This is a genomic window from Sphingomonas sp. NPDC019816, assembly GCF_050274375.1.
Lineage (GTDB): Bacteria > Pseudomonadota > Alphaproteobacteria > Sphingomonadales > Sphingomonadaceae > Sphingomonas.
Genome location: NZ_JBNNOB010000002.1, coordinates 1 through 57,671 on the forward strand (window position 1 = coordinate 1; position 57,671 = coordinate 57,671).

At 67.2% G+C, this 57,671-nt stretch carries 45 protein-coding genes (1 of these 45 running past the window's edge); 25 read left to right on the forward strand and 20 right to left on the reverse strand.

What is annotated here, in order from left to right:
* Positions 1-152 precede the first annotated feature (152 nt).
* Positions 153-287, reverse strand: coding sequence for a hypothetical protein (locus ACQKJZ_RS00420; protein WP_312488595.1), 135 nt, complete (start codon positions 285-287; stop codon positions 153-155).
* 81 nt (positions 288-368) lie between these two features.
* On the opposite strand from ACQKJZ_RS00420, the gene ACQKJZ_RS00425 reads away from it, so the two are divergent.
* Genes ACQKJZ_RS00425 through ACQKJZ_RS00435 form a run of 3 tightly spaced genes read left to right on the forward strand, consistent with a single transcriptional unit; the run spans position 369 to position 2,148 of the window.
* On the forward strand, positions 369-911 hold the full coding sequence (locus ACQKJZ_RS00425) for a shikimate kinase (protein WP_312488593.1): 543 nt from the start codon (positions 369-371) through the stop codon (positions 909-911).
* Positions 908-2,008, forward strand: coding sequence for a 3-dehydroquinate synthase (gene aroB / locus ACQKJZ_RS00430; RefSeq protein ID WP_427729579.1), 1,101 nt, complete (start codon positions 908-910; stop codon positions 2,006-2,008). The genes ACQKJZ_RS00425 and aroB overlap by 4 nt, the downstream gene beginning before the upstream one ends.
* Positions 2,008-2,148, forward strand: a complete 141-nt coding sequence (locus ACQKJZ_RS00435; protein ID WP_312488590.1) for a DUF2256 domain-containing protein — start codon at positions 2,008-2,010, stop codon at positions 2,146-2,148. The genes aroB and ACQKJZ_RS00435 overlap by 1 nt, the downstream gene beginning before the upstream one ends.
* Before the next feature lie 93 nt (positions 2,149-2,241).
* On the opposite strand, the gene ACQKJZ_RS00440 is transcribed toward ACQKJZ_RS00435, so the two are convergent.
* Both ACQKJZ_RS00440 and ACQKJZ_RS00445 read right to left on the reverse strand, forming a co-directional pair.
* Positions 2,242-3,609, reverse strand: a complete 1,368-nt coding sequence (locus ACQKJZ_RS00440; protein ID WP_427729580.1) for a cryptochrome/photolyase family protein — start codon at positions 3,607-3,609, stop codon at positions 2,242-2,244.
* A 7-nt stretch (positions 3,610-3,616) separates the two neighbouring features.
* A complete protein-coding gene (locus ACQKJZ_RS00445) occupies positions 3,617-4,540 on the reverse strand; it encodes a histone deacetylase family protein (RefSeq protein ID WP_427729633.1) in 924 nt (307 codons plus the stop codon).
* A 19-nt stretch (positions 4,541-4,559) separates the two neighbouring features.
* Between ACQKJZ_RS00445 and ACQKJZ_RS00450 the strand changes: the two genes are divergently transcribed.
* The 11 genes from ACQKJZ_RS00450 (at position 4,560) to ACQKJZ_RS00500 (ending at position 15,235) form a co-directional block, all read left to right on the forward strand.
* A complete protein-coding gene (locus ACQKJZ_RS00450; protein ID WP_427729581.1) occupies positions 4,560-5,540 on the forward strand; it encodes an alpha/beta hydrolase in 981 nt (326 codons plus the stop codon).
* On the forward strand, positions 5,537-6,031 hold the full coding sequence (locus ACQKJZ_RS00455; RefSeq protein WP_427729582.1) for an RNA pyrophosphohydrolase: 495 nt from the start codon (positions 5,537-5,539) through the stop codon (positions 6,029-6,031). Before ACQKJZ_RS00450 ends, ACQKJZ_RS00455 begins: the two co-directional genes overlap by 4 nt.
* 10 nt (positions 6,032-6,041) lie before the next feature.
* On the forward strand, positions 6,042-6,953 hold the full coding sequence (locus ACQKJZ_RS00460) for a DUF481 domain-containing protein (RefSeq protein ID WP_427729583.1): 912 nt from the start codon (positions 6,042-6,044) through the stop codon (positions 6,951-6,953).
* Between the two features lie 61 nt (positions 6,954-7,014).
* Positions 7,015-8,208: a hydrolase gene (locus ACQKJZ_RS00465; protein WP_427729584.1), complete on the forward strand. Its 1,194-nt coding sequence runs from the start codon at positions 7,015-7,017 to the stop codon at positions 8,206-8,208.
* Entirely contained in the window at positions 8,205-9,224 is a 1,020-nt protein-coding gene (locus ACQKJZ_RS00470) for an arginine N-succinyltransferase (protein ID WP_427729585.1), read from the forward strand. Before ACQKJZ_RS00465 ends, ACQKJZ_RS00470 begins: the two co-directional genes overlap by 4 nt.
* A 5-nt stretch (positions 9,225-9,229) precedes the next feature.
* A complete protein-coding gene (locus tag ACQKJZ_RS00475; protein ID WP_427729586.1) occupies positions 9,230-10,477 on the forward strand; it encodes an N-succinylarginine dihydrolase in 1,248 nt (415 codons plus the stop codon).
* Between the two features lie 43 nt (positions 10,478-10,520).
* Positions 10,521-10,739, forward strand: coding sequence for a hypothetical protein (locus tag ACQKJZ_RS00480; protein ID WP_183950971.1), 219 nt, complete (start codon positions 10,521-10,523; stop codon positions 10,737-10,739).
* A gap of 49 nt (positions 10,740-10,788) precedes the next feature.
* On the forward strand, positions 10,789-11,688 hold the full coding sequence (gene cysD, locus ACQKJZ_RS00485) for a sulfate adenylyltransferase subunit CysD (RefSeq protein WP_427729587.1): 900 nt from the start codon (positions 10,789-10,791) through the stop codon (positions 11,686-11,688).
* Positions 11,688-13,601 (forward strand): sulfate adenylyltransferase subunit CysN, encoded by a 1,914-nt coding sequence (gene cysN / locus ACQKJZ_RS00490; RefSeq protein WP_427729588.1) that lies wholly within the window; start codon positions 11,688-11,690, stop codon positions 13,599-13,601. Before cysD ends, cysN begins: the two co-directional genes overlap by 1 nt.
* The gene (locus ACQKJZ_RS00495) at positions 13,598-14,329 is read left to right on the forward strand and encodes a 3'(2'),5'-bisphosphate nucleotidase CysQ (RefSeq protein ID WP_427729589.1); all 732 of its coding nucleotides are present in this window, start codon (positions 13,598-13,600) and stop codon (positions 14,327-14,329) included. The genes cysN and ACQKJZ_RS00495 overlap by 4 nt, the downstream gene beginning before the upstream one ends.
* Before the next feature lie 195 nt (positions 14,330-14,524).
* Complete coding sequence (locus ACQKJZ_RS00500) at positions 14,525-15,235, forward strand: ZIP family metal transporter (RefSeq protein WP_312488574.1); 711 nt, start codon at positions 14,525-14,527, stop codon at positions 15,233-15,235.
* Positions 15,236-15,284: 49 nt separating this feature from the next.
* Here ACQKJZ_RS00500 and ACQKJZ_RS00505 read toward each other — a convergent pair whose 3' ends face one another.
* From ACQKJZ_RS00505 to ACQKJZ_RS00525, 5 genes are all read right to left on the reverse strand, one after another.
* A complete protein-coding gene (locus tag ACQKJZ_RS00505; RefSeq protein WP_312488573.1) occupies positions 15,285-15,803 on the reverse strand; it encodes a ferritin-like domain-containing protein in 519 nt (172 codons plus the stop codon).
* A gap of 23 nt (positions 15,804-15,826) precedes the next feature.
* The gene (locus tag ACQKJZ_RS00510) at positions 15,827-16,609 is read right to left on the reverse strand and encodes an SDR family NAD(P)-dependent oxidoreductase (protein ID WP_427729590.1); all 783 of its coding nucleotides are present in this window, start codon (positions 16,607-16,609) and stop codon (positions 15,827-15,829) included.
* 11 nt (positions 16,610-16,620) lie between these two features.
* On the reverse strand, positions 16,621-17,796 hold the full coding sequence (locus ACQKJZ_RS00515) for a zinc-dependent alcohol dehydrogenase (protein WP_427729591.1): 1,176 nt from the start codon (positions 17,794-17,796) through the stop codon (positions 16,621-16,623).
* Complete coding sequence (locus ACQKJZ_RS00520) at positions 17,793-18,383, reverse strand: SRPBCC family protein (protein ID WP_427729592.1); 591 nt, start codon at positions 18,381-18,383, stop codon at positions 17,793-17,795. The genes ACQKJZ_RS00515 and ACQKJZ_RS00520 overlap by 4 nt, the downstream gene beginning before the upstream one ends.
* 137 nt (positions 18,384-18,520) lie before the next feature.
* Positions 18,521-19,240, reverse strand: coding sequence for a Crp/Fnr family transcriptional regulator (locus ACQKJZ_RS00525; RefSeq protein ID WP_427729593.1), 720 nt, complete (start codon positions 19,238-19,240; stop codon positions 18,521-18,523).
* Positions 19,241-19,778: 538 nt separating this feature from the next.
* Here ACQKJZ_RS00525 and ACQKJZ_RS00530 point away from each other — a divergent pair.
* Positions 19,779-20,969 carry an aromatic amino acid transaminase gene (locus tag ACQKJZ_RS00530; protein WP_427729594.1) on the forward strand — a complete coding sequence of 397 codons (1,191 nt, stop codon included), beginning with the start codon at positions 19,779-19,781 and terminating at the stop codon, positions 20,967-20,969.
* 216 nt (positions 20,970-21,185) lie between these two features.
* On the opposite strand, the gene xylA is transcribed toward ACQKJZ_RS00530, so the two are convergent.
* The 3 genes from xylA to ACQKJZ_RS00545 are packed head-to-tail and all read right to left on the reverse strand — an operon-like array spanning position 21,186 to position 25,104.
* Positions 21,186-22,502, reverse strand: a complete 1,317-nt coding sequence (xylA, locus tag ACQKJZ_RS00535) for a xylose isomerase (protein ID WP_312488566.1) — start codon at positions 22,500-22,502, stop codon at positions 21,186-21,188.
* A gap of 1 nt (position 22,503) precedes the next feature.
* Positions 22,504-23,952 (reverse strand): xylulokinase, encoded by a 1,449-nt coding sequence (gene xylB / locus ACQKJZ_RS00540; RefSeq protein WP_427729595.1) that lies wholly within the window; start codon positions 23,950-23,952, stop codon positions 22,504-22,506.
* Between the two features lie 9 nt (positions 23,953-23,961).
* A complete protein-coding gene (locus ACQKJZ_RS00545) occupies positions 23,962-25,104 on the reverse strand; it encodes a glycoside hydrolase family 43 protein (protein WP_427729596.1) in 1,143 nt (380 codons plus the stop codon).
* A gap of 321 nt (positions 25,105-25,425) precedes the next feature.
* On the opposite strand from ACQKJZ_RS00545, the gene ACQKJZ_RS00550 reads away from it, so the two are divergent.
* Together ACQKJZ_RS00550 and ACQKJZ_RS00555 are read left to right on the forward strand one after the other, a co-directional pair.
* Complete coding sequence (locus ACQKJZ_RS00550) at positions 25,426-26,511, forward strand: alpha/beta hydrolase (RefSeq protein WP_427729597.1); 1,086 nt, start codon at positions 25,426-25,428, stop codon at positions 26,509-26,511.
* Entirely contained in the window at positions 26,511-28,847 is a 2,337-nt protein-coding gene (locus tag ACQKJZ_RS00555) for a glycoside hydrolase family 95 protein (protein WP_427729598.1), read from the forward strand. Before ACQKJZ_RS00550 ends, ACQKJZ_RS00555 begins: the two co-directional genes overlap by 1 nt.
* Positions 28,848-28,892: 45 nt before the next feature.
* Here ACQKJZ_RS00555 and ACQKJZ_RS00560 read toward each other — a convergent pair whose 3' ends face one another.
* Positions 28,893-31,559, reverse strand: a complete 2,667-nt coding sequence (locus ACQKJZ_RS00560; protein ID WP_427729599.1) for a glycoside hydrolase family 3 C-terminal domain-containing protein — start codon at positions 31,557-31,559, stop codon at positions 28,893-28,895.
* 158 nt (positions 31,560-31,717) lie between these two features.
* On the opposite strand from ACQKJZ_RS00560, the gene ACQKJZ_RS00565 reads away from it, so the two are divergent.
* The 4 genes from ACQKJZ_RS00565 to ACQKJZ_RS00580 all read left to right on the forward strand — a co-directional run bounded on the left by ACQKJZ_RS00565 (position 31,718) and on the right by ACQKJZ_RS00580 (position 38,068).
* Positions 31,718-33,640, forward strand: a complete 1,923-nt coding sequence (locus ACQKJZ_RS00565; protein WP_427729600.1) for an NPCBM/NEW2 domain-containing protein — start codon at positions 31,718-31,720, stop codon at positions 33,638-33,640.
* A 104-nt stretch (positions 33,641-33,744) separates the two neighbouring features.
* Complete coding sequence (locus ACQKJZ_RS00570) at positions 33,745-34,854, forward strand: endo-1,4-beta-xylanase (RefSeq protein WP_427729601.1); 1,110 nt, start codon at positions 33,745-33,747, stop codon at positions 34,852-34,854.
* Entirely contained in the window at positions 34,851-36,515 is a 1,665-nt protein-coding gene (locus ACQKJZ_RS00575) for a glycoside hydrolase family 43 protein (RefSeq protein WP_427729602.1), read from the forward strand. Before ACQKJZ_RS00570 ends, ACQKJZ_RS00575 begins: the two co-directional genes overlap by 4 nt.
* A complete protein-coding gene (locus ACQKJZ_RS00580; RefSeq protein ID WP_427729603.1) occupies positions 36,512-38,068 on the forward strand; it encodes a glycoside hydrolase family 43 protein in 1,557 nt (518 codons plus the stop codon). The genes ACQKJZ_RS00575 and ACQKJZ_RS00580 overlap by 4 nt, the downstream gene beginning before the upstream one ends.
* An 86-nt stretch (positions 38,069-38,154) precedes the next feature.
* Here the strand turns inward: ACQKJZ_RS00580 and ACQKJZ_RS00585 are convergent, their stop codons facing one another.
* Positions 38,155-39,699 (reverse strand): tryptophan halogenase family protein, encoded by a 1,545-nt coding sequence (locus tag ACQKJZ_RS00585; RefSeq protein WP_427729604.1) that lies wholly within the window; start codon positions 39,697-39,699, stop codon positions 38,155-38,157.
* 69 nt (positions 39,700-39,768) lie between these two features.
* Positions 39,769-42,807, reverse strand: coding sequence for a TonB-dependent receptor (locus ACQKJZ_RS00590; RefSeq protein WP_427729605.1), 3,039 nt, complete (start codon positions 42,805-42,807; stop codon positions 39,769-39,771).
* Positions 42,808-43,054: 247 nt separating this feature from the next.
* Between ACQKJZ_RS00590 and ACQKJZ_RS00595 the strand changes: the two genes are divergently transcribed.
* Positions 43,055-43,744 (forward strand): SapC family protein, encoded by a 690-nt coding sequence (locus ACQKJZ_RS00595; protein ID WP_427729606.1) that lies wholly within the window; start codon positions 43,055-43,057, stop codon positions 43,742-43,744.
* Complete coding sequence (locus tag ACQKJZ_RS00600) at positions 43,741-44,745, forward strand: cupin-like domain-containing protein (protein WP_427729607.1); 1,005 nt, start codon at positions 43,741-43,743, stop codon at positions 44,743-44,745. Before ACQKJZ_RS00595 ends, ACQKJZ_RS00600 begins: the two co-directional genes overlap by 4 nt.
* Positions 44,746-44,751: 6 nt before the next feature.
* Here ACQKJZ_RS00600 and ACQKJZ_RS00605 read toward each other — a convergent pair whose 3' ends face one another.
* Positions 44,752-47,217: a glycosyl hydrolase 115 family protein gene (locus ACQKJZ_RS00605; RefSeq protein WP_427729608.1), complete on the reverse strand. Its 2,466-nt coding sequence runs from the start codon at positions 47,215-47,217 to the stop codon at positions 44,752-44,754.
* Positions 47,218-47,333: 116 nt separating this feature from the next.
* On the opposite strand from ACQKJZ_RS00605, the gene ACQKJZ_RS00610 reads away from it, so the two are divergent.
* The gene (locus tag ACQKJZ_RS00610) at positions 47,334-48,566 is read left to right on the forward strand and encodes an SGNH/GDSL hydrolase family protein (RefSeq protein WP_427729609.1); all 1,233 of its coding nucleotides are present in this window, start codon (positions 47,334-47,336) and stop codon (positions 48,564-48,566) included.
* Here ACQKJZ_RS00610 and ACQKJZ_RS00615 read toward each other — a convergent pair whose 3' ends face one another.
* The 4 genes from ACQKJZ_RS00615 to ACQKJZ_RS00630 all read right to left on the reverse strand — a co-directional run bounded on the left by ACQKJZ_RS00615 (position 48,567) and on the right by ACQKJZ_RS00630 (position 55,698).
* A complete protein-coding gene (locus tag ACQKJZ_RS00615) occupies positions 48,567-50,954 on the reverse strand; it encodes a TonB-dependent receptor (RefSeq protein ID WP_427729610.1) in 2,388 nt (795 codons plus the stop codon).
* A gap of 14 nt (positions 50,955-50,968) precedes the next feature.
* The gene (locus tag ACQKJZ_RS00620; protein ID WP_427729611.1) at positions 50,969-51,910 is read right to left on the reverse strand and encodes a FecR family protein; all 942 of its coding nucleotides are present in this window, start codon (positions 51,908-51,910) and stop codon (positions 50,969-50,971) included.
* The gene (locus ACQKJZ_RS00625) at positions 51,907-52,410 is read right to left on the reverse strand and encodes an RNA polymerase sigma factor (protein WP_427729612.1); all 504 of its coding nucleotides are present in this window, start codon (positions 52,408-52,410) and stop codon (positions 51,907-51,909) included. Before ACQKJZ_RS00625 ends, ACQKJZ_RS00620 begins: the two co-directional genes overlap by 4 nt.
* 141 nt (positions 52,411-52,551) lie before the next feature.
* Positions 52,552-55,698 (reverse strand): autotransporter outer membrane beta-barrel domain-containing protein, encoded by a 3,147-nt coding sequence (locus ACQKJZ_RS00630; RefSeq protein ID WP_427729613.1) that lies wholly within the window; start codon positions 55,696-55,698, stop codon positions 52,552-52,554.
* Positions 55,699-55,985: 287 nt separating this feature from the next.
* On the opposite strand from ACQKJZ_RS00630, the gene mgtE reads away from it, so the two are divergent.
* Positions 55,986-57,344 (forward strand): magnesium transporter, encoded by a 1,359-nt coding sequence (gene mgtE / locus ACQKJZ_RS00635; protein WP_427729614.1) that lies wholly within the window; start codon positions 55,986-55,988, stop codon positions 57,342-57,344.
* Between the two features lie 24 nt (positions 57,345-57,368).
* Here the strand turns inward: mgtE and ACQKJZ_RS00640 are convergent, their stop codons facing one another.
* On the reverse strand, positions 57,369-57,671 hold the 3' portion of the coding sequence (locus tag ACQKJZ_RS00640) for a glycoside hydrolase family 16 protein (RefSeq protein WP_427729615.1). The gene runs 555 nt beyond the window's last position; only the last 303 of its 858 coding nucleotides appear in the window; its start codon lies beyond the right edge, outside the window; the stop codon is at positions 57,369-57,371.

A 57,671-nucleotide genomic window follows, 5' to 3' on the forward strand; every position in this document is an offset into this window, starting at 1 on the left:
GAGGCGTGGCGCGCGGGGCGGCGGGGGCCGGCGACTGGCCGAACCCGGGGGGCAATAGCGATTCGGGGCGGTCCTGCGCCGCGGCCAGCGCGGCCGCGCCCGCCATCAGGAGCGCGACGGCCCTGGGCAGATGGCGAAAGGCGCGGACCCGCTTATTGCAGGTTGCCAAGCGAGACCGCCTTTTCGACCTGGGTCGTCGGCCGCTCGCTCGCTCGCCCGGACAGGAAGAACAGCCCGCCGACGATGATGACCAGCAGGATGATGAGCGAAACGACCATACGGGACATGAAACGCAAAACCTTATAATGGACCCGTGAAAGCCCGGTCGGTGTTGCCGGGCGCGCGCCTGCTGTATAGCGCAGACGGCAATGTTGCAAAGCCACAACCCTGTTGATTCACGCTGGACCGGTTCACCGATCGTGCTTGTCGGGCTGATGGGCGTGGGCAAGTCGACCGTGGGGCGCCGCCTGGCGAACCGGCTGCGCGTGCCCTTCGTCGATGCCGACCACGCCATCGAGGAAGCCGCCGGCATGAGCGTGACCGAGATTTTCGAACAATTCGGCGAACCCTATTTCCGTGACGGCGAACGGCGCGTGATCGCGCGGCTGGTCGATGGCCGGCCCAAGGTGATCGCCACCGGCGGCGGCGCGTTCATCAATGACGAGACGCGCGCGCTGATCCTGGAACAGGCCACCGCCATCTGGCTGAACGCCGCGCCCGAAGTCCTGGCCGAGCGGGTACGGCGGCGCGACACCCGCCCCCTGCTGCGTGGCAAGGACCCACTGAAGGTGCTGCGCGAACTGTCGGCGGTGCGCAACCCGATCTATTCGCTCGCGCCCATCCATGTCTCCAGCAAGCGGGGGCCGCACGAAGCCACCGTCAACGCCATATTGAAAGCCATCGGACGATGAAGACCGTCACCGTGTCGCTGGGCGACCGCAGCTATCCCATCCATATCGAGGCCGGGCTGCTGCCGCGTGCCGCCGAGTTCCTCGCGCCCCTGTCGCGCGGCCGGCGCATGGCGATCGTGACGGATGAGAATGTCCGACCGCACCTCGCCACACTCCAGGCGTCGCTGACCGCCGCCGGCGTGGAGAGCGAGGCGATCGTCCTGCCACCGGGCGAGAAGACCAAGAGCTGGGCGATGCTGGAGCATGTCTGCGACCGGCTGCTGGATCTGGGCATCGAGCGGGCGGATCATGTCATCGCGCTCGGCGGCGGCGTGATCGGCGATCTGGTCGGCTTCGCCTGCTCGATCGTCAAGCGCGGCTGTCGCTTCGTACAGATCCCGACGACCCTGCTCGCGCAAGTCGACTCGTCGGTCGGCGGCAAGACCGCGATCAACACCGCCGCCGGCAAGAACCTGATCGGCGCCTTCCACCAGCCCGCGATGGTGCTGATCGACCCCGACGTGCTCGACACGCTGTCGGCGCGGCACGTGCGCGCGGGCTATGCCGAGGTCGTCAAATACGGCCTGATCGACGACTTCGCCTTTTTCGAATGGTGCGAAGCGAACGCGCCTGCGCTGTTGGCGGGCGATGCCGAAGCGCGGGTCCATGCGATCGCCCATTCGGTGGCCGCCAAGGCGCGGATCGTCGCGGCCGACGAGCATGAGACGAACGGTATCCGCGCGCTGCTCAATCTGGGCCATACCTTCGGCCATGCGCTGGAGGCCGAAGCGGGATTTTCCGACCGCCTGCTCCACGGCGAAGGCGTGGCGGCGGGCTGCGCGCTCGCCTTTCGCTATTCGGCACGCAAGGGGATTTGCGAGCGGCAGGATGCCGAGCGGGTGGCCGCGCATCTGCGCGCGGTCGGCCTGTCCGATGGCCTCGCCGCCGCCGGGATCGATGCACCGTCCGCGACGTTGGTCGAGCATATGAAGCACGACAAGAAGATGGCGGCGGGCACCCTGCCCTTCCTGCTCGCCAAGGGCATCGGGCGGACCTATCTCGACAAGACAGTCGATTTGGCCGACGTCGCCGCGTTCCTGGACGCGGAAGCCCGCTGATGCCCAATGGCGTCCGCAAACAGGATTTGCCGAGCAAGATGTGCCCGGCCTGCGGACGCCCCTTCACCTGGCGCAAGAAATGGGCTCGGGACTGGGATCAGGTCGTTTATTGTTCGGATGCGTGTCGGCGGAAGCGGTGAGCGTTTCCCTTGGCCTTCGACTACGCTCAGGCTGAACGGAGGTTGGTACTAAACCCCGTTCACGCTGAGCGAAGTCGAAGCGCACGCCCCGCCCTATCCCCGCACGGACTTCCCCGCTGCCAATGCCCGCTCCCGGCCCTCACGGTGCCCGATGATCTTGGCCGGATAATCCTTTGGCCGACACCCCGCCTCGTCCGGGTCGTGAATCGCCGCATCGGGCAGGTGCTTCAGCTCGGGCACCCATTCGCGGATATAGTCGCCCGCGTCGAACTTCTCCGACTGGGTCAGCGGCGCCATGATCCGGCCGAACATGTTGGCATCGATCCCGGTCCCGGCGACCCATTGCCAGTTGACCGAGTTGTTGCCGTAATCGGCATCGACCAGACAGTCCCAGAACCAGCGCTCACCTTCGCGCCAGTCGATCAGCAGATGCTTGATCAAAAAGGAGGCGGTGATCATCCGCACCCGGTTGTGCATCCAGCCCGTCGCCCAAAGCTGGCGCATCCCGGCATCGACGATCGGATAGCCGGTCCGGCCGGTCTGCCACGCCTTCAGGTCCTTCTTCGCTTCAGCACCTTTACGCCACGGCATCCTGTCGAACGCATCCCGGCCGTTGCGATCGGCATAGTCCGGGATCGCCATGACGACGCCGTCGGTGAAGTCGCACCACGCCAGTTCCTTGCGAAACGTCTCGGTCTCCGCCGTCCGGTCAAGCGCGTGCCAGACCGCGCGCGGAGACACCTCGCCGAAATGCAGGTGCGGCGACAAGCGCGAGCTGCCCTCCTCGGATGGCATGTTGCGCGCGGTGTCATAAGCGGCCGCCTTGTCGACGAAGTCGGCTACCCGCTCGCGCGCAGTCGCCTCGCCGGGCACCCAGTCGGCATCAAAGCCAGTCGACCAGTCAGGCTTGGTGGGCAGCAAATCCCAATCATTCAGCGTCTCGCTCTTGGGCCATTTGGCGGGTGCCGAGAGCGTCTTGGGCGGATCGAGCGGATGTTCGGGGGGAAGATGCTCCTGCAACCCCTTCCAAAAGGCCGAATAGATGCGAAACGGCTTGCCGCTGCCCGTCGTCACCAATTCGGGTCGCGCCAGGTGGTTGCCGTCATACAGGCATAGACGATCGCCTAGCTGGTCCTCCGCCTTGCGCCACCAGGGTTCGTAATGGCGGATGGCGTGGATGGTCTCGGCTCCCGTTTCCTCGACCAATGCCGCCAGTACCGCAACGGTGGGACCGCGACGCAGGATCAGGCGGCTTCCGAGCGCCTTCAGATCGTCGTCCAGCGACGTCAGACTGTGGTGCAGCCACCAGCGTTGCGCGCCGCCCATCCGCCAGTCGCCGGGCCCATCGTCGTCGAGGATATAGACCGGTATCACCGGCCCCGCCCCCGCCGCCGCCAGAAGTGCGGGTTGATCGTGAAGGCGAAGGTCCTGGCGAAACCAGACGATATGCGGCGATGTCATCCCCGCGCTACGCGCCGATCGGCGTGCGGTTCCGTTGGCCGAGCCTTCCTCCCAGGGTCAGGATCGCCCGGACATGCCGCTCGGCGATCGCCATGACGTCGTCGCCATAACCGCCACCCACCGTGCTCGCGAGCGGCAGGTTCCGGGCCAGCGCCAGGTCGGCGATCAGGTTATCGCGCGCCACCAGCCCCGCCTCGCTGACCGCCAGCCGGCCGAGCCGGTCGCCGGCAAAGGGATCGACCCCGGCCTGGTACAGGATCAGGTCCGGCGCATGCTCGTCGAGAAAGGGGATCAGGGTCGTCGCCAGCTGCTCCAGATAGCCATCGTCATCAACCCCGTCCGGCAGGCCGACATCCAGCGTCGAGCGGGCCTTGCGGGCGGGAAAGTTCTTCTCGGCATGGATCGAATAGGTGACTATGTCCGCCCGGCCGGCGGTCAAGGCGGCGGTGCCGTCACCCTGATGCACATCGCAATCGACGATCGCGATCCGGCCGACCGTCCCTTCCTCAACCAGTCGCACCGCCGCGACCGCCAGATCGTTGAAGATGCAATAGCCGGCCCCCGTATTGGCCAGCGCATGATGGCTGCCCCCGGCGGTGTTCGCGGCAAAACCATGCTCGATCGCCAGCATCGCCGCCGTCCAGGTGCCGCCCGGCACCGCCCGCGCACGGTGCGCGACCTGCTCGGTGATCGGAAAGCCGATGCGCCGGGTCTTTTCCGGCGGCACCCGCGCCTCCAGCACCTCGGCGACATAATCGGGGTCGTGCACCGCCTCCAGCCAGGCCGGCGGGATCAGCTCGGGCTCGGTCCAGGCGATGGCGTCGCCCTGATCGCGCAACAGGTCGCGGATCGCGCCATTCTTTCCCCAGCGATAGGTCGAGCGTGCGGGGGCCTCGGTGACATAGGCGGGGTGATGGACGACATGGATCATGACGCCTAGGTAGGAAGCCATGACCCGCGATAGGAGGCCCGAGCGGCCGTTGCCCGACCTGCGCGCCGATGTCGCGCGGTTCCTGGGCTATTACAACAATCTGCCTGGCCCGCCGCATCACGAACTCGGCCCCGAGGCGGCACGGCGGATGATGCGGCAGGCGCGCGACCTGACCGACCCGCCGGTGGGCGCGCTCGCGATCGACCGCGCCTTCGATGTTGCCGGCCCGCACGGCCCGATACCGGTCCGGCTGTTCGACGCCGCGCCCGCGCGCGCGCCGGGACCGGTCGTGCTGTTCTTCCATGGCGGCGGTTTCGTGATAGGCGACATCGACACCCATGCGCCGCTCGCCGCCGAGATCGCGCGACAGCTCGACCTGCCGGTCCTGTCGGTCGATTATCGGCTGGCCCCCGAGCATCCCTGGCCCGCGGCCCCCGAAGATTGCGAGGCGGCCGCGCGCTGGCTGGCGACCGATGGCATGGCGACCGGCCTGATCGTCATGGGCGACAGCGCGGGCGGCACGCTGGCGACCGTCACCGCGATGCGTCTGCGCGACGATCCCGCCGCCGTGCCGGTGATCGCGCAGGGGCTGCTCTATCCCGCCACCGATATGGGCCGCGCGCATCCGTCGCTGCGAGACTTTGCCGAGGGGCATTTCCTGACCCGCGCGATGCTCGACTGGTTCGTCGCCTGTTATGCCGCCGACCTGACCGACATCCGCGCCGCACCGATGCGGGGCGATCTGGCCGGCACGCCGCCCGCCGTCATCGTCACCGCCCAATGCGATCCGATTCGCGATCAGGGGCGCGCCTATGCCGCCGCGCTTGTCCGCGCCGGTGTCGCGGTCACGTTCCAGGAGGCCGGGGGGACGATCCACGGCTTTGCCACCTTGCGCAAGGCGATCCCCTCGGGCCAGAGGGATCTCACCGCATTCCTGCTTGCTTTGCGCGCGGTGATAGCCGAGGCGGAAACCGCCCGAGCGAATGGACAACAGCCATGACCGATCTTCCCTATCGCCCCTGTGCGGGCGTCATTCTGATGAACCGCGACGGCCGGGTCTTTGTCGGCCAGCGTATCGATTCGACGCTGGAGGCCTGGCAGTTGCCCCAGGGCGGCATCGACCCCGGTGAGGATGCCGAAACGGCGGCGCTGCGGGAGCTGTTCGAGGAAACCGGCGTCACCGCCGACAAGGTCGAGCTGATCGCGCGTGCGCCGCGCGAGCTGACCTACGACCTGCCCGAGGACATGATCGGCAAGGTGTGGAAGGGCAAATGGCGCGGCCAGCGGCAGAGCTGGTTCCTCTATCGCTTCCTGGGTGAGGACACCGACATCCGCATCGAGACCGAGCATCCCGAATTCCGCGCCTGGCGCTGGAGCGAGCCGGCCACGCTGCCCGCCATGATCGTGCCCTTCAAGAAGTCGCTGTACGAAGAACTGCTGGTGATTTTCGCCGATCATTTCGCCGCGGCGGGCGGCGGGCACGGCGCATAAGGCTTTTGTCATGACGACGCGCCTGATGCTCCTCCCTCTGGCCTTCGGCCTGCTCGCCAATGCGGAGCCGAACGATCCCGACCCCGCGCTCATCCCGCCCCAGATCCGCGCGATGCTGGAGGCCGCGATCGCCAGCGGGAACGAGAACGACATTACCACCGTCGTCAAATATGCGCGCAACGCCGTGCCCGAGGCGGCCGATGCGATCGACGCCATGGCCGATGTATGGCGCGATGAGAAGACCGCCAGCCGCAGCCGGACGTTGCGCGAGGCGACCTTCTTCGACCTGTGGCATGGCCGGGTCGAGCTGGGCGGTTTCGCAACCACGGGCAACAGCCGCAATATCGGCTTGACCGGTGTCGTCGACCTGACGCGAGAGGGGCTGCGCTGGCGGCACAAGCTGCGCTTTCAGGGCGATTATCAGGAGAGCTTCGACGTCACGAGCCGCGAGCATTACGTCGCCTCCTACGAGCCCAATTTCAAGCTGAGTGCCAACAACTATGTGTACGGCGCGGCGCAATATGAGAGTGACCGGTTCCTCGGTTATTTCAACCGTTTATCCGCATCTTCGGGTGCGGGGTATAGTGCGATCCGCAAGCCGCGCATGACGCTCGACGTCGAACTCGGCCCCGCCTTCCGGCATACAGAGTTCACCGACGGCCGGATCGAGAGCGCCTTGGCGGCGCGCGGCAATCTGAACTTCGTCTGGAAACTGACCCCAGCCGTCTCGGTCACTCAGAACGCGTCGGCCTATGTCCAGAAGTTCAACAGCACGGTCAGCGCCAATTCGGCCCTGAACGCCAAGCTGTGGGGGCCGCTGTCGGCGCAGCTATCCTATAACGTCCAATATGAAAGCGAGCCGCCGGCCGGTCGCCAGACCACCGACACGATCAGCCGCGCCTCGATCGTCTACAGCTTCTAATTTCCGCCCTTGGGGTTCACCTGACCCCCTTCCGTGGCCTAGGCTGGCGGTCATGGAGAGAATGACGACGATCGAGCGGGACGCCGTGGCGTCCGCCGCCGCCTATCCGATGCTGCCTTTGGTCGAGGACTGGGCCGCGATCAACAGCGGCACCCGCAACCTGACCGGCCTTGCGGTCATGGCCGACCGGCTGGCCGAGCAATTCGGGACGCTGCCCGGGACGCTGCGGCTGGTCGAACCCGAGCGGGTCGAGCGCGTCGGCGCCGACGGCCGGCTGACGGAGATCGGCCATGGCCGTCACCTGCATCTGTCGGTCCGCCCCGAGGCGCCGGTCCGGATGCTGTTCACCGGCCATATGGATACCGTCTATCCGGTCGATCATCCCTTTCAGGCGCTGACCCGGATCGATGCCGAACGGCTGGGCGGTCCCGGTGTCGCCGACATGAAGGGCGGCCTTGCCCTGCTGTTCGCGGCGCTTCAGGCGGTCGAGCAAAGTCCGCTGGCCCGGCGGCTGGGCTATGACGTCATGATCAACTCGGACGAGGAAACCGGCTCCGCCTCCTCCGCCGCGCTGATCGCCAGACTGGCGGCGGGCAAGGTCGCCGCCCTCACCTACGAACCCGCCCTGCCAGACGGCACGCTGGCGGGCGCGCGTGGCGGGACCGGCAATTTCACCATCGTCGTGCGCGGGCGCAGCGCGCATGCCGGCCGCAACCCGGAAGAGGGCCGCAACGCCATCGTCGCCGCCGCGCGGATCACGCTCGAACTCGCGCAGCTCGGCTCCGACGACATCACCGTCAATCCCGCGCGGATCGATGGCGGCGGCCCCAACAATGTCGTGCCCGACCTCGCCATGCTGCACGTCAATTTCCGTCCGCGCGCGCTCGCCGCGATCGAGCGCACCGGCCCGGCCATGAAGGCGATCGCCGAGCGGATCGCCGCCGAGCATGACGTCGGCGTCGAAGTCCATGGCAGCTTCAACCGCCCGCCCAAGCCGATCGACGACGGTGCTGGCCGGCTGTTCGAGACGGTGCGTGCTGCTGGCGCCGATCTGGGCCTGACCATCGGCTGGCGCGCGACGGGCGGCGTGTGCGACGGTAACAACATCGCCGCCGCCGGCGTCCCGGTGGTCGATACGATGGGCGTGCGCGGCGGGGCCATCCATTCTCCGGACGAATTTATGCTGGTCGACAGCCTGCCCGAACGGGCGGGGTTGTCGGCGCTGACCATCCTGCGCATCATTGGTGCCGCATGAGCAGCTTTTGCATCCGCCCCGCCGTCGATACCGACCTTCGCCACCTCTATGAAATGGCCAAGCTGACCGGCGGCGGCTTCACCAACCTGCCCCCCGACCGCCGCGCGCTGACCGCCAAGCTGGCGCGCAGCCACGCCGCCTTTGCCAGCGATGGCGACGGCAAGGTGAAGGACGAGCTGTTCGTCCTGATGCTGGAGGACCGCGCGACCGGTGACGTGCGCGGCACCTGCCAGATCTTTACCCATGTCGGGCAGAAGCATCCCTTTTACAGCTACCGCATTGGTACGCTGACCCAGCACAGCCGCGAACTCGACCGCACCTTCCGCGCCGAAATGCTGTCGCTGACCACCGATCTGGAGGGCGCGAGCGAGGTGGGCGGGCTGTTCCTCCACCCCGGCGAGCGCGCCGGTGGCCTGGGCCTGCTGCTCGCCCGCAGCCGCTACCTCTTCATGCGCGCCAACCGTCCGCGCTTCGCCGACCGCGTGCTGGCCGAGCTGCGCGGGGTGATCGACGAAGCCGGCGGGTCGCCCTTCTGGGACGGTCTGGCGGGACGCTTCTTCGGGATGAATTTCCAGCAGGCGGACGAGTTCAACGCGATCCACGGGCACCAGTTCATCGCCGACCTGATGCCCAAGCACCCCATCTACACCGCGATGCTGACCGAGACCGCGCGCGCCGCGATCGGCCTGCCCCACCCCTCCGGCCGCGCGGCGATGCGGATGCTGGAGAATGAGGGCTTCGCCTTCGAACATTATATCGACATTTTCGACGGCGGCCCGACCATGACCGCGCGTACCGATCACGTACGGACCATCCGCGACGCGCGCGAAAGCACGGTCGTCGCGATCGACGCGTTGCCCGGCCGGGAAGCCCTGGTCGCCGCCGGCCGGTTGGCCGACTTCCGCTGTGCACTCGCCGACATCCGCGATGGGGATGGCGGGATCATCCTGTCGGAAGACACCGCGCGCACGCTCGACCTGAGCGTCGGCGACACCGTGCTGCATATCGATCGGTGAGGACGATGCTGAGAGAGATCAACTTCGACGGGATCATCGGGCCCAGCCACAATTATGCGGGGCTGAGCCATGGCAATCTGGCCGCGACGCGCAACGCCGGCCATGTCTCGCACCCGCGCGCCGCCGCGCTTCAGGGGATCGCCAAGATGCGGGCGAACCTGGACCTGGGGCTGGTGCAGGGCATATTCCTGCCCCATCCGCGTCCCGATCACCCCTGGTTGCGCAGCCTGTCGACCGATTACGACGCCGCCTCGCCGGTGCTCAAGGCGCGTGCGCTGTCCGCCTCGGCAATGTGGGCGGCCAATGCCGCGACCGTCTCGCCCGCACCCGACAGCGGCGACGGGCGGTGCCATCTGACCGTCGCCAACCTGGTCACCATGCCGCATCGCAGCCATGAATGGCCCGCGACGCTGGCGCAGCTCCGCCTCGCCTTCGCCGACCCGGCCTTTGCAGTGCACGCCCCCGTGCCCGCCCCGTTCGGCGATGAGGGTGCCGCCAATCATATGCGGCTGTGCGCCGCGCATGACCGGCCGGGTGTCGAGGTCTTCGTCTATGGCGAGGGCGGTGGCCCCTTCCCCGCACGCCAGCACCGCGAAGCCTGCGAAGCGGTCGCCCGCGCGCATCGCCTGTCCCCCGACCGCACCATTTTCGCCCGCCAGTCCGAGGCGGCGATCGCGGCGGGCGCCTTCCACAATGACGTGGTCGCCGTCGCAAATGAGCGCGTGCTGTTCGCCCACGAACAGGCCTTTGCCGAACCCGACCGGCTATACGCCGAACTCCGCCGCCTGATGCCCGAGGTGGCGATCGTCGAGGTTCCCGCCGCCGAGGTCAGCCTGGCCGACGCCATATCCTCCTATCTGTTCAACGCGCAGCTCGTCACTCCGCCGAGCGGCGAAACCACGCTGATCCTGCCGCAGGAGGCGCGCGACACCCCCAGCGTCTGGCGCTGGTTGCAGGCGCATGTCGCCGGCAATGGGCCGATCCGGCGGCTGGAGGTCGTCAATGTCCGCGAATCGATGGCCAATGGTGGCGGCCCGGCGTGCCTTCGCCTGCGCGTCGTTGCCGATCCGGCCACGGTCGATCCCCGCTTCCTGGTCGACCATGCCCGGCTGGACCGGATCGCAGCGATCGTCGAGCGGCATTGGCCCGAGGCGATCGACCCCGCGATGATTACGAATCCGGACCTGATCGTCGGGATCGAAGCCGCCAGGCTGGCGTTGCTGGAAGCGCTCGACTGTCTCATATTGGCCTAGCTTCAGGCTTGGCAGGGCGGGCATGGGGGTTCAAAATATGCCCATGTGGTCCCGCCTGGTCGCCCTGTTCACGATCAAGACGAAGTTCGAGGCCTTTCTCGTGATCTACGGGCTGGGCGTCGGCGCGGTGGAGCGCGGCCAGCATTATCTGGTCCAATATCCGGGCTGGCCGGGCAAGATCCTGTTCGCGGCCTGCCCGATCGCGGTGTTCATGGCGGGAGCCAAAATCCTCGACGCACTGGAGCGGGACTATCGCGATTGACAGGATAAGTTGGTCGCGCGGTTCGCTGGCGACATTATCTGACAATCCGATGACTGGACTGACCCACCTGCAACGCCTCGAAGCCGAGAGCATCCATATCCTGCGCGAAGTCGTCGCCGAGACCGAGCGTCCGGTGATGCTCTACTCGGTCGGCAAGGATTCGGCGGTGATGCTGCACCTGGCGAAGAAGGCGTTCTTCCCGGCGCGCCCGCCCTTCCCGCTGTTGCATGTCGACACGACCTGGAAATTCCAGGCCATGTACGAACTGCGCAACCGTGCGGCCGAGGCGGCGGGGATGGAGCTGATCGTCCACCGCAACCCCGAGGCCGAGGCGCTTGGCATCAACCCCTTCGACCATGGCAGCCGCCATACCGACATGTGGAAGACCGAGGGGCTGAAACAGGCGCTGACGGCCGGTGGCTATGACGCGGCGTTCGGTGGCGCGCGGCGCGACGAGGAAAAGAGCCGCGCGAAGGAACGCGTCTTCTCCTTCCGTTCGGCCGCGCATGGCTGGGACCCCAAGGCGCAACGGCCCGAGCTGTGGAACCTCTATAACAGCCGTATCCACAAGGGGGAGAGCATCCGCGTCTTCCCGCTGTCCAACTGGACCGAGCTCGATATCTGGCAGTATATTTTGCAAGAGGGCATCGAGATCGTGCCGCTCTATTTCGCCGCCCCCCGCCCGACGGTCGAGCGCGACGGGATGCTGCTGATGGTCGATGACGACCGTTTCCGCCTGAAGCCCGGCGAAGTGCCGGTCGACCGCTCGATCCGCTTCCGCACGCTCGGCTGCTATCCACTGACCGGCGCGGTCGAGAGCGAAGCGGCCACCCTGTCCGAAGTCATCCAGGAAATGCTGCTGACCACCACGTCGGAGCGGCAGGGGCGCGCGATCGATCACGATCAGGCCGCCAGCATGGAGAAGAAGAAGCGCGAGGGGTATTTCTGATGACCGCCTATCAACCTGATGCGCTGATCGCCGCCGACATCGACGCCTATCTCGCCACCCACGCCGCCAAGTCGATGCTGCGCTTCATCACCTGTGGCTCGGTCGATGACGGCAAGTCGACGCTGATCGGGCGGCTGCTCTACGATTCGAAGACGATCTTCGAGGATCAGTTGAGCCAGCTGGAGGCGGACAGCCGCCGGGTCGGCACGCAAGGGCAGAATATCGACTTCGCGCTGCTGGTCGACGGTCTTGCCGCCGAGCGCGAGCAGGGCATCACCATCGATGTCGCTTACCGGTTCTTCGCAACGGAGAAGCGCAAGTTCATCGTCGCCGATACCCCCGGCCATGAGCAGTATACCCGCAACATGGTGACGGGCGCCTCGACCGCCGACTTGGCCGTGATCCTGATCGACGCGCGCAAGGGCGTGCTGACCCAGACGCGGCGGCACAGCTATCTGGCGCATCTGGTCGGGATCAAGGAGATCGTGCTGGCGGTCAACAAGATGGATCTGGTCGGCCATGACCAATCGGTCTTCGACGCCATCGTCGCCGACTATGCCGCCTTCGCGCGTGGCATCGGGATCGATCGCTTCACCGCCATTCCGCTGTCGGGCCTGACTGGCGCGAACGTCACCACGGCCTCGCCCGACATGCCCTGGTATGACGGACCCGCTTTGCTCCCGCATCTGGAGACGGTGGCGATCGACGGCGACCGCGCCGTGGCGGCCTCGTTCCGGATGCCGGTGCAATGGGTCAACCGGCCCGATCTCGACTTCCGGGGCTTTGCCGGCCTGATCACCAGCGGCCGGGTGTCGGTCGGCGACCGGGTGCGGATCGCGCCATCGGGCAAGACGACCAGCATCGCGCGGATCGTCACCTATGACGGCGACCGGCAGGATGCGATCGCAGGCGAAGCGGTGACGCTGGTGCTGGCCGAGGAAGTCGATTGCTCGCGCGGCGACGTGATCGCGGCGGCCGAAAACCCGCCCGAGATCGCGGACCAGTTCGTCGCCAAGATCGTCTGGATGGCCGATACGCCGCTGGTGCCGGGGCGCAGCTATTCGTTGAAGCTCGGCACGCAACTGGTCGGCGTGACCGTCCAGCCGCCGCGCCATGTCGTCGACGTCAACAGCCAGGAGGAGCGCCCGGCCGATACGCTGGCGCTCAACGACATCGGGCTGGCCGAGGTCTATGCCGACCGCCCGATCGTGTTCGAGCCTTATGCGAAGGGCAGCGCGCTCGGCGGCTTCATCCTGATCGACCGCGCGACCAATGCGACGGTTGCTGCGGGCATGATCGACCACGCCTTGCGCCGCGCGCAGAACGTCCACTGGCAGTCCGCCGTGGTGACGCGCGAGGCGCATGCCCGGCAGAAGGGACAGGCGCCCAAGGTCCTCTGGTTCACCGGTCTGTCGGGTTCGGGCAAGTCGACCATCGCCAACATGGTCGAGCAGAAGCTGCACGCCATGGGCCGCCACAGTTTCCTGCTGGACGGCGACAATATCCGCCACGGGCTGAACCGCGACCTCGACTTCTCCGAAGCCGGCCGCGTCGAGAATATCCGCCGGGTGGGCGAGGTCGCCAAGCTGATGGCGGATGCGGGGCTCATCGTACTGACGGCCTTCATCTCGCCCTTCAAGGCCGAGCGGGACATGGTCCGGGCGCTGCTGCCGCAGGGTGAGTTCGTCGAGATTTTCGTCGACACGCCGCTCAACGTGGCCGAGGACCGGGATGTAAAGGGTCTCTATGCCAAGGCGCGCAGCGGAGAGATCGCCGAGTTCACCGGCATCTCCAGCCCCTATGAAGCGCCCGAGCGCCCCGAAATCCGCATCGACACGACGAAGGAGACGGCGGAACAGGCGGCGTCGCGTATCGTCGAGCATGTGCTGGGCGTCTGGAGTTACGCCCTGTGACCGACGCCGAACTCGCCCGCGCCGTCGCGGTCGAAGCGGGCCAGCTGCTCAAGGCCATTCGTGCATCGAGCGGACTTGAGGGCGCGGCGCTGGGTGCGCTGGGGGACCGGGATGCGAACACGCTGATCCTGGACCGGTTGCGCGCCCAACGGCCCGACGACTTCATCCTGTCGGAGGAGTCGATCGACGACCGTACGCGTTGTGCCGCGCGGCGCGTGTGGATCGTCGATCCCCTCGACGGCACGCGCGAATATGCGGGCGGATCCAGCGAATGGGCGGTGCATATCGGCCTCGCCGTCGATGGCCGCCCGGCGCTGGGCGCGGTGGCGGTCCCGGACCGGGATCAGGTGTTCGCCACCGATGACCTGCCCCCGCGCCATCCCCCCTGCCCCGCCGGCCTCCGCGTCGTCGTCAGCCGCAGTCGCGCGCCCGACATCGCGCGTTGCGTCGGTGATCGACTGGGCGCGACGATGATCCCGATGGGCTCGGCGGGGGCCAAGGCGATGGCGGTGGTCGAGGGTCGGGCCGACGTCTATCTGCATGAGGGCGGCCAATATGAATGGGACAATTGCGCCCCCGCTGCCGTGGCGCTCGCCGCCGGTTTCCACGCCTCTCGCATCGACGGCAGCCCGCTGGTCTATAATTGCGAGAACCCGCTTCTGCCCGACCTACTGATCTGCCGCCGCGAGGTCGCGGATCGCGTGCTCGACGCGATCGCGCGCGGATGATGCCCGGCACTCTCGACTAAACGGGTGGGCGGTCCGCGATCGGATCGCCGACACAGGCGTACGAATAATGACCGCATATAGCCCTCAGCATGGATTACATGAGTGTGACCTTGTAACGTCTCATTCGCTGGTCCATGGGGCGTGGATGGCGCGATCGCTCCCCATTCCCGATATCCGGTTCCGGCGGATCGCATCGTGACGCTCATTCCGATCGCGTTCGGGCTGGCGGCGATGATGGCGACGCTGGCGGGGGGGCTGCTGGCGCTTCGCCTGCGGCACCGGATCGGGTTGATCCTGGGCGTGACCGCCGGGATCGTGGTGGGCGTGGCGCTGTTCGACCTGATGCCCGAGGCGATCGAACTGGCCGGTGACCGTTGGCCGGTACGCAGCCTGATGATCTTCGTCGCGCTGGGGCTGGGCGGCTATATGCTGCTCGATCGGGTGCTGGCGAAGATTCCGCGCGCGGCGGCGGCGACGTGGCGCGGCGATCTGGGGCCGGCGATGCTGTGTCTGCATAGCCTGATGGATGGCCTTGGCATCGGTATCGCCTTCCAGATCGATACGGCGGCGGGCTGGATGATCGCGCTGGCGGTCCTGACGCATGACGTCGCCGACGGGGTCAATACGGTCAGCCTCAGCCTTGCGGCCCGGTCGGAAGCGGCGGCGCGGCGCTGGCTGGTCATCAATGGCGTGGCGCCGATGCTGGGTGTGCTGATCGGTCTGTGGTTGGCCATTCCGGCGGCGATGCTGGCGCCGTTGATGGCGCTGTTCGCCGGCATTTTCCTTTATATCGGCGCGTGCGAACTGGTGCCGCGCAGCCACGCACTCGATCCGCGCCTGAAGACCGGCCTGGCGACGCTGGGCGGCATCGGGCTGATGCTGGCCGTCACTCATTTCGCGCACTGAGGTCGGCACCGCCGCCGGGGAAGGGTGATCCGGCGGCAGTGCCTGGGCGTCAGGCGGGTTCGGCGGCGCTGGCCGCCGCGTTGGTGCCCCCTTCGGCCATCGTGGTGAGCTTTTCGTCGGTCGCCTTCTCCTCGGCGAGCGTCTCGTCCAGGATCGCCGCGCAATCGCTGCGCCCCAGCTGCCGCGCCCAGGCGACGAGGGTGCCATAACGCGCGATTTCGTAATGCTCGACCGCCTGCGCCGCCGCGATCAGGGCCGCGTCCAACACGCGCTTGTCGGCGACTTCGCCGGCGACCTCATTGGCTTCCTTGATGATGCCATCGATCGCCGGACAGGTCACCGCCTTGGGCGTATGCCCGTGCATCTCGAACACCTTCTCCAGCCGCGCGACCTGCCCCTCGGTCTCGCGCAGATGCTGTTCGAAACCGGCCTTCAGCGACGGGTCGGTCGCCTTGTCGATCATCTTGGGCAGCGCCTTGAGAATCTGATGCTCGGCGTAATAGATGTCCTGCAACTGATGGACGAACAAATCGTCCAGCGTCGCGATGTCCTTGGTGAACAGACCCATGGTTCGTCTCCTTGGCTTAACGATCAGCGGTCGGCCGTGCCCGGCTCGGCGATCTTGCGATGCGCCGCGGCCAGCGTGGCCTGCGGGACGACGCCCGATCCGGCGACCTGAAGCTTGTTCTTCAGGCCGGGGACGATGTGCCCTTCGCCCGCCTTCATCGCGTCCCACCCCGCGCGCGCCACGTCGGCGGGATCGTCCTTCTTGCTCTGGCCGACATTAGTATCGAGCATATCGGCGCGGGCGAAGAATTCGGTTTCGGTCGGCCCCGGCATCAGGGTGGTCAGCGTGACGCCCTTTTCGTCCTTCAGCTCGTTGCGCAGCGCCTCGGTAAAGTTGTCGATGAACGCCTTGGTCGCGTTGTAGATCGAGTTGAACGGGCCCGGAATGAACCCGACGATCGAGCCGGTGACCAGCACCTTGCCCTCGCCCCGCCGGACCATCGCCGACACGACACGCTGGAGGAGATAGACGGTGCCGGTGACGTTGGTGTCGATCGACCGGCGCCAATCCTCCAGCGACTGGTCCAAGAACGCGCCGCCCTTACTGTTGCCGGCATTGGCGCACAGCACGTCGATCTGCCGGCCGTCCGCCGCCGCGAGCAGCGTGTCGACCCCGTCGAGCGAGGAAAGATCGGCCTCGACCGCCTGCACCCGCGCGCCCTCCGCCGCCAGCTTGGTCGCGGCGGCGTGGATCGCCGGCTCGTCCGCGACGATCAACAGGTCATAGCCTTCCTTGGCCGCACAGGCCGCCAGATGATAGCCGATGCCGGTCGAGGCACCGGTTACGATCGCCAGTTTGTCTGCCATGTTCGCGTCCTTTACTGACCGGGCTTCAGCACGATCTTGGTCACTTCGTTCTGCTTGTCATGGAACATGCGATACCCCTCGGGGGCCTGTTCCAACGGCAGGCGGTGCGAGATCAGGAAGGTCGTATCGATCTTCCCCTCCATGATCGCGTCGAGCAGGCCGGGCAGGTAATGCTGAACATGCGTCTGCCCGGTCTTCAGCGTCAGCGCCTTCTGCATCACCGCGCCGAGCGGGAACTTGTCGACGAAGCCGCCATAGACGGCGGGCATCGACACCCGGCCGCCCTTTCGGACCGCGATGATCGCCTGGCGGATGGCATGGATGCGATCGGTGCCCAGGAAGGTCGATGCCTTGATCTGGTCGATCGCATTGTCGAAGAACAGCCCGTGCGCCTCCAGACCGACCGAGTCGATCACAGCGTCGGGGCCGATCCCGCCGGTCATCTGCATCAGCGCGTCATAGGTGTCGGTCTGCTCGAAATTGATCGTTTCCGCACCGAACTTGCGCGCCAGCTCCAGCCGGTGCGGGAAGTGATCGATCGCGATCACCCGCTCCGCCCCCATCAGGAAGGCCGACTGCACCGCGAACAACCCGACCGGACCACAGCCCCAGACCGCGACGATGTCGCCCGGCTCGATCTCGGCGTTTTCCGCCGCCATCCAGCCGGTGGGCAGGATGTCGGAGAGGAACAGCACCTTTTCGTCGTCCACCCCGTCCGGGATGACGATCGGGCCGGTATCGCTGAACGGCACGCGGACATATTCCGCCTGTCCGCCCGCGTAACCGCCGGTCATGTGGCTATAGCCGAACAGCGCCGACATCGGGTGGCCGTACAACTCGCGCGCGATGTCCTGATTGTCCGCCGGGTTGCCGTTCTCGCAACCCGAATATTGATGCTTGCCGCAATGGTAGCAGGAGCCGCAGGCGATGGTGAACGGGACGACGACCTTTTGCCCCTTCTTCAGGCTCGAGCCCGATCCCGTCTCGACGACCTCGCCCATGAACTCGTGGCCGAGAATATCGCCCGATTGCATCGTGGGGATATAGCCGTCGTACAGATGCAGGTCGGAGCCGCAGATCGCGGTCGCGGTCACCTTGATGATCGCGTCGCGGGGGTTGATGATGCCCGGATCATCGACATTGTCGATGCGGACGTCATGCTTGCCGTGCCAGGTCAGTGCCTTCATGCGCCCTGCTCCTCAAACTGCTTCTGGTTCATGGCGTTGGTCGCCACCTCACCGGTTTCCATCAGCTGCTTGAAGCGGGCGAGGTCGCGGCGGGCCTGGATGGCGGGCTCGCGCTGGAAGAGCTTGGCCACCAGCTTGCCGATGACGCCGGCGGGCGGATCGTAGAGGATCGTCGCGGTCACCACGGTGCCGCGCGCGCCCGCATCGCGGAAGGTCACGCGCCCCGAATTCGCGACATCGGCCCCCTCGGCGGAGGCCCAGGCGATCAGCCGCCCCTCCTGCTCCTCGGTGACGATCGCATCCCATTCGACCGTCGTGCCACCCGGCGCCTTGACCAACCAATGCGACCGCGTGGCATCGATCACGTCAATGCGCTCGACATTGTCCATGATGGTGGCGAGATTGGAAAAGTCCCGCCACCAGGCATAAAGCTCGGCGGCCGGGCGGCGGATCGTGGTCGCGGTGGCGGCCAGGTTGTCACCGCGTTCCTCGATCGTCTCGTGGGTCGCGATCCGAACGGCGGCCTGCTTGTCCTTGGCGGCCGTGACCGGCGCGTCGTCAAAGGGTCGATCGGCGATGTCTGACATCGAACTCTCCTTGCTCTTGACCGGTCAGCGTCGGGCAAGGCAGGATGTTCCTGATCTTTACGACTGTTTTTCAATAACTTGATGTATATCAACAAACAGCATCACGCTATGTGATGCCGGAACGACGAACCGAGCGTTCAGGACGCCACGACCTTCGCGGGAGCGCGTCCGACCTTGCGGGCAAGGTGTTTGGGATCAGGGATCGTCATCGAACGTGTCGACCAGATCAGGTCGCCCGCGCGCCGTGCCACCTGTAGCATCCGGTTGACGTGCACCGCCGTCAGCCCGAGCGCATCGGCCAGCGTCTCCTGCGTGATGGGCAGTTCATAGCTGCGCCCCTGGGTCAGATCGCTTAGGCTCAAACGCTCGTGAAGCTCCAGCATCAGGTCGCCGATCCGCTCCATCGCATTCATCCGACCCAGCCGCGCGATCTGGGCGAGCAGATGCGCCTCGTCCAGCGCATGACTGACGGCATAGGCCTCGTCCAGCGTGGCATGACTGCCCCAGGCGGGCGGGAAGCAGGTCGAAACCTCGGTAAGGGCGACGATGGTCGTCGGCGATACCGGCCGCCGGTGATGGTACAGGCCGATCAGATCGCCCGGCAGAAGGAAGTTCAGGAACTGCCGCCGCCCGTCCATTAGGATGCGAACCCGCGCCGCCCAGCCGGACAGGATCAGCTGCGGGCCCGTAACGTCGCGCCCCTCGACCAGAAGTTCGCGTCGCGGACGTACCGTCTGGGGCCGTGACGCCGCCTCGGCCAGCGCGGCCAATGCCCCGGGATCGAGTGCGGCCAGCTTGGAGAGGCGATTGATCGCAGGCGAGAAGGGCGTAGCGGGGCGTATCAGCGTGCGGGTCATACGACGCCCCCCATGGCGCCCTCCAAAGCTCCGCCGATCGATGCAGGGGGGCGTGAAGCCGCCAAGAGGAAGGCGTACCGGTTATGCGACCCCATGATGCTCATCACAGACTTTCCTTCCTCGGCCCATGAACGGATCGGGTCACGCAGCCGCGAGTGATGACGTCGCACACATCATTGGCGGTCCTATTGTTCCAAACCTGACATTAGAGGGGACGCGAGCAAGCAATGCATCCCATCGTCAGGATGTCAGTTCTTGCTCGCCGCCGGACCGGCCCGACCGCCCTGCCTTATTATTTCTAGGAACGAATTCGCACCGCTCGCCATAATGCATATCAATATCTGCATTTTTTGGCCGTTCGGCCCGAAAAAACGCGGCGACCGGTTGCGTGCTGTCGGCGATCCGAGCCCGTCGGGCCCTATTTATGCCCGATGTCCGGTGATCGAACCCCTTCTCCCGTGTGTCTCGGCTTGGCGGAACATTCCAATTCGTGCCGGTGGCCCTATGGTGCCGGCTTTCGTCCGTAAGAGGCCACGCCATGCATTTCACGTCCCTGACCCGCCAACCTGACGATCCCTTGCTGAAGATCATCGGCCAGCACGCGGCCGATCCCCGCCCCGGCAAGATCGATCTCGGCGTCGGGGTCTTTCGCGATGAGGAGGGTCGCACACCGGTGATGACGGCGGTCAAGGCGGCCGAGGCGCGGCTGTTGGAGACGCAGGCCAGCAAATCCTATCTCGGGCCGGATGGCGATACCGGTTTCGTCTCGGCGCTCGGCCGGTTGGTGATCGGCGATGCCGTGTCGTGGGACCGCGCCGTCGGCTTGCAGACGCCGGGCGGGACCGGCGCGCTTCGCCTATCGGCCGAACTGCTGGCGCGGGCCGGCGTCGCGCGAATCTGGATGGGGAGCCCCAGCTGGGCCAACCACGCGCCGATCTTCCGCCAGGCGGGGGTCGAGCCTCATATGATCCCCTGCTATGACCTGACCAGCCAGCGTTTCGACCTCGACGGTTTCCTCGCCGGCCTCAACGCCGCGACATCCGGGGACGCGGTGCTGCTCCACGGATGCTGCCACAATCCGATCGGGATCGACCCGGACGCGGCGGGCTGGACCGCCATCGCCGATCGGATCGCCCAGCGCGCGCTGCTGCCCGTCGTCGATCTGGCCTATCAGGGGCTGGGCGACGGGTTCGACACGGACGCGAACGGCGCGCGCGCCATTCTGGCGGCCGTGCCGGATGCGTTGCTCGCCTATTCCTGCGACAAGAATTTCGGGCTGTATCGGGAGCGGACGGGCGCGCTGTTCGCCACGTCGGCCGACGCGGAGACGGGCGGCGTGGTGCTTTCCAATCTGCTGGCCCTGGCGCGCGCCAATTGGTCGATGCCCCCCGATCATGGTGCCGCGATCGTCCGTGTCATCCTGGAGGATGACGCCCTGACCGCCGAGTGGCGCGACGAGTTGGAGACGATGCGCCAGCGCCTGGCGTCCCTGCGTGCGATGCTCGCCGAGGGAGGCCGGATCGGCACCGTCGATCTGGGCGCCGTCGCGCATGGCAAGGGCATGTTCGCCACCCTGCCGCTCTCGCCCACCCAGGTCGAATGGCTGCGCGACCGGCACGCCATCTATATGGCCGGATCGGGACGCATCAATATCGCCGGGTTCAATGTGGCGCAGGTTGCCCGCTTCCACGACGCGCTGCGTGATATGGCGGTGAACGGGGTGGCTTGATCGAACCCTTCCCGCCGTCCGTACGGGGCGGCGTGACTCCCTTTGCCTTCGACTTCGCTCAGGCTGAACGGGTGTTGACACTTGGGCATTCCATGGCCCCCGTTCAGCCTGAGCGAAGTCGAAGGCCACGCGGAACGGTAAGAAAAAGGGGCACGCCCGATCACCGGACGCGCCCCTTTTTCATGCTTGGCGGGCCGGATCACCCGGCCCGACCGCTCACTTGTTGACGATACGGTTGACGATGTTCTCCATCCGCTCCTGACGGCCCGAACGCGGCTTCGGGTCGATCGCCTTCTGTTCGGCGAGGTCGGCGATCCCGGCGAGGTCGAGGCCACCGACCTGCTGACCGAACTCGGCGTCCCAACCGGCATAACGCTCGGACTTGATCGCATCGAGGCGACCGTCCTCGATCAGCGCGGCGGCGTTGAGCAGCCCCTTGGCCACCACGTCGATCCCGCCGACATGGCCATGGAACAGGTCGACCGCGTCCATCGACTGACGACGGACCTTGGCGTCGAAGTTGAAGCCGCCGGTGGTGAAGCCGCCCGCGCGGATGATCTCCAGCACGGCGAGCGTCAGTTCCTCGACCGAGTTGGGGAATTGGTCGGTATCCCAGCCATTCTGGTGATCGCCGCGATTGGCGTCGATCGACCCGAAGATGCCCAGCGCCCCTGCAGTTGCGATCTCATGCTCGAAGGTGTGGCCCGCCAGCGTGGCGTGGTTCGCCTCGATATTGACCTTCACTTCGTTTTCGAGGCCGTAAGCCTTCAGGAAGCCGTACACGGTCGCCGTGTCGAAGTCGTACTGATGCTTGGTCGGCTCGTGCGGCTTCGGCTCGATCAGGATGGTGCCGTTGAAGCCGATCTTGTGCTTATGCTCCACGACCAGGGTCAGGAAGCGGCCCAGATTGTCCAGCTCGCGCTTCATGTTGGTGTTGAGCAGCGTCTCGTAACCTTCGCGACCGCCCCACAGCACATAGTTGGCGCCGCCCAGACGATGCGTCGCTTCCAGCGCGTCGCGGACCTGCATCGCGCCGAACGCATAGACTTCGGGGTCCGGGTTGGTCGCACCACCGGCGGCGAAGCGCGGATGGCTGAACAGGTTGGCGGTGCCCCAGAGCAGCTTGCGACCCGACGAGGCCTGCAGCTTTTCAAGATGGTCGACCGCTTCGGCGAAATAGCGGCGATGCTCGGCGACGCCCTGCGCATCGGCCATCACGTCGACATCGTGGAAGCAGTAATAGGGGATGTCGAGCTTCGAGAAAAAGTCGAAGGCGACTTCCCGCTTCTGCGCGGCGGCCGCGCTGTCGTTCGCGCCCGCGTGCCAGGGGCGATTGAAGGTGCCACCGCCGAACACGTCCGAACCCGGCCAGCAGAAGGTGTGCCAGAAGCAGGCCGCGAAGCGGAGATGCTCCTCCATCGTCTTGCCCAGCACGACGCGGTTCTTGTCGTAGAAGCGGTAGGCGAGCTCGTTCTCGCTGTCCGGCCCTTCATAGGCGATCGTAGGGATGTCGGCGAAAAAGTCGGTAGCCATGTCAGAAGTTCCTCGGAGTGATACGGGAATAGCTGTCGCGGAAACGCGCGATCTTGGGGGCGAAGCGCTCGGCGAGCGCGGGGTCGGGGGCGATGGTGTGGCTGACCGGTGGCGGCGCGCAGACATCCTCCGGCGAGCCGCCATCGACCGCCAGCTGGGCGAGGCGCGCCGCACCCAGCGCGGGGCCGACCTCGCCACCCTTCAGATAGACGAGCTCGACGTTCAGCGCGGCGGCCAGCGTCTGGCCCCAATAGGACGAACGTGCGCCACCGCCGATGACGGACAGCTGGGACAGCTCGGTTCCGGCGTCGCGCAGCACCGACAGGCCATCGGCGAGCGCGAAGGCCACGCCCTCCAGCACCGCCTGCGCCAAACGCTCGGGCGTGGTGTCGTGGTCCAGCCCTAAGAACGCACCGCGAACCTCGGCGTCGTTATGCGGCGTCCGCTCACCCGACAGATAGGGGAGGAAGATTTCCGGGCCGCTCGCAGGGCCTACGCTTTCGGCGCGGGCGAACAGCTCGGCGGCACCGGGCGTGCCGGTCAACCGCGCGACCCAGTCGATGCAGGCGGCGGCCGAGAGATGCACCGACATCTGATGCCAGACATCGGGCAGACAGTGACAAAAAGCGTGCACGGCACCGGCGGGATTGGGGCGGAACGCCTTCGTGGCGGCGAAGATCACTCCCGACGTGCCCAGCGACAGCAACGCATCGCCGTCCTTGACCACGCCGACGCCCGCCGCGCCGGCGGCATTGTCGCCACCGCCGCCCGCGACCGGCACCTGGTCGATGCCCCAGGCTTCGGCCACCTCGGCGCGTAGGCGGCCGGTCTGCGCGGTGCCCTCGACCGCCTGCGGCATCTGTTCACGGGTCAGGCTGGTGGCGGCGAGAATCTCGTCGCTCCATTCGCGCGCCGCGACGTCCAGCCACAGCGTTCCCGCCGCGTCCGACACGTCCGATGCCTTCTCGCCCGTCATCCGCAAGCGGACATAATCCTTGGGCAAAAGAACGGTACGGATCGCCGTAAACGTTTCTGGCTCATGGTGCGCGACCCATAGCAGCTTGGGCGCGGTAAAGCCCGGCATGGCGAGATTGCCCGCGATCCGGTGGAGATCGGGCACCTTGGCCTCCAGCTCCGCGCACTCGGCATGGCTGCGCCCGTCATTCCACAGGATGCCGGGACGCAGCGGCTGATCGTCCGCGCCCAGCAGCGTGGCACCGTGCATCTGGCCGGCCAGGCCGATGCCGCGCACCGACCGGCGCACCGCCGGATCGATCGCGCGGACGGCCGCCGCCGTCGCCTGCCACCATGCCTCCGGGTCCTGTTCGGACCAGAGCGGCCGGGGACGCTGCACACTGAGCGCCGCCGTCCCCTGCCCTACTACGACGCCATGTTCGTCCAGCACGACGGCCTTCACGCCCGACGTGCCGATATCGATGCCCAAAAACATCCGCGATCCTTACTTTACGAACGGATCGATCGTTGGAATCGTCCCGTCCGGGTTGAACTTCAACTCGGTCATCTTGACGTTACGCAGATGGTTCTTGTTGGACAATTGGGTGTCGGCATAAAAGAGCCACCACTTGCCCTTCCACTCGACGATCGAATGGTGGCTCGTCCAGCCTTGCACCGGCTTCAGGATATGCCCCTTGTAGGTGAAGGGCCCGTACGGGCTGGTGCCGATCGCGTAATTCAGGAAATGCGTGTCGCCGGTCGAATAGGTGTAATAATATTTGCCGTCGCGCTTGAAGACCCAGGACGCCTCGAAAAATCGACGGTCATGGTCGCCGCCCAGCACGGGCTTGCCCTGTTCGTCGAGGATGACGACGTCGCGCGGCGTCTCGGCGAAAGTCTTCATGTCGGGGTTCATCTTGGCGATCTTGCCCGAGATGGCGGGCTGGTCGTCCTGCTTCAGGTCGGTGTCGCTGCCGTTCGGATCGTATTTGCCGTTCTTCCACCGCTGAAGCTGACCGCCCCAGATGCCGCCGAAATACATGTACGCCGTGCCATCGGCATCCTGGAACACGGCCGGGTCCATCGAGAAGCTGCCCGGGATCGCCTCCGGCTCGGCCTTGAACGGCCCCATCGGGTTCTTCGAGGTCGCGACGCCGATGCGGAACGCGCCCAGGCCGTTGCGGTCCTTGGTCTTATCGCGCGCCGGGAAATAGAGATAATAGGTGCCGTCCTTATAGGCGGCGTCGGGCGCCCACATCTGCTGCGAGGCCCAGGGCACGTCCTTCACGTCCAGCGCGACGGGGCCGACCGTGACGGGACCGGCTGGCTCGTCCATGCGCAACACGCGATAGTCGCGCATCGCATATTGGTTGCCGAGATCGTCGTCCTTGGTCTCGGTCGGGATATCGTGGCTGGGATAGATGTACATCTTCCCGTCGTTCCAGACATGCGCGGAGGGGTCGGCGGTGAAGATGTCACGCACGAGCGGCTGCGACAGGTAATGACGGCCATCGGGCGCGGTCGGGTTGGCGTCGTTCGCGGCCGTGGCGGTGTTCGCCTGCGCGGTATTGCCCGCCTCGGGCGACGTTCCACAGGCCGCCGTGCACAGACCCAGAACGGCCACGCCGGCCATCATCAAGCGCTTCATCGCTTTTCCTCTCCAAACGCTCCATCTTCGGAGCTTTGACCGGACGATAGCGCTATCAGGATGCTGGATGCAAGGCCGGTTCGGCGTTTTGCGATGAGTTAGGGTTGGGCGTGGCCTTCGACTTCGCTCAGGCTGAACGGCGTTGGGGAAAGGAAATTGTGTCCCGCCCCTCGTTCAGCCTGAGCCCGGTCGAAGGCCATGGGAATCCCCCATCCCACGCCTTGACAAGGCGCATCCCGAACTGTTGGTAACGATACCCAGACAAATGAAGCGGACCGACACCTCCAAGTCGGCGCGAACCCAGGACAGAGGATGACACGCATGGCCCAACGCCCTTCCTGCGCCCGGTGGATGCTGGCCGCCGCACTGACGCTGATGCCGCTCGCCGCCGCCCCGGCGCAGATGGCCACCCAGTCGCCCGCTGCCGTGCCCGGTGCCAAGCCCGTGACGATCGAGCGGATCAAGGTCCATTCGGCAGCGATCGAAGGCAATCTGGAGGGCAACAGCGCCGACCGCGACGTCATCGTCGTTCTGCCGCCCGGCTATGCCGCCGATAAGACGCGCCGCTTTCCGGTCGTCTATGCGCTGCACGGCTATTCCATCGGCGCGCAGCAGTGGACCAGCGAAATCCATGTGCCCGGCTCGATCGAGGGTGCCTTCGCGCGCGGCGTGGCGCCGATGATCATCGTCTTTCCCGACAGCAAGACGATGCATAACGGATCGATGTATTCCTCGTCGCAGACGGTCGGCGATTTCGAGCGGTTCGTCAGCCATGACCTGATCGCCGCGATCGACGCCCGGTACCGCACCATAGCCCGGCGCGAGGCGCGCGGGCTGATCGGCCATTCGATGGGCGGCTATGGCACCGCGCGGATCGGGATGAAACATGCCGAGATGTACGGCGCCATCTATATGATGAGCCCATGCTGCCTGTCGCCGCGCGCCATGGCGCGGCCCGATGCGCAGAACGAGGCGGCGCTCACCAGCCTGACCTCGCCGAAGGACTCGGCCAAGCTGAACTGGGGCCAGCGCGCGATGCTGGCGGCGTCGGCCGCCTGGTCGCCGAACCCGAAGAACCCGCCGCTGTATCTCGACCTGCCCGTCAAGGACGGCAAGCTGCGTGACGATATCATGGCGAAATGGTTGGCCAACACGCCGCTGGCCTTTGTCGATCAATATGTCGCCCCCTTGCGCAGTTTCCGCGCCATCGGCCTGGATGTCGGATCGCAGGACGGGCTGAAGCCGGATGCCGAAGCGCTTCATGCCGCGCTCGACCGGTATGGCATCGCCCACCGGTTCGAGGTGTATGACGGCGATCACGTGAACCGCATCGGTATCCGCTTCCAGGACAAGGTCCTGCCCTTCTTCGGCAAGGCGCTGGTGGGTCAGCCGGCGGGGCGCCGCTGATGCGCACGTCGCGACGCGGCGTGCTGCAAGGTCTCGCGGCGGGGGCCATAGGCGGCGCGCTGGCCGAGCCGGCCGGCGCGGCCGCCACCACCGCGCCCGATCCGACCCAGTGCCTGTGGTACCGCGCGCCGGCGAAGGCGTGGACCGAGGCTTTGCCGGTGGGCAATGGCCGGTTGGGGGCGATGGTCTTTGGCGGCATCGCGCGCGAACGACTGCAACTGAACGAAGACAGCCTATGGGCGGGCGGGCCGTATAACCCGGTCAACCCCGCCGCGCGGGCCGCCCTGCCCGAGGTGCGGCGTCTGATCGCGGCCGGCCGGCTGAAGGAGGCGCAGGCGCTCGCCGACCGCACGCTGATCGGCACGCCGCGCACGCAGATGCCCTATCAGCCGCTGGGCGACCTGATCCTGAGCTGGCCGGGGCTGACCGACGGTGCGGCAAAGGACTATCATCGCCAGCTCGACCTCTACACCGCGACGGCGACCACGCGGTTTACGGCGAAGGGCGTTGCGCACCGTCGGACGGTGATCGCCTCGCCGATCGATCAGGTCCTGATGATGCGGATCGAGGCCGACCGGCCGTTCGATCTGGATATCGCCCTGTCCTCGCCACAACGGGACGTGCGAGTGGAGGCGTCGGGGGATCGGCTGACCCTGACCGGCCATAATGCCGACCATGCCGGCGTCGAGGCGGCGCTGCGCTTCGCGGCGCAACTCAGTATCGTGACGCGCGGCGGCACCGTGACGGCGGGCGAAGCGCTGGCGGTACGCGGGGCGCGATCGGTGACGCTGTTCCTCGCCATGGCGACCAGTCGTCGCGGTCTGGGCGATCTGGCCGGCGATCCCCGCGCGACCGTCGCGCAGACCATCGACCGGGCCCGGTCGCGCGGGCCGGCAAGGATTGCTGCCGACGCGCTGGCCGAGCATCGCCGGCTCTATCGCCGCGTCGCGCTGGACCTCGGCACCAGTCCGCAAGGCGCGCGCCCGACCGACGAGCGAGTGCGCGCGGACCGTGCCGTCGACGACCCCGCGCTGGCCACGCTCTATTTCAACTATGGCCGCTATCTGCTGATCGCCGCATCGCGCGCGGGCGGACAGCCGGCCAATCTCCAGGGGCTGTGGAACGAGAGTATCGACCCGCCCTGGGGCTCGAAATATACCGTCAACATCAATACCGAGATGAACTATTGGCCCGCCGAGCCTACCGGGCTTGGCGAATGTGTCGCGCCGCTTGTGCAGATGGTGCGCGAACTGGCGGTCAGTGGCGAGCGCACCGCGCGCGAGATGTACGGCGCGCGCGGCTGGGTCTGTCACCACAACACCGATTTGTGGCGGGCGACCGCGCCGATCGACGGTGCGCCATGGGGCATGTGGCCGACCGGCGGGGCGTGGCTATGCACCCATTTGTGGGAGCATTACGACTATCATCGCGACCCGGCCTTCCTCGCCTCGGTCTATCCGCTGATGCGGGGGGTCGCGTTGTTCTTCGTCGATACGCTGCAAAGCGATCCGAAGACCGGGCGGCTGGTCACCAGCCCCTCGGTCTCGCCCGAGAACGAACATTCGCCCGGCGTCTCGATCTGCGCGGGGCCGGCGATGGATCAGCAGATCCTGCGCGACCTGTTCGACCAGGTCGCCCGCGCCGCCACGATCCTGAACATCGATGCCGACTTTGCGGCGCAGGTGCGCGCCACCCGCGCCCGGCTCGCCCCCGACCGGATCGGTCGTGACGGGCAATTGCAGGAATGGCAGGAGGATTGGGACGCGCACGCGCCCGACCCGCATCACCGCCACGTCTCGCACCTCTATGCGCTGTTCCCCAGCGATCAGATCACCCCCGATGGCACGCCCGAACTGGCGCGGGCGGCGCGGCACTCGCTGGAGACGCGCGGCGACCAGTCGACCGGCTGGGCCACCGCCTGGCGCGCCAACCTATGGGCGCGTCTGCACGATGGTGAACACGCGCACAGGATCATCGCCTATCTGCTGGGGCCGCAGCGCACCTATCCCAATCTGTTCGATTCGCACCCGCCCTTTCAGATCGACGGCAATTTCGGCGGTACGCGCGCCGTGGTCGAGATGCTGATGCAGAGCCGTGGGGATGAACTACTCCTGCTCCCCGCCCTGCCCCGTGCGTGGCCGACCGGATCGGTCAGCGGACTGCACGCGCGGGGACGCTGCCGGGTCGATCTGCGCTGGCGTGACGGGCGACTGGTCTCGGCGATGCTGACCGGCGACCTCGCGGGCGAACGCCTCGTGCGGCTGGGCGATCGACGGGCTCAGGTCACGCTGGTGCCCGGACGCCCCATCCGCCTGCGCGAGGCGGATTTCGCCTGATCGCCGGTCCGATCCTCTCCTTTGCGGGGAGGATCGGAAATCCGCTCACTGGGCGATCGGGCGGGATGTCGCGACGGCGAAGCGCGTAGCTTGCCCCGCCACGCCGGTATCCGGCTGGCCCGAGCCGACCGAAACGCGGTAGTCGCCCTTCATCACCAACCGGTGGCCGTCCGCATCCACCGCGCTGAGATCGCGGGGGTCGAGCGTGAAGCGGAGCGTCCGTCGCTCGCCCGGCGCCAGGTGAACGCGCTGAAACCCGCGCAGCGCCACGCGCGGTGCCCCGTCGACCTTGGGAAAATTGAGATAGAGCTGCGCCACCTCGTCCCCCGCGCGCCGTCCGGTATTGCGCACCTCGGTCGTCACGGTCAGTCCGTCCTGCGCGCCGGTCGCGGCGGGCACGAGCTTGACCGGGCTATAGGCAAAGCTGGTGTAGCTCAGGCCATAGCCGAAGGGGTAGACCGGCGTGCCCGTGAAATAGCGATAGGTTCGCCCCCTCATCGCGTAATCGCCGAACGGCGGCAGATCGTCGACCGAGCGGTAGAAGGTCAGCGGCAGACGCCCGGCGGGGTTGGTCTTGCCCGACAGGACATTGCCGACCGCCAGCCCGCCGGCCTGTCCGGGATACCATGCCTCGACGATCGCATCGGCATGGGCCTTGGCCCAGGCCAGGTTGACCGGGCTGCCGTTCATCAGGACGACGACCAGCGGCTTGCCCATCGCCTTGGCCTGTTCGAGCAGCCGCTGCTGATCGGCGGGCAGATCGAGCGTCGTCTTGTCGCCGCCTTTGAACCCGGGAACCGCGATCGGCGCTTCCTCCGCCTCCAGGTCGGAGGTCAGACCGACCACCGCTACCAGCACGTCGCTGTCCTTCGCCGCCGCGCGCAATTCGCCGGCCGGGTCGTCCGACACCCGCTTCCAGACCAGATTGATGCCGGTCAGGATGCGTGCCTCGGTGGAGACGGTGATCGGATAGCGGCGACCCTTTTCCAGCGTGACCGTGCGCATCGTCGGCAGGCTGTTCCACGATGCCTTGGACAGGTCGACAAAGGGTTGTCCGTCGAACGTCATCGCGCCGTTGAACCCGGCGATGCCGAGGCGATAGCGGCCCGTCTCGGGCGGCACGAGAAAGCCGCTCCACACCGCACGGTGCACGTCACGGACCGAGGAGAGGTCCAGGCTGCGGGACGCGGCATTGGCCTCGACGCGGGTGACGACCGGGCGATCCTCGAAGGTCGCCGCCTTGATCCACGCATCGAGTGCGCCGGGCGCGAAGCGCTGCGGTATGAGACCGACGACGTTGTAATAGCGGGCGAGCAGACCGGGCTGGCCATCGGGCGTCCGCAACGCGCTGGTGGGTACCGGATCGCCATCGGTATAGGTCTCGGCGAAGGGTACATGGCGCACCTGCGCCCCTGGCATCGCGCGGCGCAACCCCTCGACCACCGAAAAGGCCGGGCCCGACAGCGACGAGGAGTAATTGCCACGCAGCGCCCGCGTGGCATCGCCCAGCGGCCCGACCACCGCGATCCGCGCCGTGGCCTTCAGCGGCAGGACGCCCCTGTTTTTCAGCAGGACCAGGCTCTTTTCCGCCGCCTCCAGCGCCAGCGCACGGTTGGCGAGCGTATCGATGTCGGCGGGGCTCGCCGTGTGCGTGGAGAGCGGGCGCAGGCCGGGCAGATCGCCGGTGCGATAGCGTGCGGCGAACAGGCGGGTCAGCGACCGGTCGATATCGGGAATGGAGATCAGCCCGCGTGCCAGCGCATCGCGATACGGATTGGTCAGCCCGTCGGTATCGGTCAGCGTCGCATTGTTGCATTCATTGTCGACGCCCGCGCGCATCGCGGCGGCGACCGCCGTAGCGGGATCGGGCGCATAATGATGATTGGCGTCGATGTCCTTCACCGCATCGCAGTCGGAGACGACATAGCCCCGGAAACCCCAATTGCCGCGCAGATAGGTCTTGAGCAGCATGTCGCTGGCGCAGGCCGGCTGCCCGTCGATACGGTTATAGGCGCACATGATCGATCCGGCCCCACCCTCGACGATCGCGGCGCGAAAGGCGGGCAGATAGGTATCGACCAGATCATGTCGCGAGACATAGACATTCGCCTCGTGGCGGGTGGACTCCGGTCCGCTGTGCACCGCGTAATGCTTGGGTGTCGCGACGACGTCGATGCGTGCCGGATCGGTCCCCTGCATGCCGCGCACGAAGGCGACGCCCATCCGCGCGGTCAGGAAGGGATCCTCGCCAAAGGTTTCCTGTCCCCGGCCCCAGCGGGGATCGCGGAAGATGTTGATATTCGGCGACCACGTATCGAGCCCGGTGCCGATCCGCCCCATCCGCCCCGTCGTGCGCGCCAGAGCGTGAAGCCCGCGAACCTCCCCGGCGATGGCCTGCGCCGCGCGGCCGACCAGCGCGTCGTCGAAGGTCGCGGCGAGGCCGACCGGCTCCGGGAAGTTCGTCGTCGGCACCGGCCCCAGTGCACCGTGCAGGGACTCGGTCCACCAGTTATAGGCGGGTACCCCCAGACGTGGAATGGCCGGCGCGGTGTTCAGCAACTGATGGAGCTTTTCCTCGGTCGTCATCCGACCGACCAGCGAGGCGGCGAGTGCCTCCGCGTCCTGCCCCGCCGGCTTGGCCGCCTGCTGCGCCACCACCTGCTGCGATCCCGCCATCATCAGCGCCAGCATCGACACCCGCCATGCCTTCATGCCCGTCCACTCCCGTCGCATGTTTTTTGTTAACGGTATCACGTTCGCCATCGCTGTCCACCCTCCGCCAAAGGAAACGGGTGATCTGACAGGCTTGGCTGGACAGCGGCACTTTAGTCCGACAAGATAGCGCTAAACGACAACGACACGGGTGAGGAATGCGACGGATCAACATGGCCTATCGGGCGGGCGCGATGGCGCTTGCATGTCTGTCCTCCGCCGCGGTGGCGCAGAGCGTGCCGACCGCCCCCGATCCCCTTGCCCCGACCGGCCGATGGAGCGCCAACCAGGACGGTCAGGCCGCGCTGCCGCCGATGGGCTGGAACAGCTGGAACGCGTTCAACAGCGATGTCGACGAGGAAAAGGTCATGGCCTCGGCGCAGTTGATCATCGACAAGGGGCTGGCCGCCGCCGGCTATCGTTACATCAATATAGATGACGGCTGGTGGCTGCGGCGACGCCAGCCCGACGGCCGGTTGGTCATCCGCGCGGACAAATTCCCGTCCGCCGCCGCCGGGCCGAACCAGCAGACCAGCTTCCGCCCGCTAACCGACCGCCTCCACGCCATGGGGTTCAAGGCGGGCATCTATTCCGACATCGGCCGCAACAGTTGCGGCCAGGTCTATACCCCCAATTTCGCCAACCAGCCGGAGGGCACGATCGCCGAGCGCGAGGTCGGGCTGTACGGCCATATCGACCAGGACATCGCCCTGTATTTCCGCGAATGGGGCTTCGATTATATCAAGGTCGATGGCTGCGGCATCCGGGGTCTGGGCAAGAACAGCGACCATGTCCGCAAGGGCGATTACCGGGAACTGGCTCCACTGATCGACATGAATTCGCTGGCCCGGACCGACATACCGGCGGTCCGCGCGCTGTACGAACAGGTCGCGACCGCCCTGAAGCGCGAGAACCCGGATGGCGACTATCTGTTCTCGCTATGCCTGTGGGGATCGTCCAACGTGCGCAACTGGGGCAAGCAGATCGGCAATGTCTCGCGCACCAGCGACGACATCACCGCGCACTGGTCGCGAATGCTGACCAATTTCGACACCAGTTCGACGCGCGCTCTCTATGCCCATCCACACAGCTGGAACGATCCCGACATGCTGTTCATCGGATCGGGCGAATTCGACGCCGGTCATATGACCGAGGCGCGCTCGCATTTCGCGCTCTGGGCGATGATGAACGCGCCGCTGCTGATCGGCTTCGACCTGCGCAAGGCCAATGCCGAGCAGCTGACTCTCCTGGGCAACCGCGCGATCATCGCGTTGAACCAGGATGCGGCGGGGCATCAGGCGGTGCCGGCCTATCTGTCGGACGATGTCCAGATTTTCGTCAAGACGCTGGCCAATGGCGACAAGGCGGTGGCGATCCTGAACCGCACCGCATCGACGATCCAGCCGGTGCTGACCGCCGATCACCTGAAGCTGCGCGGCGACCGGCCGGTGGCGATGACCGACCTGTGGACGGGACGGAAGACGAGCTTCACCGGAGACGCCAAGCTGACCGTCGCGCCGCACCAGACGCTGATCTACCGCGTCACCGGCACCCGGCGGCTGACCGGCGGCCATTATCTGTCCGAGACGCCGGGCGACGTGAACCCCGCCCAGGACGGGGTCGTCACGCCCGAGGGCGATCCGACCATCCATCATGAACTCAGCCCCTGGGGCGGGACCAAGGGGCCGGGCGACTTCCCGCAATATGGCGGCTGGGGCGGGGCGCAGGCCGATCGCACGCCGTTCGGCCGACCGCTGCGGATGGTGGGCAAGGTCTATGATACCGGGATAGGCGTCCTCGCCAATTCCCGGCTGGAGGTGCGCAATCGGGGGCAGTCGCGCTTCGTCGCCACGGTCGGCATCGACGATTCCGCCACCGCACGCGGCCGGCGCGTGGTGTTCGAGATATATGGCGACGGACGCCTTCTGACGCGGTCGCAGCCCATGGCGCTGAACCAGCCGCCCGCCACGATCGAGGCCGATGTCCGCGGCCGCAAGCTTATCGAGCTTGTCGCGCGCTCTGATAGCGCTCCCGACGCCGCCTTGCCGGTGGCGTGGGGCGACGCCAGGTTGCTGGACTGACGGGATTTTGTTGCTCCCTCATGGCCTTGCCGTCGGAGAACATCCGTGCAAAGGTCCGAGCAAATCAATAGGAAAGGGTTATGGAACCCAAGGGGCAAGGCCCGATGCTGACGCGTCGGCAACAACTTGTCGGGATGACCGGCGGCCTGATGATGGGAGCGCTCCCGTCACAACTGATGGCGCAGGCCGATGCGCCGTTCAAGGATCTGGCGGCGGCCAAGGGCATCCTGTTCGGCACCGCGATCAATGCCGGGCGGTCCTCGCCCATCCACGACCCCGCCTATGGCGCGATCGTCGCCCGCGAATGTGCGGTGCTCGTGCCCGAGAACGAGATGAAGGTCTATGTCCTCGGCAACGATCCCAAGACGCTGAACTTCGGGCCCGCCGACGCCATCGCCACCTATGCGCGCGATCACCGCATGAAGCTGCGCGGACATACGCTGCTCTGGAACTATAACAAATATATCTCGCCAGCGCTGGCCGAGCGGGTGCGTGCGACCGGGGCCGAGACATGGCTACGCGCCTATATCGCACGGGTCGCCGGCCATTTCGGCGACCGCATCTATTCCTGGGACGTGGTCAACGAGACGATCGACCCGAAGACCGGCGAGATCCGCGACACCGTCTTCACCCAGGCGCTGGGCTTCGACGCGCTCAAGATCGCGTTCGAGGCGGCCAAGGAACACGCCCCCCACGCCCAGCGCGTCTACAACGACTATATGTCGTGGGAGGTCGGCAATGAGAAACACCGTGCGGGCGTCCTGCGGCTGCTGGAGCGGTTCCGGCGCGAGAAGGTGCCCGTCGACGCGCTCGGCATCCAGAGCCATCTGGGTAATGACGGCAGCCATTCACGCACCCAGCGCGCGGAGTGGAAGCAGTTCGTCGACGCGGTGGTCGCGATGGGCTATCGCCTGCTCATCACCGAATTCGACGTCAACGACCGCGAAATGCCACGCGATCCGGTACGCCGCGACGCGCAGGTCGCCGCCGTGGCGCGCGACTATCTCGACCGGATGTTCGCCTATCCGCAGCTCGACCAGTTCCTGACCTGGGGCCTGTGGGACAAGCATAGCTGGTTGCAGGGTTTCATGCCCCGCACCGATGGCGCGGCCCAGCGGCCCCTGCCCTATGACGACGACCTGCATTCCAAGCCGTTGCGCAGCGCCATCGCCGACGCCCTGCGCGCCGCACCCATCCGAAAGGGCATCGCATGATCCGCCGCCTGACGCTTCTGGCCTTGTCGGTCGCCCTCGCCGGTCCGGCGGTGGCGCAGACCGCGCAGTTCGACGACTTCCGCTATCAGGGCCGCTCGCTGGAGCAGGTGAAGGCCGGGCCGGGCGAATATCTGAACCCCATTGTGTCGGGCTATTACCCCGATCCGTCGGTCACGCGCGTCGGCAACGATTATTATCTGGTCAATTCGTCCTTCGCGCATTTCCCGGGCCTGCCGATCTTCCATTCGACCGACCTCGTGAACTGGACGCAGATCGGCAACGCGATCGACCGGCCGGGGCAGCTCGATTTCTCGGGCCGGGCGATTTCGGAGGCGGTGTTCGCGCCCGACATCAGCTATCACGACGGCACCTTCTACATCGTCAACACCTGCGTTCAGTGCCGGGGCAATTTCGTCATCACCGCCAGGAACCCTGCCGGGCCGTGGTCCGACCCGATCTGGCTGCCCTTCGAGGGGATCGACCCGTCGATCTTCTGGGAGGGAGACCGCGCCTATATCGTCAACAACCGCGCGCCCGACGAGACGCCGCGCTATGATGGCCACCGCGCCATCTGGATCCAGGAATATGACTGGCGCGCCGGCAAGATGGTCGGCGAGAGCACGCAGCTGGTCAACGGCGGCGTCGACCTGTCGAAGAAGCCGGTCTGGATCGAGGGGCCGCACATCTTCAAGAAGGACGGCTGGTATTATCTGACCGCGGCGGAAGGCGGGACCAGCGTCAACCATTCGCAGGTCGTCTTGCGCGCCAAGGCGTTGCGCGGGCCGTTCGTGCCCTTCGCCGGCAATCCGATCCTGACCCAACGCGATCTCGATCCCGGCCGCCCGCATCCGATCAGCGCGGCGGGGCATGCCGAACTGGTGCAGACGCAGAATGGCGACTGGTGGGCGACCTTCTTGGCGACCCGGCCCTATGCCGATGACTTCTATAATATCGGGCGAGAAACCTTCCTGTTGCCCGTCATTTGGAAGGACGGCTGGCCGATGATCCTGGAGCGCGGCAAGCCCGTACCCTGGACCCATGCCAAGCCAAACCTGCCCGCCAGCCCGGCACCGAAACTGCCGACCAGCGGCGATTTCGGCTATGTCGACGGTTTCGATGGCGACAGGCTCGCCATGCAATGGATCGGCGTCCGCACACCCAGGACGCCCTTCTACCGGGTGGCGAACGGCCGGCTGTCGATGGATGGCGGTGCGGCGCTGGGCGACCGAAGCGGCGTGCCGGCCTTCGTCGGACGGCGACAGCAGCATGCGGTCGCCGATGTCGCGACCACCGTCACCTTCATGCCCACCAAGGACGGCGCAAGAGCCGGCCTGGCGGCGATGCAGAACGACTATGCCTATCTGTTCTTCGGCCTGACCCGTATCGACGGCCAGCCACGCATCGCGCTCTATACGCGCCAGGGCAAGAATACGCGCGACGAGGCCGCACCCGAAACGCTGATCGCCTCCGCCCCCCTGGCGGCGAAGGGCCCGGTCACGCTGACCATCCATGCCAAGGGCGGGACGATGAGCTTCGATTACCGTGCGGGCGGCAAGACCATGACGCTGAAATCCGATCTCGACGTGCGCTTCCTGAGCACCGCGAAGGCCGGCGGGTTCGTCGGCACGGTCATCGGCCCCTATGCCTATAACCCGAAATGAGGGGCAGGCAGGCTCTTGCCCTCGTAGCGGCAGCGGCGCTGGCGGGTCTGTCCGCCAGCGTCGCCGCGCAAGCGTGGCAATCGGATCGCGGTGACGGCACCTATGCCAACCCGCCGCTCTATGCCGATTATCCCGATCCCGACATCATCCGGGTGGGCGGGGACTTCTATTTCATCACCACGACCTTCGCCAATGTCCCCGGCCTGACGATCATGACGTCGCGCGATCTGGTGAACTGGCGCTTCGTCGGCCATGTCATCGACCGGCTGGAGGGGCTGCCCGAATATGATCTGAAGAAGGGCGGCGCGTACCGAAAGGGCATCTTCGCGCCCAGCCTGCGCTACCGCGACGGCGTCTTCTATATCGCCGTGACGCCGGTCGGCGAGAAGACGCGCATCTATCGCTCGAAGGACATTCGCGGCCCCTGGACGATGAACCGGATCAGCGAGGCGGCCTTCGATCCGGGGCTGTTCTTCGACACCGATGGCAGCGCCTATATCATGACCTCGGTCGGATCGGACGGCACCAACACGCTGCTCAGTCTCGACCGGGATCTGCGCACCGTTACCGACAAGCGTGTCGTCTATTTCAACAAGGGTGCCGAGGGCTCGAAGCTCGTCAAGCGCGGCGACACCTATTACATGTTCAACGCCATTCCCCGGCGGCTGGGCATGACCGTGTCGCGCGCCAAGAGCCTGTTCGGGCCATGGGAGACGCGCGACCAGATCGACGACAAGACGGGCGGCCATCAGGGTGCGATCGTCGATCTGCCCGATGGCACGGACTATGGCTTCGTGATGATCGATGCCGGTGCGGTCGGGCGGATGACGAACATCAGCCCCGTCTTCTGGAAGGACGGCTGGCCGGTCTGGGGAACGCCGGACGCGCCGGGCCGTGTGCCCGCCACCGCGACCAAGCCGATCCAGGGTCAGCCGGTCAGCCTGCTCCCCGCCTCGGACGATTTCACCAAGCCCAGGCTGGGCCTGCAATGGCAGTGGAACCACAATCCCGTCGCCAGCGGCTGGTCGCTGACCGAGCGGCCGGGCTGGATGCGACTGCGCGCGGGTCAGGCGTACACGCTGTGGAGCGCGCGCAACACCCTGCTGCAAAAGGGTCAGGGGCCGTTCAGCCGGGGGATCGTGGCGATCGACCCGTCGCATATCGCCGTCGGCGATCAGTGCGGCTTCGGCACCTTCGGCAAATATAACGGCCATATCGCGGTCGGCCGGGGACGCGATGGTCGACTGACGCTGACCATGCGCGTGATCGAGGATTTGGCCGACACCCAGAAGACCGACGTCCGGGTCGACGCGCAGCCGATCACCGCCAAGCGGTTGTTCCTGCGCACCGACATGGATTTCAAGACCGATCGGGGCAGCGTCGCCTATAGCGTCGATGGGCGCGACTGGCGCACGCTGGGGGGTGATTTCCCGCTCGCCTTCGACTGGCGGACGGGGACGTTCCAGGGACAGCAATATGCGCTGTTCTGCTATAATCCGGGTGCCAAGGGCGGGTGGATGGATGTCGACAGCTTCACGCTGTCCGGGCGGTAAGGCCGCCGGGCGGAGTCGACGCGTCTTCCCTTGGCCTTCGACTTCGCTCCGTTCAGCCTGAGCGAAGTCGAAGGCCACGCGAAACGTTAGATTGTCGGCAGCCCCCGCTCGACGATCTTGCGGATCAGATCACGGTGCTTGGGCAAACCGGCGAGCATCCGACCGGTCTGCACGTCATTCTCCCGCCGCGCGCGCTCGGCGACGATCGTCTCGGCCGCCAGGCTGCCCGGCGCGATCTGGGTGCGCTGGCCCATGCCGTACAGGACATATTGATAGCTGGCCGAGGGGAACACTTCTTCCACCCGGTCGAACTCGTCATGCATCCACGGCGCCTGATAGCGCCACAGCGTCATCAGCTCCTGCAAGCGATCAGGCATCGTCTCGGCCCGGCAATTGTCCCGCCAGAAGTCGCTGTCGGTCCGCTGGGTCAGCGCATAATGCAGTTTCAGGAAATCGACGATCCGGCCCCAGCGATACAGGGTCGTGTCGTTGAACCGCTTGGCGACGGTGTCCATCACCTCGCGGCACGCCGGCATCTGCTCGGCGATCAGCTTGGCCGACAGTTCGATCAGGACGATCGCCGACGCCTCCAGCGGTTCGAGGAACCCCGCCGCCAGCCCGACACCGACGCAGTTGCGCTCCCAGAACCGCTCGCGGTGACCGGCGCGGATCTTGAGTTCGCGCACCGGCAGGTCACGCCCCGCCTCGCCCAGATAGGCGCGCAGCTCGCGCTCGGCTTCGTCGCGGCCGATATGGCTGCTCGAAAAGACATGCCCCACGCCCCGCCGGGTCGGCAGGCCGATGTCCCAGATCCAGCCCGACGATTGCGCGGTCGAGATGGTATGCGAGGCGATCGGCGCCTCGGGATCGTCATAGGGCACCTGGATGGCGAGCGCGGTATCGCAGAACAGCACATCGCCCAGCGGCTTGAACGGCACCCCCATCGCCTCGCCGAGCAATAGCGAGCGAAAACCGGTGCAGTCGACGAACAGGTCGCCGGTCACCTCGCCCGCCTGCGCCGTGCGCACCGCGCGGATGTCGCCCTGCTCGGTCAGCAGCACCTCTTCGACATCGGCCAGCACGTGGCGAACGCCCAATTGCTCGCAGCAATGGCGGCGCAGGAAATCGGCGAACTTGCCGGCGTCCAGATGATAGGCGTAGTTGGCCAGCGCCTCATATTCGGGCGTCGCGATCGTCTTGGGTGCCAGCCCTGCGTCGCAGATCCGCCCCTGCGGCGTCACCGCGTCGCAGAAGCTGCCCTCCTCGCCCGCCGCCAGCCAGTGCGGAGCCAGGTTCACCTGTCCGAAGCTCTGCGGCAGCATCAGCGGGTGGTAATAGCCGTCATCGGCCGCACCCGTCGTCCAGCGGTTGAAACGCGCGCCCTGTTTGAACGAGGCATCGCACTCGCGGAAGAACGCGGTCTCCGACACGCCCATCTTGCGCAGGGTCGTGCGCAGCGTCGGCCAGGTCCCCTCGCCCACCCCGATGATCGGGACATTGGGTGATTCCACCAAGGTCACGGTGAAGCCATGCGGCCGCCGGCCCTGATGCCGCGCGGCGATGACGCCGGCGGTCAACCAACCGGCGGTGCCGCCGCCGACGATCACAATATTCTGGATGGGCTGAACCATGGGTCGAAAGGTCCAAAAGCGAACGGGGATGTCAAGCCGAAGCCCGACATCCCCGCCCTCGCGCTATCGTCAGAAGCGGTAGCGCGCGCCGAGCGTGAAGCGCCGGCCATAGTCGAACACGTCGAGCAGCTGGTTCTTGAACCGGCCATGCGTGCTCTGCTTGTTGTTGTTGAGGTTCAGGATTTCGCCGAAGACCGAGAAGTCCTTGGTGACGTCATAGCTGCTGGTCAGATCGACCTGGAAGCTCTGGTTCACGAAGGTCGGCTCGGCACCGTACGCCCCGGTATTCTGGTTCTGGCCGAAGCCCGCGAGATATTCGTCACGCCAGTTGAGCGCGGTACGGATCTGGAAGCCGTTCTTGTCGTAGAAGCCGACGAAATTGGCCGAATTCGCCAAGCCCGTGACCGCGAAGCCCGTCTGCGAGATGTTGGTCGCGTCATAGGGCTTGTTGGTATCGACCAGCGTCGCGTTCGCCTGGAAGCCGAAGCCGCTGTCGCCGAACACCTGCTGCCAGGCGATTTCGACACCACGTACGGTCGCGTCCGGCCCGTTGACCTGCGCCGAGATGGCGAAGCTCGCCGGCTGACCCGTGGTCGGGTCGATCACGCCGTTCACCGTCTGGCGCGTCACGCCACCGACGATGAAGTTGCTGACATTCTTCAGGAAGAAGTCGACCGCAAGGTACGAGTTGCGCTGATAATACCATTCGGCCGCGACGTCGAAATTGTCGGCCAGATAGGGCTGCAGATTGGGATTGCCGCCGCTGCCCGACAGGGCCCCCACACGCTGTCCGATACCGACGTTCAGCACGGGGTTCAGGAGGTTGAGGCCCGGCCGGGTCAGCGTACGCGACGCATCGAAGCGCAACTGCAGATTGTCGGTCACTTCCAGTCGCGCATCGACCGATGGCAGCACATAGGTATAGCTGCTGCGACTGGACACGGGCTGCGTATCGGAGAAGCCGATGGTCAGCAGCGTCGGATCGGTGGTGCTGCGCGTGATCGAGGTGGGCTGGCGGCCTTGCCCCGTCGCGCGCAGACGCGTGTTCTCGGTGCGAACCCCAAACGCCACATGCAGCGGCATTTCGGCGATCCGGCCTTCCATCGCCGCGCTGAGGAAGAAGGACAGCGTCTTTTCGTTCACCGCCAGGACGCTGGCCGGGTCGACCGCTTCGGTGAACTGGCCCCGGAAGTCCCGCAGCCCGTTCGCCGTGTCCGTCGGCCCCGGATAATTGAAGCCCGGAATATTCTGGGCATAGGGATTACCCAGGCTGGACAGATAAGCCTGATAGGCCTGCGGGCTGTAGATCAGCAGCGAGGGCGGCAGGCCGCCCGCGAAGCCCGGGATAAAATTGTCGAGGCTGATCGAACCCTGATACAGGTTGGACGGCAGGGGCGAGACGCCGCCGCCCTGGCCTGATGGCGTGCCGTAACCCGAATAGGCCTGCCAGAAATTGTTGGTGAACGTGCTGCGGTTCAGGAGGCGGAAGCTGTCCTCAAGATACTGGCCGCCCAGCTTCAGCGTGATATCGTCTTCCTTCCACGTCGCAACGCCGCGGAACTGCTTGAGCTCGTCGGTATTCTGCTGGGTCTGATTGACCGTGACGTGCGAGCCGATGAGAGCCGGGTCGGCCCAGCGCGCCGCATCGCCGGCAGGGCCGAAATTGCTGATCGTCGGGAACGCCTTGTTGCTGTCGCCCGTGATGTTGAAGCCCAGATTGGTGCCCAGGCGACCGCCATAGCCGATGTCGCCATTCTGGCTGCCGATGACGTTGCCGGGGTTCAGCCAGCTTTTGGCATAGGCGCCGTCCGCCTCGACCGTCAGCTTCTCGGTCACGTCCCACTTTACGTTCAGGCCGGTCTGGTTGGTCTGAAGGATCTGTCGATTGCGCGCGGAGACGAAGTCGGTCGGCGATCCCGCCTGGGTGAAGCTGACCGCCGTGCCGTTGGCGTCCTGCTTGACGTTGCGCAACGACTCCTGGCTGAACCACACGCCGAAGCCGTAAACATCGGTGTTCAGCGACTGGCGGGAGAAGTTGTTGTCCAGCGTGACCATCACCCCGTCCGAGGGGTGCCATTGCAGCGCGATACGGCCATCGACGCGCTCGTCCTGCACCCGCTGCTGCTCCGCGCCATATTGCTGCGGGAACCAGCCGGTGAGGGTCCGCCGGTCCGAGGCTGCGGCATTGAGGTCGTTCGTCGGCGCGCAGGTGGCGGCGGTGCTGCCCTGCAACTGGCAGGGGGCGAAGCCGTTGCCCGGCCAGCCCGAGACGAAGACGCGATTGGTATCGGTATCACGCCGGGTGTAGATGAAGCTCGACAGGATGCCGATCGTATCGTCGGCGAAGGTGTCGCTGACCAGCGCGCCGAGCGTCGGCACGACATGGCCCGCACGGTCCTGCAACGAGCCCGAGGCGCTGACCGCGGCGCGGAAGCCGGGACGGTCGAACGGCTTGGGGAACTGGATGTCGACGGTCGCGCCGATCGAGCTGGACGCGAGCGATACGTCGGGCGTCTTCAGGACGCTGATGCCGCCGATAAAGTCCGAGCCAACGGTGCTGAAGTCGATCTGGCGACCACCCGTCGCGGTCGAGATGCGCCGGCCATCATACAGGGTGGTGTTGAAGTCGCCGCCGAAGCCGCGAACGGTGATGCCGGTCGGCTCGCCGCGTGCGCCGGAGCGCTGGATCGACACGCCGGGCAGGCGCTGGAGCGACGCCGCGACGTTCGAATCGGGAAATTTACCGATATCTTCCGAAGAGATGGCATCGACGACACCGGTCGCGGTCCGCTTGATGTCGAGGTTGCGTTGGAGCGAACTGCGCAGGCCAGTGACGACGATTTCGCCTTCGCTGACCCCGCCGGCGGGCGATGGGCTGTTATCCTGTTCGCTGGGCGCGGTCGCCTGATCCTGCGGCAACCCCGCCTGCTGCGCTGTGGTCGTATTGGCCTGGACGGCCACGTCCGGGCGCGTCGCGCCGGCGGCATTGCCAGCCTGGGCATAGGCGGTGGCGGGTGACAGGATGGCCAGGGCCATCAGCGGCGAAACGCCGGTCAACAATCGGCGCCGGGCAGTCCATGCGCCCATGAAAGCAGTGTGATCCACCATCTTCCCCTCTCCTTGTGTCTATCGTTGCATGCGAAGCCGGCGTTATGTCGCCGTACCACTCGCATGATGCCCGATGGTAGCTTCATGATAGCGCTATAACAAGCAATTTGTCAGAGCATCGGATTGAGGCTATCCGCCATGGTTGACGATGGCCGGAGGGCAGGGAACAACCCCGCTATCGTCGCCCCGGCCGGCATCGCACCGCCCGGGGTATCGAGGGGATGCGACGCGAAAGGAACCGGTGATCATGGCCGACATGGAATTGCTCGACAGCGCTCGTCACGCCGACCTGCGCGTCTCGACCGCCCCCGACAGGACGCGGCATTTCGTGCAACTGGTGGCCGACGAGTTTCCGGCGGCATCGCTTACCTATCCGATCCTGTTCACGCGGCACCCGGACACCGGCGGCCTGTATCCCGGCGCGCTGATGGGATTGCTGCCCGATGAGAATTTGTGCCTCGGCCCGGACCGCGAACTCGCCGGCTATCGCGCCGCCGACCTGGAGCGGCAGGGCTTTTATGTCTCGGGCGAGAATATCGCGATCGATCCCGACCACCCCGCGCTACGCCAGCCCGAGGGCGAGCGGGTGTTCGACGGAGACGGCGCACCGACGCCGATGTTGCAGCGGGTGCAGGCCGCGCTGCGCCGGCTGCACAAGGGGCTGCCCGAAACCGAGCGTTTCGTCGCGACGCTGCTGCACCACAAGCTGGTCGAGCCGATCGACCTCAGCTTCCGCTTCGACAATGGCGAGAGCCTGCAACTCGACGCGCTCTACACGATCAGCCTCGACGCCTTGCATGCCCTGCCCGACGATGTCGCGCTCGCGCTGTTCCGGTCGGGTGACCTGCAACTCATCTATGCGCAGACCAATTCGGTGCGCCACATTCCCTCCCTCGCCCGCCGGCGCAACGACCGGTTGAGCGGACTGGCGGCGTGAGCGAGGAGGCGATCGCGATCGATCGCACGCACTTGACCGATCCGGCGACGTTTCGCCGGATGGTCGCGGAGCCGTGCCGCCCGGTGGTGATCCGTGGCGCCGTCGCCGACTGGCCGATCGCGCGTGCGGCCGGGGACGGGCGGGCACTGGCCGATTATCTGGCGCAATTCGATGCCGGACACCCGGTGGAGGCCTTTGTCGGCGATGCGGCGATCGCGGGGCGCTACAGCTATACGGACGATCTCGCCGGCTTCAATTTCCGGCGGGAACGCATGTCGTTGGGCGATGCGGTCGCGCGGATCACCCGGCCGGGTGAGGCGCACGAAAGCGTCTATGCCGGGTCGCTGCCGACCGAAATCTTCCTGCCCGGCCTGGCCGCCGACAATCCCCTGCCCTTCGCGCCGGGGGGTGTCTCGCCCCGGCTTTGGATCGGCCATGCGTCGACCATCGCCTGTCACTATGACATGTTGGACAATATCGCCTGCGTGGTGGCAGGGCGGCGGCGCTTCACCCTGTATCCGCCCGATGCCATCGGCGACCTGTATGTTGGGCCGATCGATCACACCATGGCGGGCCAGCCGGTCGCGCTGGCTGCGGAGGCCGAACCCGGCGATCCGCGCTACCCCCGTTTTCCCCGCGCCGCCGCGCGTGCGATCACCGTCGATCTGGGGCCGGGCGACGCACTGTATATGCCCAAGCTCTGGTGGCACCGGGTGGAGGCGAGCGGCACGCTGAACCTGCTCGTCAATTATTGGTGGGACGCGTTCCCGGTCGGCCCCGACCAGCCCTTCGTCACGATGCTGCTGGCGATGAGCGCGATCGCCGCGCGCCCGGCGGCCGAGCGTGCCGCCTGGGCGGCATGGTTCGACCATTATGTCTTTCGCCCCGATGGTCATCCTCTGGCGCATCTGCCCGAGGAGCGGCACGGCGTGCTCGGCGAGGGCCCGCAGAATATCGGGATGCTCCGGGCCCAGGCGATGCGGATGATGCGCGGCGGCTGACGCGGGTCAGCGTGGCGCGGGCTCCAACGTCAGCCCTTCGACCACCACGTCCGGGTCGGCCAGCCACAGGGTCAGCCGATGCCGCCCCGCCGCGACAGCGGGCAGCGTCGTGGTCGCCACCCGCCGGTTCTCGATCACCGAGCGTTCCCAGTGTTGCGGTGTCTCGTTCGCCATCAGGTTCAACATGATCGGCGCACCGCCATCCAGCGAGACGGCGACCCGGTGCTTGCCGTTGCCGCGTATGTCGAGACCGGGCGCGGCAATGACGCCCACGGTCACCGCCCCGGCGCGGTCCTGGACCAGGTCATAGACGATATGCGGGCTGTTCCCGCCCGGCCGCTCGATGATGGGGGCGCTGGCGGGGGTGGCGACCATCGCCGCGCCCTCGGCGGTGAAGCCCGCCACCCGTTGCCACCGGATGCCCGCGCCATCGACGGGCCGTCCGCTATCGGCGGCGATCCGCCGCGTCGGGGTCGGCGTGACGGCGGGAAGCGGCAGCGGCTTGTCGACCGTGGCCAGCGCGGGCATCACGTCGCTGTCCGGCTGTTGCCAGCCGGTATAGCCGATATGCGTCTGCGCCATCATGCTCGGCCATTTGCCGCCCGCCGTCTCCACCTCGTACCGCCGCCGGATCGCGGCGTCGCGCGCGAAATAGCCGCGCGCGGCGACCGCCATCCGCTCCGCCGTCGCCTTGTCCCCCGCACTCGCCGCCGCCCGGTTCGCCGCGACGGCCTGATAGAGGCGATGCAGGTTGGTCATCGCCTCCACGCGGTGAAGCACCAGTTCATAATAGGCATCACGCGACCGGGCGGGCAGCGTTCGCTCGATCCGGCGCGCCTCGGTGTCGAGCGCGTTCCATTCGCCCAGCACGCGCGCCCATCCGCCATCGGCCACACCATAGGTGGTCGCGTCGATCAGCTCGGGCTTGCGACGGCTGGCCAATTGGCCATAGCGGGTGAGGAGCGCCCCGATCGCGGGGCCGTGCGCCGGTCCGAATTGCTGCGTGGCCCATTGGGTGGGATAGGCCTGCATGGCGGCCAGGTCCATGCGCGCGGGGTTCCAGGCCATGGCGAGGAAGAAGCTGGTCGCATATTCCATCGGCTTCAGATCGCCGACATTGACGATCCACAACCGGTCGGCGCCGTAATCGCTCGCCAGCCGCATCTGCTGCCACACGCGCGGCACGGCATTGGTGTCGAGCCATTTATAGTTTCGCGGCCCCCCGACATAGTCGAAATGATAATAGACGCCCGCCCCGCCCGCGCGCCGCTCGCCCAAGGGTGGCAGGCGGCGGATGTTGCCCCAATTGTCGTCGGCGAACAGCAGGGTCACGTCGTCGGGAACGCGCATCCCCTTGTCGTAATAATCCTGCACCTCCTTGTAGAGCGCCCAGACCTGCGGCGTCTCCGCCGCCGGTCGCTTGGTGACCTGGGCGATGATGTCGCGCTGGTCGGCGACGATGCGCTGAAGCAGGTCGGTGGCGGTGCCCTCGGTCATCGGCTCGTCGCCATCGCCCCGCATGCCGATCGTGACGGGATCTTCCGCCTTACCCCGCCGCTCGATCCCCTGCCGCCAGAAGGCCCGCAGGGCCGGGGCGTTCCGATTATAGTCCCAGGCCCCGCCGCCCTGCCGCTTCCAGTCGATCTGCGCCCGCTGCATCGGTTCGTGATGCGATGTGCCGAGCAGTACCCCCATCTCTTGCGCCAGCGGGGCGGAGGCGGGATCGTCCTCCCACAGTGACTTGCCCCACATGGCCGGCCACAGGAAATTGGCCTTGGAGCGCAGAAGAAGCGTGAAGACCTTCTCATAGGCCAGGTGATTGACCCCGCCGAACCTGGTGCGCGCCCAGCCACCGAAACCCGGTTCCTCGTCGTTGATGAAGATGCCGCGATATTTGACGACCGGGTGATCGGCGACCCGCCCGGCCGTCAAGTACAGGGTCGGATGACGCTGTGCCGGCACATCGGCCCACCAGGTCCAGGGACTGACCCCGGCCTTGGCGCTGACATCGTAAAGGCCATAGATGGTGCCGCGTCGGTCCGCGCCCGCGATGACCAGCGCGCGCGCGACGCCGGGCATGGGGTTGTCGACGACCTGTTCGACATAGCCCTCCCACTGGCCCGCCAGCCCGCCGACGTTCAGCTTGCCGGCGCGGACCAGCGCATCGATCAGCCGGCTATGCCCCAGCGTTCCCGCAATGACGGTCGCCCCCGCCGCCGTGTCGCTCGCCAGCCGAACCTGGCCGCCGCCGACCGCCTTCAGGTCCGCGACCACATCCCGTGCGGCGCGGCGGACGCCGGGCTCGTCGCCGTCATCGACGACGATGGTCGTAGCCCTCCCGGGCACGAGCAGCGGCATGGCCCCCGGCATCGCATGATCGCAGGCCGCCACCGGCTTTGCACAGGTGGTTGCGGCCTGGGCGGCGGCGGGCGACAGCGCGATCAGCGCGGTCGATATCAGCAAATGGCGCATCGTCTCTCCGATCCCGTCTCGCCCGGCGGGCGGCGGGTGTTTTCCCTTGATGGTGCCTCTGATATCGCTACCACATAGCGCGCCGCAAGCGCGGATGGACAGGAAGAGGATCGAGCATGACGCGTTGGGGCTTCACGGCGGCAGCGGCCTTGATGATCGCGGTAAGTGGCGGCGCGGCGGCGCAGGGGCCGCGCTGGACCCCCGCCTGGGGCTCGTCGCAGATGCGGATCGACGGGGCCAATGCCGAAAAGGTCGCCAAGGTCGGGCCCGCCACCATCCGCCAGATCGTCCACCTGACCGCCGGCGGTCGCACGCTGCGGCTGCGCCTGTCCAACATCGCGGGCACCACGCCGCTGCGGATCGGTGCGGCGACGATCGGTCTGGGCGCGCCCGGACGATCGACGGTGACCGCGCCGCTGCCGGTCCGCTTCGCGGGGGCGGCCGACGCGATCATTCCTCCGGGCGCGGAATATTATTCCGATCCCATCGCCTTGCCCGTGACGGCGGGTGGCGACGTGACCGTCAGCCTGTTCTTTCCCGACGGGCTGACCATGCCGACCGGCCATTCGGGCGCGCGATCGACGACCTATCTGTCCGCCGGCGACGCGACGCAGCGTGCCGAGCTCGCCGATGCGCAGAAGATCGGCGGCTGGTGGACGTTGTCCGACGTCGAGGTTCGCGATGCGGCGCAGACGGCGACGATCGTCGCCATCGGCGACTCGATCACCGACGGCTATGGCATCACCGACGACAGCAACACCCGCTGGCCCGACGATTTCGCCCGACGGTTGGCCGGGAACGCCGCGACGCGCCGCTTTTCGGTGGTCAATGCCGGGATCGGTGGCAACCGCGTGCTGCTCGACGGGCTGGGCCCCAATCTGATGGCGCGGTTCGACCGTGACGTGATCGGTCGGCCGGGAGTCAGCCATGTCATCCTGCTGGAGGGCGTCAACGATCTGGGCGTGTTGACCCGCGAACGCCCCGTGGACCCGGCGACGCACCGGGCGATCGTCACGCAGATCACCACCGCCTATAGACAGCTTGCGGAGCGGGCCCATGCTCATGGCATCCGCCTGATCGGCGGTACTATCACGCCGTTCCAGGGCAACGACTATTATCACCCCGGCCCGGAGACCGAGGCAGATCGTCAGGCGATCAACAGCTTCATCCGCACATCGGGCATATTCGACGGGGTCGTCGATTTCGACCGTGCGGTGCGCGATCCGGCGCGTCCCGACCGGCTGCTGCCCGCTTACGACTCGGGCGATCATCTCCACCCAAGCATGGCCGGGTACAAGGCGATGGCGGCGGCGATCCCGCTGTCGCTGTTCCGTGCCGCGCGCCGCTGATCAGAAGGCGGCGTCGAGGCCGATCCGCAGCGTTCGGGGTCGCAGCGGCGTCACCTGATCGCGCCCCGTGGTGAAGGGTGTGCCGAGCGCGAAGCGGTTGCCGCGCACATCGGCGAGGTTGGTGACGCCGGCGGTCAGCCCGAACGCGCCGAGCCCCAGGCGCGCGGTCAGCCCACTGTCGAGATAGCTGCCCTGTCGCTCCCCCAGCACCGGCCCGACGCCCAGCCGCGACGCGCCCACATAGCGCAGCCAGCCATCGATGCGCAGGTCGCGCCCGCCCGCCAACATGCGGTGATAGACCGCGCCCGCCCGCGCCGTGACCCGCGCGATATTGGGGATCTGACTTAACCGCGCGAGGATCGTCGCGCGCGCCAGCGAGGGATCGGCGACGAACCCGTCGAGGAGCGCGAAGGCACGGGTGTTCGACGGCTCGTCGATATGGCTGTCGTTATAGGAGACCGCGCCCTCGATCCGCAGCGAGTCGGACAGTCGCGCGCCAACCAGCGCCTCAATCGTCCAGAGCCGACCATCGCCGATATTGGCGGTGCTGGGCAGGCCGGTGGAATCGATGAAGTCCGCCTGGATGTCCCGCCAGGCGGTATGCGCCAGCGTGACCGACGCATCGATCGGATCGCGCCCCGGCCGTCCGGTGCGCAAACCCGCCTCGATCGTCGCGACCCGGTCGTTGCGGAACCGGCGGACCAGCGGCCCCTCGATCGTCAGCCCGCCCGGCCGGAACCCTTGCTGATAGCGCAGGAACAGCTGCGCGACTGGCGTCAGATCGATCAGGGCGGAGGCCGAAGGCAGCAGGATGGTCTGCGCGCGGCTGGCGGTCACGTCGCGCAACTGTCGCACCGCCTGAAGCGACAGGGCGGCGGGCAGGTCCTCGGCTTCACCGTCGAGCACCGAATGGGTGACGCGCAAACCGCCGGTGGTCAGCAGGCCGGGCAGCAGCCGCAGGCTCGCTTCGCCGTAAAGCGTCGCTTCCTCGACGCCGTTGACGACGCCGGTGCACGGCACCAGCGCATCCGGCTCGCCGAACAGGCGGGTCAGGCGGGTGGTGTTGTGGATATAGCTGAACCCCGCCAGCCAGCCCGAGCCGTCCGGCCGGGAATACCAGGCGCGGGTCTCATTGGCCTGCATCCGCGTACGATTGGCCTGCGCGAACAGCTGGACCGGGCCATCGGGCGGCGTCGCGTCATAGCGTTCCATCAGGTCATGCGCCGTCACCCCGCTACTGGAGCGGATACGTACCCGTCCGATCCGGCCCGACAGGACGAGCTGGCCCTGCACGAAATCGGCCGAAAAGCCTTCGGTGACCGGCGCCGAGCGGCTGAGCGGGGGGCCATCGCGATCGGCATATTGGCTGTCGGCACCACGAATGCGCTGGCCGATGCCAATCGCCTCGACGCTCCACCCGCCCCCCAGGTCGAGCCGGGCGGCGGCGCGACCGCCTTCGATCCGGGTGCGGTTGACGTCGGTGCGGTCGAGCAGCGGTTTGTCGATATAGCCGCCCTCGCTCGCCGCGTCGGCGACCAGCCGGATCGCCAGCCGGTCGGCGATGACGGGCAGGTTGAGCACCGCCTGCGCATCCGCACCCGGCGCGCCATGCGTCGTCGCCGATCCGCCCAGCATCGCCGATCCGCCGAACCGGGTCGCATCGGGCGCATTGGGCACCAGCCGGATCAGCCCGCCCAGCGACCCCGCGCCGTACAGCGTCCCCTGCGGCCCCTCCAGCACCTCGACCGCCGCCAGATCGGCGAGCCGCAGGTCGGGATCGGGCGCGTTATAGCTCAGGCGCAGGTCGCCGAAATACTGGCCCACCGTCGCCTGGGTCGGTCCGGTGAAGCTGGAATCGGCGATCCCCCGGATGAACAGCTTGTTGCGACCCGCCCCCAGATAGGTCGAGGCGATGGCCGTCATCCGGTCGGCGAGCCTGGACGTGCCCCCCGCCCCGCCCAGTGCCAGATCGGCACCGGCCACCTGCACGACTTGGCCCGCGAAATGATCGCGGGCGGTGTCGCGCTTGCTGGCGGTGACGACGACATCGCCTGGCGGCACCTCGGGCGGTGGGATAGGCGCCGGCCGGCGACGGATGATGACGGGACGATCCGGCGCGTGCGGAACGAGCCGCCAGCCTTGGCCGCCCAGCCGCTCGACGCGCGCCTGTGCCCGGCGGGCGATGAAGGCCAGCGCCTGTTCCACCGTCATCCGCCCGCGCAGCGCGGGGACCGGGCGGCGCCACAGGCCGGGATCGGGCACGACGACGCTGGCGCCGCCGGCCCGGCCCAGCGCCATGACCTGGCTGCCGACCGTTCCGGCGGGGAGGTCGACGGGCACGCGCTCGGCCGCCACGGCGGGAGCCGCCGCGACGATGCTCAGCAACACGCCCCCCGCCAACCTCACCCGCGCGGTTCCAGCATCCAGCCCTGCCCCTCCTCGCGCACCGCCACATTCAGCAGCGCGCCGAGCAGCCTGGGGTCGCGGCGCACGGCGTTCAGGTCGATCGTCCCGCGAAAGGCCTGCGCGGCGACCGACGGCCGGACCGCTATGGGTCGGCCGAGGAACCGTGCCAGATCCTCCGCCACATCGGACAGCGCCGCGCCGTCATAGGCCAGCCGCCCGTCCCGCCAGCCGCCGACCGCCTCGGGCGCCACCGCCTGGCGGACCAGCCTATTGCCCTCGGCCAGCACCGCCTGGCCCGCATCGAGCCTCAGCGCGGCGCCACGCGGATCGACCATCACCGCCCCTTCGGCCACTGCCACCCGCGTCGCCCGGCGCCCCAGCCGGACGTCAAAAACCGTGCCCAGGTCGGTCAGCGCCAGTCCGCGCGCATCGACGGAGAAGGGATGGCGGTCGTCATGCCGCACCTCGAACAGCGCCTCGCCGCGCTCCATCACCGCACGGCGCGGGTCGGCATGGTCCAGCGTGATCCGCGACCCGCCCGCCAGCATGATGGCGCTGCCATCTGCCAGCGGCACCCGTCGCACCTCACCCGCCGCCGTCTCGATGACATAAGGCTGCGGCCGTTCGCTCCACAGGCCGAGGCCGACCGCGCCCATCAAGGCTGCAGCGACGGCGCCACCGATCCAGCGCAGCGGGCGGCGACGGGGCGACTCCGCCGCGACCATGGCCGGCGAGGGCATGAGGACATCGGGATGTGCGCGCAGGGCATCCTCGGCGTCGAGCAGGGTCGCCGCCATCCGGTCATAAGCGGCGGCATGGCCCGGATCGGCCTCCAGCCAATCGGTGAAGCCGTCCCAGTCGGCGCGCGCGGGATCGGCCATGCGCAGCGCCCAGTCGAGCGCGACGTCATCGATGGGATTGACGGGGTCCTGGCTCATCCGATCTGGTCCTTGAGCGCGGCGAGCGCATGGGCCGCCATGCGCAGATCGCTTTCGACGGTGCTGATGCTGATGCCGAGTTCGGCCGCGATCTGGCGTTGGGGAATGCCCTCGATCCGGGCGCGGCGAAAGACCATCGCGGGTCGTTCGCCCAGCGCGGTCAGCGTGGTCGCCACCCGCTCGGCGGTCTGGCGGGCGACCAGCGCGCGCTCGGCGGGCGGCTCGGGGCCGGCCTCCTGCATATCCTGCCCCTCGGCCCAGTCCTGATCGCGGCGTTCGGCCTGCCGGCGCGAGCGATAGCGGTCGATCATCAGCATGTCGGCCGCGCGGTAGAGATAGGCGAGCGGGTTGGCGATCGGACCATCCATCCGCCCTGCCATCTTGACCCACAGATCCTGGACCAGATCCTCCGCCGCATCGCCCGCGCCACGCGCCGCCAGGAAGCGGACGAGCTTGTCGCGATTGGCGAGGAAGACGGCCTCGATCCCGGTGGGCGTCATAGTATCGACCGGACAAAAAGGGCGGAAGGCCGGTCGTTTAGCCGAACCCTCCGCCCGTGGAAAGGAGCCCCACCCGAGGACGGGGTGGGGCTCCGAACGCCCGCGTGCGGTACAGGGGGGATGCACGCGGACGAACTCGCCTCAAAAGGCGAACTGAAGGGCCGCGCGCGCCGACAGCGCCACGTTGCCAAGCCTTTGTTCGGCGTTCACCTCGCCGCTCAACCGGATCTCGCTGGTGCCGGTGATCGCGCGCACCCGCCCGATCCAGCCGCCGCCGCGCGCTTCGGGGTCGAGGATGAATGACGTGGCCTCGCCGAAGCTGGCGACGGTGCGGCCCAGCGCCCCGGCGACCCGCTCGCGCCGGCCGGCCTCGACTTCCAGGCGGCTCCACTGCGAATAGCGATTGTCGCCGCCGAAATTGATGCCCGCCGCGACGCTGGCGGTCAGCGCCAGTTCGTCGCTGTTGCGCTTGCGGACGGTCAGATCATAGCCCGTGCCGCCACCGACCTCGCGATAGCCGTCCTCGTTCAGCCGGTAATAGTCGATCGCCAATATGGGGCGCACGTTGAACTGGCCGACCCAATGTTCGTAGGAGACCGAGCCCGAGCCGGAGTAGAGCATGCCCTTCCAGTCGGCGGTCGCGCGGCGCTGCACCGCTTCCGATCCGATTACGCCGTCGAACTGGCGCTGCGAGTCGAAGTTGATGAAGGCCGCTGAAGCCCGCGCCTGCGCTGCCAGCGCGCCCCAGCGCGCGCGCCAGAAGCCGGCCAGCTCATATTGGCTGTGATCGACCCGGTTGACCGCCGAGCCTTCGTTGTCGCGCCCCTTCAGATAGGCGAGCGACGCGCCGAAATTGCCGGCATCGGTCTTGTGCTCGATGCCGCCGCTGACGCCCCAGCCGCGTACGTCATAGCTGCGCGTCGAGCGGGTGCCCTTGGACGAGTCCCAGCCCAGCGGCGACAGCCAATAGCCCCATTTTCCTTCCTCGCTGAACTCGCCCGCTGGTTCGCGCAGCTGTGCCGCCGCCGTGCGCGAGGCGAGCGTCACGCCCTCGAACACCCCGCCGGCATAGTTGGGCAGCATCTGCTCGATCGCGCCCCGGAAGGCCGCGCCGTCGTAAATGCCCCGGATCGAGTCGGCGAGCTTGGCATCGCTGCCGATCGCCGAGTCGATCGCGTCGAAGGCGCTGACCCCGGCATTGCTGAGACCGAGTTCGGTCTTCGCCTTGCGGCTGACCTCGACCGCGATCTCGTTGGGCTGGGCCGCGACGATCGCACCCTTGTAGAGGAAGGGCATGGCCGAGGGCGCGAGCGACATATTGTTCGCCCCCGTCAGCGTGCCCGAGCGCAGGACGACATAGCGCCCGGTCACGTCCGCCCCGCCCGACACGCGCAGCGCCAACTGGCTGTTTGCGCCTATGGCGGTCGCGCCGCCGACCTGGATCAGATTGGCGGCAGGATTGGTCTTGTCGAGCGCGACGCTCAGGATCGACTGGTCACCCATGCTCAGCGAGGCGATGTTGGTCACCCCATTGGTGGCGAAGGTGCCGCCGCCGCTGGCGACGCTGACCGCGACATGGCCGCTATTCGCCAGCCGCCCGGCGAAGACGCCCTTGCCGGTGATCGACAGCGTATCCTGGCCCAGCCCGGCGAAGTCGGCGACTCCGTCGAACCGCGCCGTGCCGCCGATGACCAAGCTGTCCGCGCCGGTGCCGAAGGTCGCGGTACCGGCATAGACACCGGTGCCGCTCATCTCCAACCGGTTGTTGCCGGCCCCGAACCCGACATCGCCCGAGACGGTGCCGGCCGCGATCTCCAGCCGGTCATTGCCGCTGCCGAAGCGGATCGCGCCGGTGATGGTCGGGGCGGCCACACCCGTGGCCGGGGCGATCTGGCGCACCACCGCGCCGCTACGGTTCGCCGACAGGTCGATCGCGACGCTGCGCGACGAATCCGCGCCGGCGCCCGCGATCGCGCCGCTATTCTCGACCAGGGTCAGCCCGCCGGTGCGGTCGAGGATCGCGGTGGCCGAGGCGGTGGCGGCGCTCGCCTTGATGCTGCCGCTGTTACGGATCGTCGGCAGGCTGGCCCCGCTGTCGATCAGCACCGCCGTGGTGACGGTCGCGGGCGCGCCGCCCCCGGTGGCGGTGATCGTGCCGCCATTGCGCAGCTCGGGTGTCGCGGCCCCTGCGCCGAAGCGGATCGCGGTCGCCTCCGCGCCATTGGCGCTGGCCTGTATCGTTCCGCCGACCGCGACGCCTTGCGCGATCTGGACATTGCCGCCGAGGCCACCGATCGCCAGCGCGGTGGCCTTCACTCCGCTATAGACGCCGACGCCCGAGATGCGGCCATTGACCACCAGCCCCGCCGCCGGGGTCGTGCCGCCGGTCGCACCGATCACGATCGCCCGGTCGGTCGCACCGATCTGCATCGCGGGAGCGGCGCCGTTGGAGATGATGTCGGCCACCTTGCCCGTGGCATTGCCCAGCGTGATCCCGCCCGCGACATTGCCGCCGACGATCAGCGCCGATCCCCCTTGCAGCAGATCGTCGGGATCGAGCTTCGACACATCGGTCGGCGGCGTGGTGTAGCGATAGCCGGTCGAGCCGATCCCGCCCTCGATGATCAGCGCGCCGCCGACATTGCCGTCGATCCGCGCGCCCACCGCGCCCTGGCCAACCGCGATGATGCTGCCGCCCAGCGTCACGTTGCCCGACACCGCGCCGGTGCGGACACCGACCGAGCGGTCGCCCAGCACGTTGATCTTGCCCGACTGCGCCAGATTGCCGGTCAGCGGCCCGTTCAGATGGATGCCGGCCGAATCGTTGCCCTCGATCGTGATCTCGCCGCTATTGGTCACATTGCCGGCAAAGGCCCCAGCCGTCCGGATGCCGGTGCGACGCGATCCTTGCGCGAACGGGCCGTCCAGATCGCCGTCCTTGTCGAGATCGGTCGGCGTATAGCTCTCATCCAGGACGATCTTGCCGCTATTGGTGATCTCGCCCGTCACCCCGGCGGCCGCGCCGATGCCGATCGCGTCATTGGCGTCGGTGATCTGGATGGTGCCGGCATTGGCGACCTTGTTGCTGCTGTCGAGGCTGACCGCCGTCCCGCCGCTGGTCACGACACTGCCCGCCGCCACGATATTGATGTCGTCGGCCGCGCCGTTCTTGATGGTCGCGGTGCGGACGGGCGTCGTCCGCTTGGTGTCGATCAAGGTCTGGGCCGACGCCGCCGAGCCGGCCATCAGGGCAAGCGTCGCGGTCGAGGCGAAAAGCAGGCGATGCACGGATAAGGTCCCCTTTGGATGCTTTTGCCCTTCCAGACGGAGCCGGTGCCGGGGTCCCTTGGTCGCTTCGTGAAAAAAGTGTCAGGCGGCCGGAACTTTGCCGCGCGGGTGTTGACGACCGTCCTCCCCAAGCGCAGAGGGCGGCCCAGGCGTGGGAGCCCCCGCGCCGTTCCAGAAAGCGAGAACATGTCCAGCGACAGTTCCAGTAGCGCCGCACGCCTCGGGCTCGACCGCTAGTTTCGCGACTGGCTTTCGTCCGCCCGGGTCGTGCGGTCGAAAGGTTTATCATGGTCAACGATCTGATCGCCGGCGTCGCAGCCGGTTTCCGTTCATCCCGTCGCGGCGTGTCCATCGCCGATCTGGTCGACACGCTTCAGTCGCTTCCCCTTGAGGATGCGGCCGACGCGCTCACGCAAATGTCCGACACCCGCGCCGTCGCCGTGCTGGACAGCCCGGAACTGCGCTGCGCTGCCGACCTGTTGACTCGCCTGGCGCCCATCCGTGCCGTCGCGCTGATCGCGCAAATGGCGGAGGACCGCGCCGCCGACGTGCTGGCCGAGATGGACGAGGAGGATGCCGCCGCGCTGCGGGCCGGCCTGCCCGCCACCGTCCGTGCCTCGATCGACACGCTGCTGCGCTGGCCGCCCGACAGCGCCGGCGGCATGATGACCACCGAATATGTGGCCAGCCCCGCCGACGCGACCGTGGCGGAGGTGCTGGCGCATATCCGCACCGTCGAGCGCAGCCGCGAAACCGTCTATTCGGTCTTTCTGCTGGAGCCGCAGGGCCGGCTGGTCGCGACCGTCTCGCTGCGCCAGTTGATCGCCGCCGAGCCGGGCTCGCTGGCGATCGAGCTGGCGCGCGGTCACGACCCGATCACCGTCGCGCCGACCACCGATCGCGAGGAGGTGGCGCACCTGATCCGCCGCCACGATCTGCTCGCCCTGCCGGTCATCGACGAACAGGGCCGCCCGATCGGCATCGTCACCGTCGACGACGTGCTCGACGCGCTGGTCGAGGCGCATACCGAGGATACGCAGCGGTTCGGTGGCGTCGAGGCGCTCGACAATCCCTATCTGGAAACCGGCTTCCTCGCGATGATCCGCAAGCGTGCGGGCTGGCTGAGCATACTGTTCTTCTCCGAAATGCTGACCGCCAGCGCGATGCAGCATTTCGAATCCGAGCTGGAGCGCGCCGTCGTCCTGACCCTGTTCATTCCCCTCATCATGAGCTCGGGCGGCAATAGTGGCAGCCAGGCGACCTCGCTGATCATCCGCGCGCTGGCGCTGGGCCAGGTGCGGGTGCGCGACTGGTGGCGGGTGGCGTTACGCGAATTGCCGGCGGGGCTGACGCTGGGCGCGATCCTGGGACTGCTCGGCATGGCGCGGATCGCACTGTGGCAGACGCTGGGTTTTTACGATTACGGCCCGCATTGGGGGCTGGTCGCCACGACGGTCGGCACCGGGCTGGTCGGGATCGTCACCTTCGGATCGCTGGCGGGATCGATGCTGCCCTTCGTCCTGCAAAAGCTGGGCTTCGATCCGGCCAGCGCCTCGGCGCCGTTCGTGGCGACGCTGGTCGATGTGACCGGCCTCGTCATCTATTTCACCATCGCGCTGGCGATCCTGTCGGGGACGCTGCTCTAAGGGTCCTCCCCAGTCCGGGGAGGATCATTTCGCCTGCCAATAGCGCACATAATCGACCGACATGCGCTGGGGCAGCGCGGCATCGTCGACGCCTTTCTTGCCGCCCCAGTCGCCGCCGACCGCAAGGTTCAGGATCAGCGCATAGGGCCGGGTGAAGGGCCAGGCCGCCGCCCCGCCCGGCCGATCGTTGCGCACCTTCATATAGGCGCGACCGTCGACGCCGATCGTGATCGCCTGCGGCGTCCAGTCGAGCTGGTAGCGGTGATAGGCGGAACAGGCATCGGCCACGCGGGTCTCCGCCCCCCTTTGCGTTCCCTTGGCGTGGTT

What these genes read in the sequence shown, in the direction of transcription:
- ACQKJZ_RS00420 (WP_312488595.1), bottom strand. Translation starts at nt 287, where the DNA reads ATGTCCCGTATGGTCGTTTCGCTCATCATCCTGCTGGTCATCATCGTC.
- ACQKJZ_RS00425 (WP_312488593.1), top strand. Translation starts at nt 369, where the DNA reads ATGTTGCAAAGCCACAACCCTGTTGATTCACGCTGGACCGGTTCACCG.
- aroB (WP_427729579.1), top strand. Translation starts at nt 908, where the DNA reads ATGAAGACCGTCACCGTGTCGCTGGGCGACCGCAGCTATCCCATCCAT.
- ACQKJZ_RS00435 (WP_312488590.1), top strand. Translation starts at nt 2,008, where the DNA reads ATGCCCAATGGCGTCCGCAAACAGGATTTGCCGAGCAAGATGTGCCCG.
- ACQKJZ_RS00440 (WP_427729580.1), bottom strand. Translation starts at nt 3,609, where the DNA reads ATGACATCGCCGCATATCGTCTGGTTTCGCCAGGACCTTCGCCTTCAC.
- ACQKJZ_RS00445 (WP_427729633.1), bottom strand. Translation starts at nt 4,540, where the DNA reads ATGATCCATGTCGTCCATCACCCCGCCTATGTCACCGAGGCCCCCGCA.
- ACQKJZ_RS00450 (WP_427729581.1), top strand. Translation starts at nt 4,560, where the DNA reads ATGACCCGCGATAGGAGGCCCGAGCGGCCGTTGCCCGACCTGCGCGCC.
- ACQKJZ_RS00455 (WP_427729582.1), top strand. Translation starts at nt 5,537, where the DNA reads ATGACCGATCTTCCCTATCGCCCCTGTGCGGGCGTCATTCTGATGAAC.
- ACQKJZ_RS00460 (WP_427729583.1), top strand. Translation starts at nt 6,042, where the DNA reads ATGACGACGCGCCTGATGCTCCTCCCTCTGGCCTTCGGCCTGCTCGCC.
- ACQKJZ_RS00465 (WP_427729584.1), top strand. Translation starts at nt 7,015, where the DNA reads ATGACGACGATCGAGCGGGACGCCGTGGCGTCCGCCGCCGCCTATCCG.
- ACQKJZ_RS00470 (WP_427729585.1), top strand. Translation starts at nt 8,205, where the DNA reads ATGAGCAGCTTTTGCATCCGCCCCGCCGTCGATACCGACCTTCGCCAC.
- ACQKJZ_RS00475 (WP_427729586.1), top strand. Translation starts at nt 9,230, where the DNA reads ATGCTGAGAGAGATCAACTTCGACGGGATCATCGGGCCCAGCCACAAT.
- ACQKJZ_RS00480 (WP_183950971.1), top strand. Translation starts at nt 10,521, where the DNA reads ATGTGGTCCCGCCTGGTCGCCCTGTTCACGATCAAGACGAAGTTCGAG.
- cysD (WP_427729587.1), top strand. Translation starts at nt 10,789, where the DNA reads ATGACTGGACTGACCCACCTGCAACGCCTCGAAGCCGAGAGCATCCAT.
- cysN (WP_427729588.1), top strand. Translation starts at nt 11,688, where the DNA reads ATGACCGCCTATCAACCTGATGCGCTGATCGCCGCCGACATCGACGCC.
- ACQKJZ_RS00505 (WP_312488573.1), bottom strand. Translation starts at nt 15,803, where the DNA reads ATGGGTCTGTTCACCAAGGACATCGCGACGCTGGACGATTTGTTCGTC.
- ACQKJZ_RS00510 (WP_427729590.1), bottom strand. Translation starts at nt 16,609, where the DNA reads ATGGCAGACAAACTGGCGATCGTAACCGGTGCCTCGACCGGCATCGGC.
- ACQKJZ_RS00515 (WP_427729591.1), bottom strand. Translation starts at nt 17,796, where the DNA reads ATGAAGGCACTGACCTGGCACGGCAAGCATGACGTCCGCATCGACAAT.
- ACQKJZ_RS00520 (WP_427729592.1), bottom strand. Translation starts at nt 18,383, where the DNA reads ATGTCAGACATCGCCGATCGACCCTTTGACGACGCGCCGGTCACGGCC.
- ACQKJZ_RS00525 (WP_427729593.1), bottom strand. Translation starts at nt 19,240, where the DNA reads ATGACCCGCACGCTGATACGCCCCGCTACGCCCTTCTCGCCTGCGATC.
- ACQKJZ_RS00530 (WP_427729594.1), top strand. Translation starts at nt 19,779, where the DNA reads ATGCATTTCACGTCCCTGACCCGCCAACCTGACGATCCCTTGCTGAAG.
- xylA (WP_312488566.1), bottom strand. Translation starts at nt 22,502, where the DNA reads ATGGCTACCGACTTTTTCGCCGACATCCCTACGATCGCCTATGAAGGG.
- xylB (WP_427729595.1), bottom strand. Translation starts at nt 23,952, where the DNA reads ATGTTTTTGGGCATCGATATCGGCACGTCGGGCGTGAAGGCCGTCGTG.
- ACQKJZ_RS00545 (WP_427729596.1), bottom strand. Translation starts at nt 25,104, where the DNA reads ATGAAGCGCTTGATGATGGCCGGCGTGGCCGTTCTGGGTCTGTGCACG.
- ACQKJZ_RS00550 (WP_427729597.1), top strand. Translation starts at nt 25,426, where the DNA reads ATGGCCCAACGCCCTTCCTGCGCCCGGTGGATGCTGGCCGCCGCACTG.
- ACQKJZ_RS00555 (WP_427729598.1), top strand. Translation starts at nt 26,511, where the DNA reads ATGCGCACGTCGCGACGCGGCGTGCTGCAAGGTCTCGCGGCGGGGGCC.
- ACQKJZ_RS00560 (WP_427729599.1), bottom strand. Translation starts at nt 31,559, where the DNA reads ATGAAGGCATGGCGGGTGTCGATGCTGGCGCTGATGATGGCGGGATCG.
- ACQKJZ_RS00565 (WP_427729600.1), top strand. Translation starts at nt 31,718, where the DNA reads ATGCGACGGATCAACATGGCCTATCGGGCGGGCGCGATGGCGCTTGCA.
- ACQKJZ_RS00570 (WP_427729601.1), top strand. Translation starts at nt 33,745, where the DNA reads ATGCTGACGCGTCGGCAACAACTTGTCGGGATGACCGGCGGCCTGATG.
- ACQKJZ_RS00575 (WP_427729602.1), top strand. Translation starts at nt 34,851, where the DNA reads ATGATCCGCCGCCTGACGCTTCTGGCCTTGTCGGTCGCCCTCGCCGGT.
- ACQKJZ_RS00580 (WP_427729603.1), top strand. Translation starts at nt 36,512, where the DNA reads ATGAGGGGCAGGCAGGCTCTTGCCCTCGTAGCGGCAGCGGCGCTGGCG.
- ACQKJZ_RS00585 (WP_427729604.1), bottom strand. Translation starts at nt 39,699, where the DNA reads ATGGTTCAGCCCATCCAGAATATTGTGATCGTCGGCGGCGGCACCGCC.
- ACQKJZ_RS00590 (WP_427729605.1), bottom strand. Translation starts at nt 42,807, where the DNA reads ATGGTGGATCACACTGCTTTCATGGGCGCATGGACTGCCCGGCGCCGA.
- ACQKJZ_RS00595 (WP_427729606.1), top strand. Translation starts at nt 43,055, where the DNA reads ATGGCCGACATGGAATTGCTCGACAGCGCTCGTCACGCCGACCTGCGC.
- ACQKJZ_RS00605 (WP_427729608.1), bottom strand. Translation starts at nt 47,217, where the DNA reads ATGCGCCATTTGCTGATATCGACCGCGCTGATCGCGCTGTCGCCCGCC.
- ACQKJZ_RS00610 (WP_427729609.1), top strand. Translation starts at nt 47,334, where the DNA reads ATGACGCGTTGGGGCTTCACGGCGGCAGCGGCCTTGATGATCGCGGTA.
- ACQKJZ_RS00620 (WP_427729611.1), bottom strand. Translation starts at nt 51,910, where the DNA reads ATGAGCCAGGACCCCGTCAATCCCATCGATGACGTCGCGCTCGACTGG.
- ACQKJZ_RS00625 (WP_427729612.1), bottom strand. Translation starts at nt 52,410, where the DNA reads ATGACGCCCACCGGGATCGAGGCCGTCTTCCTCGCCAATCGCGACAAG.
- mgtE (WP_427729614.1), top strand. Translation starts at nt 55,986, where the DNA reads ATGGTCAACGATCTGATCGCCGGCGTCGCAGCCGGTTTCCGTTCATCC.